Source organism: Streptomyces atratus, assembly GCF_900119365.1.
In the GTDB taxonomy this organism is placed as follows: domain Bacteria; phylum Actinomycetota; class Actinomycetes; order Streptomycetales; family Streptomycetaceae; genus Streptomyces; species Streptomyces atratus_B.
In genome coordinates this window covers 57,672-114,488 of record NZ_FPJO01000022.1, presented here as the reverse complement: position 1 = coordinate 114,488, position 56,817 = coordinate 57,672, and the positions used below count along the sequence as shown (strand labels likewise).

General features: G+C 70.9%; 51 protein-coding genes, 4 tRNA genes and 2 pseudogenes (2 of these 57 running past the window's edge). 30 read left to right on the top strand and 27 right to left on the bottom strand.

Features of this window, described 5'->3' with window-relative positions; genetic code table 11:
* Both BT364_RS29410 and BT364_RS29405 read right to left on the bottom strand, forming a co-directional pair.
* On the bottom strand, positions 1-2,059 hold the 5' portion of the coding sequence (locus tag BT364_RS29410) for a VWA domain-containing protein (protein ID WP_256260266.1). Its footprint begins 38 nt before the window's first position; the window shows 2,059 of its 2,097 coding nt (coding positions 1-2,059); the start codon lies at positions 2,057-2,059; the stop codon falls past the left edge of the window.
* A gap of 241 nt (positions 2,060-2,300) precedes the next feature.
* Complete coding sequence (locus BT364_RS29405; protein WP_072488265.1) at positions 2,301-2,927, bottom strand: helix-turn-helix transcriptional regulator; 627 nt, start codon at positions 2,925-2,927, stop codon at positions 2,301-2,303.
* 210 nt (positions 2,928-3,137) lie between these two features.
* On the opposite strand from BT364_RS29405, the gene BT364_RS29400 reads away from it, so the two are divergent.
* Positions 3,138-4,475 (top strand): COG1470 family protein, encoded by a 1,338-nt coding sequence (locus tag BT364_RS29400; RefSeq protein WP_079179685.1) that lies wholly within the window; start codon positions 3,138-3,140, stop codon positions 4,473-4,475.
* Between the two features lie 154 nt (positions 4,476-4,629).
* Here the strand turns inward: BT364_RS29400 and BT364_RS29395 are convergent, their stop codons facing one another.
* Positions 4,630-5,436, bottom strand: coding sequence for an eCIS core domain-containing protein (locus BT364_RS29395; RefSeq protein ID WP_072488264.1), 807 nt, complete (start codon positions 5,434-5,436; stop codon positions 4,630-4,632).
* 210 nt (positions 5,437-5,646) lie between these two features.
* On the opposite strand from BT364_RS29395, the gene BT364_RS29390 reads away from it, so the two are divergent.
* From BT364_RS29390 to BT364_RS29380, 3 genes are all read left to right on the top strand, one after another.
* Positions 5,647-6,264: an HhH-GPD-type base excision DNA repair protein gene (locus BT364_RS29390; protein WP_072488282.1), complete on the top strand. Its 618-nt coding sequence runs from the start codon at positions 5,647-5,649 to the stop codon at positions 6,262-6,264.
* A 374-nt stretch (positions 6,265-6,638) separates the two neighbouring features.
* Positions 6,639-6,935, top strand: a complete 297-nt coding sequence (locus BT364_RS29385) for a type II toxin-antitoxin system VapB family antitoxin (RefSeq protein ID WP_072488263.1) — start codon at positions 6,639-6,641, stop codon at positions 6,933-6,935.
* A gap of 205 nt (positions 6,936-7,140) precedes the next feature.
* Positions 7,141-7,737: a LytR C-terminal domain-containing protein gene (locus BT364_RS29380; protein ID WP_072488262.1), complete on the top strand. Its 597-nt coding sequence runs from the start codon at positions 7,141-7,143 to the stop codon at positions 7,735-7,737.
* 142 nt (positions 7,738-7,879) lie between these two features.
* Here the strand turns inward: BT364_RS29380 and upp are convergent, their stop codons facing one another.
* On the bottom strand, positions 7,880-8,515 hold the full coding sequence (upp, locus tag BT364_RS29375) for a uracil phosphoribosyltransferase (RefSeq protein WP_072488261.1): 636 nt from the start codon (positions 8,513-8,515) through the stop codon (positions 7,880-7,882).
* Between the two features lie 103 nt (positions 8,516-8,618).
* Between upp and BT364_RS29370 the strand changes: the two genes are divergently transcribed.
* From BT364_RS29370 to BT364_RS29335, 9 genes are all read left to right on the top strand, one after another.
* Complete coding sequence (locus tag BT364_RS29370) at positions 8,619-8,837, top strand: hypothetical protein (RefSeq protein ID WP_072488260.1); 219 nt, start codon at positions 8,619-8,621, stop codon at positions 8,835-8,837.
* A 186-nt stretch (positions 8,838-9,023) separates the two neighbouring features.
* A complete protein-coding gene (locus BT364_RS29365) occupies positions 9,024-9,602 on the top strand; it encodes a tRNA adenosine deaminase-associated protein (RefSeq protein WP_072488259.1) in 579 nt (192 codons plus the stop codon).
* A gap of 81 nt (positions 9,603-9,683) precedes the next feature.
* Positions 9,684-10,112: a tRNA adenosine(34) deaminase TadA gene (tadA, locus tag BT364_RS29360; RefSeq protein ID WP_079179684.1), complete on the top strand. Its 429-nt coding sequence runs from the start codon at positions 9,684-9,686 to the stop codon at positions 10,110-10,112.
* A 45-nt stretch (positions 10,113-10,157) separates the two neighbouring features.
* Positions 10,158-10,245 (top strand) — tRNA-Ser (locus BT364_RS29355).
* A 492-nt stretch (positions 10,246-10,737) separates the two neighbouring features.
* Entirely contained in the window at positions 10,738-10,902 is a 165-nt protein-coding gene (locus tag BT364_RS41825) for a hypothetical protein (RefSeq protein ID WP_177328275.1), read from the top strand.
* Positions 10,903-10,911: 9 nt separating this feature from the next.
* The gene (locus tag BT364_RS29350; protein ID WP_072488257.1) at positions 10,912-11,205 is read left to right on the top strand and encodes a Dabb family protein; all 294 of its coding nucleotides are present in this window, start codon (positions 10,912-10,914) and stop codon (positions 11,203-11,205) included.
* Between the two features lie 177 nt (positions 11,206-11,382).
* Positions 11,383-12,228, top strand: coding sequence for an RNA polymerase sigma factor SigF (locus tag BT364_RS29345; protein ID WP_072488256.1), 846 nt, complete (start codon positions 11,383-11,385; stop codon positions 12,226-12,228).
* 235 nt (positions 12,229-12,463) lie between these two features.
* The gene (locus BT364_RS29340) at positions 12,464-13,330 is read left to right on the top strand and encodes an RNA polymerase sigma factor SigF (protein WP_072488255.1); all 867 of its coding nucleotides are present in this window, start codon (positions 12,464-12,466) and stop codon (positions 13,328-13,330) included.
* Between the two features lie 66 nt (positions 13,331-13,396).
* The gene (locus BT364_RS29335) at positions 13,397-14,164 is read left to right on the top strand and encodes a hypothetical protein (RefSeq protein WP_072488254.1); all 768 of its coding nucleotides are present in this window, start codon (positions 13,397-13,399) and stop codon (positions 14,162-14,164) included.
* 201 nt (positions 14,165-14,365) lie between these two features.
* Here the strand turns inward: BT364_RS29335 and BT364_RS29330 are convergent, their stop codons facing one another.
* Complete coding sequence (locus BT364_RS29330) at positions 14,366-14,575, bottom strand: hypothetical protein (protein ID WP_072488253.1); 210 nt, start codon at positions 14,573-14,575, stop codon at positions 14,366-14,368.
* Between the two features lie 510 nt (positions 14,576-15,085).
* Between BT364_RS29330 and BT364_RS29325 the strand changes: the two genes are divergently transcribed.
* From BT364_RS29325 to BT364_RS44615, 4 genes and pseudogenes are all read left to right on the top strand, one after another.
* Positions 15,086-15,607, top strand: coding sequence for a MarR family winged helix-turn-helix transcriptional regulator (locus tag BT364_RS29325; protein ID WP_072488252.1), 522 nt, complete (start codon positions 15,086-15,088; stop codon positions 15,605-15,607).
* 23 nt (positions 15,608-15,630) lie between these two features.
* Positions 15,631-18,120 carry an MFS transporter gene (locus BT364_RS29320; RefSeq protein ID WP_072488251.1) on the top strand — a complete coding sequence of 830 codons (2,490 nt, stop codon included), beginning with the start codon at positions 15,631-15,633 and terminating at the stop codon, positions 18,118-18,120.
* Between the two features lie 317 nt (positions 18,121-18,437).
* On the top strand, positions 18,438-19,253 hold the full coding sequence (locus tag BT364_RS29315; RefSeq protein ID WP_072488250.1) for a YceI family protein: 816 nt from the start codon (positions 18,438-18,440) through the stop codon (positions 19,251-19,253).
* A gap of 20 nt (positions 19,254-19,273) precedes the next feature.
* Positions 19,274-19,501, top strand: a pseudogene (locus tag BT364_RS44615) (PPOX class F420-dependent oxidoreductase); the annotation flags it as partial.
* A gap of 103 nt (positions 19,502-19,604) precedes the next feature.
* On the opposite strand, the gene BT364_RS29305 reads toward BT364_RS44615, so the two are convergent.
* Together BT364_RS29305 and BT364_RS29300 are read right to left on the bottom strand one after the other, a co-directional pair.
* Positions 19,605-20,363, bottom strand: coding sequence for a TetR/AcrR family transcriptional regulator (locus tag BT364_RS29305; protein WP_072488249.1), 759 nt, complete (start codon positions 20,361-20,363; stop codon positions 19,605-19,607).
* Between the two features lie 93 nt (positions 20,364-20,456).
* Positions 20,457-21,986 carry an MFS transporter gene (locus BT364_RS29300; RefSeq protein WP_072488248.1) on the bottom strand — a complete coding sequence of 510 codons (1,530 nt, stop codon included), beginning with the start codon at positions 21,984-21,986 and terminating at the stop codon, positions 20,457-20,459.
* A gap of 138 nt (positions 21,987-22,124) precedes the next feature.
* Between BT364_RS29300 and BT364_RS43405 the strand changes: the two are divergent.
* Positions 22,125-22,496 (top strand): annotated as a pseudogene (locus BT364_RS43405) (endonuclease/exonuclease/phosphatase family protein); the annotation flags it as partial.
* On the opposite strand, the gene BT364_RS40420 reads toward BT364_RS43405, so the two are convergent.
* From BT364_RS40420 to BT364_RS29275, 5 genes are all read right to left on the bottom strand, one after another.
* Positions 22,445-22,933 carry a hypothetical protein gene (locus BT364_RS40420; RefSeq protein WP_107408332.1) on the bottom strand — a complete coding sequence of 163 codons (489 nt, stop codon included), beginning with the start codon at positions 22,931-22,933 and terminating at the stop codon, positions 22,445-22,447. The pseudogene BT364_RS43405 and the gene BT364_RS40420 overlap by 52 nt on opposite strands.
* Positions 22,926-23,666: a response regulator transcription factor gene (locus BT364_RS29290; RefSeq protein ID WP_072488247.1), complete on the bottom strand. Its 741-nt coding sequence runs from the start codon at positions 23,664-23,666 to the stop codon at positions 22,926-22,928. Before BT364_RS29290 ends, BT364_RS40420 begins: the two co-directional genes overlap by 8 nt.
* 83 nt (positions 23,667-23,749) lie before the next feature.
* The gene (locus tag BT364_RS29285; RefSeq protein ID WP_072488246.1) at positions 23,750-24,628 is read right to left on the bottom strand and encodes an amidohydrolase family protein; all 879 of its coding nucleotides are present in this window, start codon (positions 24,626-24,628) and stop codon (positions 23,750-23,752) included.
* A 38-nt stretch (positions 24,629-24,666) separates the two neighbouring features.
* The gene (locus BT364_RS29280) at positions 24,667-25,551 is read right to left on the bottom strand and encodes a DUF2797 domain-containing protein (protein ID WP_371268661.1); all 885 of its coding nucleotides are present in this window, start codon (positions 25,549-25,551) and stop codon (positions 24,667-24,669) included.
* A gap of 81 nt (positions 25,552-25,632) precedes the next feature.
* Positions 25,633-25,705, bottom strand: a tRNA-Arg gene (locus BT364_RS29275).
* 616 nt (positions 25,706-26,321) lie between these two features.
* Between BT364_RS29275 and BT364_RS29270 the strand changes: the two genes are divergently transcribed.
* Positions 26,322-27,719 carry a DUF7507 domain-containing protein gene (locus BT364_RS29270; protein WP_072488245.1) on the top strand — a complete coding sequence of 466 codons (1,398 nt, stop codon included), beginning with the start codon at positions 26,322-26,324 and terminating at the stop codon, positions 27,717-27,719.
* 87 nt (positions 27,720-27,806) lie between these two features.
* Here the strand turns inward: BT364_RS29270 and BT364_RS29265 are convergent.
* Positions 27,807-27,897, bottom strand: a tRNA-Ser gene (locus BT364_RS29265).
* 228 nt (positions 27,898-28,125) lie between these two features.
* Between BT364_RS29265 and BT364_RS29260 the strand changes: the two genes are divergently transcribed.
* Positions 28,126-28,581 (top strand): SSI family serine proteinase inhibitor, encoded by a 456-nt coding sequence (locus tag BT364_RS29260; protein ID WP_072488244.1) that lies wholly within the window; start codon positions 28,126-28,128, stop codon positions 28,579-28,581.
* 180 nt (positions 28,582-28,761) lie between these two features.
* A complete protein-coding gene (locus BT364_RS29255; RefSeq protein ID WP_072488243.1) occupies positions 28,762-32,616 on the top strand; it encodes a PAS domain-containing protein in 3,855 nt (1,284 codons plus the stop codon).
* Positions 32,617-32,685: 69 nt separating this feature from the next.
* On the opposite strand, the gene BT364_RS29250 is transcribed toward BT364_RS29255, so the two are convergent.
* From BT364_RS29250 to BT364_RS29215, 8 genes are all read right to left on the bottom strand, one after another.
* A complete protein-coding gene (locus tag BT364_RS29250) occupies positions 32,686-34,335 on the bottom strand; it encodes a long-chain fatty acid--CoA ligase (RefSeq protein ID WP_072488242.1) in 1,650 nt (549 codons plus the stop codon).
* Between the two features lie 144 nt (positions 34,336-34,479).
* Positions 34,480-35,151, bottom strand: a complete 672-nt coding sequence (locus tag BT364_RS42335; RefSeq protein WP_072488241.1) for a SigE family RNA polymerase sigma factor — start codon at positions 35,149-35,151, stop codon at positions 34,480-34,482.
* Positions 35,152-35,333: 182 nt separating this feature from the next.
* Entirely contained in the window at positions 35,334-36,500 is a 1,167-nt protein-coding gene (locus tag BT364_RS29240) for a lipid-transfer protein (RefSeq protein WP_072488240.1), read from the bottom strand.
* Positions 36,497-36,898, bottom strand: coding sequence for a MaoC family dehydratase (locus tag BT364_RS29235; protein WP_072488239.1), 402 nt, complete (start codon positions 36,896-36,898; stop codon positions 36,497-36,499). Before BT364_RS29235 ends, BT364_RS29240 begins: the two co-directional genes overlap by 4 nt.
* Positions 36,895-37,929: an acyl-CoA dehydrogenase family protein gene (locus tag BT364_RS29230; protein WP_072488238.1), complete on the bottom strand. Its 1,035-nt coding sequence runs from the start codon at positions 37,927-37,929 to the stop codon at positions 36,895-36,897. Before BT364_RS29230 ends, BT364_RS29235 begins: the two co-directional genes overlap by 4 nt.
* Before the next feature lies 1 nt (position 37,930).
* Positions 37,931-38,902 carry a bifunctional MaoC family dehydratase N-terminal/OB-fold nucleic acid binding domain-containing protein gene (locus BT364_RS29225; protein WP_072488237.1) on the bottom strand — a complete coding sequence of 324 codons (972 nt, stop codon included), beginning with the start codon at positions 38,900-38,902 and terminating at the stop codon, positions 37,931-37,933.
* A gap of 41 nt (positions 38,903-38,943) precedes the next feature.
* Positions 38,944-40,155, bottom strand: coding sequence for an acyl-CoA dehydrogenase family protein (locus BT364_RS29220; RefSeq protein WP_072488236.1), 1,212 nt, complete (start codon positions 40,153-40,155; stop codon positions 38,944-38,946).
* 218 nt (positions 40,156-40,373) lie between these two features.
* Positions 40,374-40,685 carry a hypothetical protein gene (locus BT364_RS29215; RefSeq protein ID WP_072488235.1) on the bottom strand — a complete coding sequence of 104 codons (312 nt, stop codon included), beginning with the start codon at positions 40,683-40,685 and terminating at the stop codon, positions 40,374-40,376.
* Positions 40,686-41,008: 323 nt separating this feature from the next.
* Between BT364_RS29215 and BT364_RS29210 the strand changes: the two genes are divergently transcribed.
* Entirely contained in the window at positions 41,009-41,911 is a 903-nt protein-coding gene (locus tag BT364_RS29210) for a bifunctional DNA primase/polymerase (RefSeq protein WP_072488234.1), read from the top strand.
* 32 nt (positions 41,912-41,943) lie between these two features.
* Here BT364_RS29210 and BT364_RS29205 read toward each other — a convergent pair whose 3' ends face one another.
* From BT364_RS29205 to BT364_RS29195, 4 genes are all read right to left on the bottom strand, one after another.
* Positions 41,944-43,533 (bottom strand): ABC transporter substrate-binding protein, encoded by a 1,590-nt coding sequence (locus BT364_RS29205; RefSeq protein ID WP_072488233.1) that lies wholly within the window; start codon positions 43,531-43,533, stop codon positions 41,944-41,946.
* Between the two features lie 534 nt (positions 43,534-44,067).
* Entirely contained in the window at positions 44,068-44,202 is a 135-nt protein-coding gene (locus BT364_RS43400) for a hypothetical protein (RefSeq protein ID WP_256260265.1), read from the bottom strand.
* Between the two features lie 186 nt (positions 44,203-44,388).
* A tRNA-Ser gene (locus BT364_RS29200) sits at positions 44,389-44,475 on the bottom strand.
* Positions 44,476-44,600: 125 nt separating this feature from the next.
* Entirely contained in the window at positions 44,601-46,067 is a 1,467-nt protein-coding gene (locus tag BT364_RS29195; protein WP_072488232.1) for a trypsin-like peptidase domain-containing protein, read from the bottom strand.
* Positions 46,068-46,345: 278 nt separating this feature from the next.
* Here BT364_RS29195 and BT364_RS29190 point away from each other — a divergent pair, with 278 nt between their 5' ends.
* The 3 genes from BT364_RS29190 to BT364_RS29180 all read left to right on the top strand — a co-directional run bounded on the left by BT364_RS29190 (position 46,346) and on the right by BT364_RS29180 (position 49,055).
* Complete coding sequence (locus BT364_RS29190) at positions 46,346-47,179, top strand: glycerophosphodiester phosphodiesterase (RefSeq protein WP_072488231.1); 834 nt, start codon at positions 46,346-46,348, stop codon at positions 47,177-47,179.
* Between the two features lie 53 nt (positions 47,180-47,232).
* The gene (locus BT364_RS29185) at positions 47,233-47,883 is read left to right on the top strand and encodes an ATP-binding protein (protein ID WP_072488230.1); all 651 of its coding nucleotides are present in this window, start codon (positions 47,233-47,235) and stop codon (positions 47,881-47,883) included.
* 206 nt (positions 47,884-48,089) lie between these two features.
* Entirely contained in the window at positions 48,090-49,055 is a 966-nt protein-coding gene (locus tag BT364_RS29180) for a DUF5926 family protein (RefSeq protein WP_072488229.1), read from the top strand.
* A gap of 746 nt (positions 49,056-49,801) precedes the next feature.
* On the opposite strand, the gene BT364_RS29175 is transcribed toward BT364_RS29180, so the two are convergent.
* Positions 49,802-50,524, bottom strand: a complete 723-nt coding sequence (locus BT364_RS29175; RefSeq protein ID WP_072488228.1) for a bifunctional DNA primase/polymerase — start codon at positions 50,522-50,524, stop codon at positions 49,802-49,804.
* 632 nt (positions 50,525-51,156) lie between these two features.
* Between BT364_RS29175 and BT364_RS29170 the strand changes: the two genes are divergently transcribed.
* A complete protein-coding gene (locus BT364_RS29170; protein WP_256260264.1) occupies positions 51,157-52,527 on the top strand; it encodes a PP2C family protein-serine/threonine phosphatase in 1,371 nt (456 codons plus the stop codon).
* A 111-nt stretch (positions 52,528-52,638) separates the two neighbouring features.
* Positions 52,639-54,102 carry an aminopeptidase P family protein gene (locus tag BT364_RS29165; protein ID WP_072488226.1) on the top strand — a complete coding sequence of 488 codons (1,464 nt, stop codon included), beginning with the start codon at positions 52,639-52,641 and terminating at the stop codon, positions 54,100-54,102.
* A 27-nt stretch (positions 54,103-54,129) separates the two neighbouring features.
* Here the strand turns inward: BT364_RS29165 and BT364_RS29160 are convergent, their stop codons facing one another.
* Positions 54,130-54,666, bottom strand: coding sequence for an ATP-binding protein (locus BT364_RS29160; RefSeq protein ID WP_072488225.1), 537 nt, complete (start codon positions 54,664-54,666; stop codon positions 54,130-54,132).
* A 212-nt stretch (positions 54,667-54,878) separates the two neighbouring features.
* Here BT364_RS29160 and BT364_RS29155 point away from each other — a divergent pair, with 212 nt between their 5' ends.
* The 3 genes from BT364_RS29155 to BT364_RS29145 form a co-directional block, all read left to right on the top strand.
* The gene (locus BT364_RS29155; protein ID WP_177328273.1) at positions 54,879-55,682 is read left to right on the top strand and encodes a hypothetical protein; all 804 of its coding nucleotides are present in this window, start codon (positions 54,879-54,881) and stop codon (positions 55,680-55,682) included.
* Between the two features lie 149 nt (positions 55,683-55,831).
* Complete coding sequence (locus BT364_RS29150) at positions 55,832-56,575, top strand: YcnI family copper-binding membrane protein (RefSeq protein ID WP_072488279.1); 744 nt, start codon at positions 55,832-55,834, stop codon at positions 56,573-56,575.
* A 45-nt stretch (positions 56,576-56,620) separates the two neighbouring features.
* A protein-coding gene (locus BT364_RS29145) for an SCO family protein (RefSeq protein ID WP_072488224.1) crosses the window boundary here: on the top strand, positions 56,621-56,817 show its 5' end (the start). The gene runs 457 nt beyond the window's last position; only the first 197 of its 654 coding nucleotides appear in the window; the start codon lies at positions 56,621-56,623; its stop codon lies off the right edge, out of view.

Genomic DNA, 56,817 nt, shown 5'->3' with positions numbered 1-56,817 from the left:
GCTGCACCACCAGGACCGGTTTCTTCAGCCGGTCGAGGTCGCGCGAGTCTGCCCTCAGCTCGCGCGGGCCCAGCTTGTCCTTGCGCAGAACCAGGACCTGCACCTCGAAGGTGCCGTCGCGGCCCACCGTGGCGGTGGCTCCCCCGGGGGTGATGCCGGTGTTCCACGTGAAACGTACTGTCGCGCCCGGCGGGTAGTCCTTGCCGCGGGCCAGCACCGGCTGGCCGGGCTTGGCGACCTGCGGGGTGACCGTCAGCGAGGGTTTCAGGACGCGCAGCCGGTCGGTGTCCTGGTTGTTGGCCTTGCGGCGGTCCGGCAGCGTGCCGCGCACGGTGGCCCGTACGTCCCCGGTGATCGCCGCACGGTACGTCGCGGCCTGGGTCACCTCGATGCGGCCGCCGGCCGGGATGGTGCACGGTTTCGCCGTCGTGCAGCGGGTCAGGGCGGGCAGACTGCGGTCCTTCCCCTTGGGCGGCTTCGGCCAGGCGGAACCGATGACCACTCCGGTCGCCGGGTCCGGACCGGCGTTGGTGACGACGAAGCGGGCACGGGCCGGGCGGCCGGTATACGTACGGTCCGGGCTGACATCGACCTTCATCGCCACATCCGCCGAGGGCGGTACGGGGGCCTCCAGGACCTCGATCTGTGCCGTGTCCGTCCCCGTATTGCCCGCCGAGTCGGTCGCCGAGCAGGTCACCGTGGTGCGGCCGACCGGGAAGAGCGAACCGGAGGCAGGGGTGCAGGTCAGCGGGAGTGTGCCGTCGGTGACGTCCTGGGCGGTGGCGGCGTACGTCACGCGCGCGCCCTTCTTGTCCTTGGCCCGGACGGTCAGATCGTCCACGGTGACGACGGGCGCGTCGATGTCGTTCACGTCGATGTTGATCTGTTCCTGGAAGTCCGGGTCGGCCGCCGCGGCCGGCCCGATCGTTTCCGCACCCGGGACCTGGGTGCCCATCAGGAACTGGACGGTGCAGCTCAGCCGGGTGCCCTGGGGTGCGTCCGTGGAGACGTCGATGTTCTCCGCGAAATGCGCGGTGTCGCCGCTGGTGAGCTGCTGGGTGGGCGGGTCGAGGCTGACGGAGAGATGCGGATCGCAGTTGTCCAGGCGGTAGCCGACGGAGGTGGGAAGGTTGTTGAAGCCCTCGATGATGGCTTCGGTCACTCCGTCCCCCGGAATTCCGTTGAGCATGCGGCCGTTGGTTGCCGCGGTGATCCGTTTGGCCTGGTCGGGCTCGTGGTACGGGTCCTGGTACGTGTCGCTCGAGTATCCGAAGCCGTTGAGCCCGTCGCCGTCCTCGGTGGTCACGTCGACGGCGATGACGCGCACACCCTTGTCCTGGAGCGCGAACACCGCTTCCTCGTAAGGGACCTTGTTGCTGGGGTTGTGGCTCGACGCGTCACCGACCAGGACGACCACCGGGCTGGCGCCGTCCCGGAAGACGGTTCCGCCGTCCGCACCGTTGGCCACCTTCCACAGCGCGTAGATCCAATCCTCGGACGGGCCTTTGCTCCGGTAGCCGCGGGAAGTCTTCAGCTGGTCGACACCGTTCTTCTGTACGTCGTCCAGGTTTGTCGTCAGCCCTTGGAGGACAGCGAACTCCGCCGTCGGATCGTCCTTCTCGTCACCATAGGTGGCCACCGCGAAACGGGAGTCCGGCTGCTGTCCACGGACCTTCGTCGTGATGTCCTTCAAACCCTTCTGTACATCGCCGATCGGTTTGCCCATGCTCCCGGTGCCGTCCACCAGCAGCACCACATCGGGTTTCGGCGGAATGGCGGGCGTACGCACCTGCTTGTCCACCCCCGTGGAACCACCGGGGTCGACCGCGTCGGTGAACTCGGCGGGGGTGACCCAGGGTTCGGGCACCGACACCGCCGGCGCACCGGACGTCACGGCGGAACCGGGGGCGACGCCGCTGACCACGAGAAGAAGGGCGAGGGCCGGGATCCGGAGCGCGGTGAGGGTGCGGCGCGAGGCGGACGGCGCCGGCCGGGGCGGCCCGTCCGGCCGCGACCATAACGCCGGCAACGCCCGCGGAAGTCGCTGGAACCAGCGCACGGAAGTCCTCCCCCACCCTCGCCCGATCGGCACACCGGACGTCAGGGTCCTGCACCGGCGGCGGACGCACAGCGGTACGGGAGTCACACCCCCGGGAAGGCCCAGCTGCCCGAAAGGGCAGCGGGGGATCCACCGAAGTGCCGCAGGCGCACAGGCCGCGCACGGCGCTGTCGTACGCGCACAGGCCGCGCACGGCAGCGCCGTACGCACGCCCGTGCCGTGAGCCCCCGTACGGGAAGGCTCAGATCAGCCCCTGCCGCATCGCGTACGCCACCGCATGCGACCGGTTCCGCAACTGCAACCTGGTCATCACCGAGTGCAGCACGTTCTTTATGGTGCGCTCGGAATAGGCCAGTTTCGTCGCGATGTCCGCGGTGTCGTACCCCTCCGCGACCAGCCGCAGCACATCCACCTCGCGCGCCGCGAGACCGGTGAAGTGCAGTCCGCGGGGACCGAGCACCTGCCCCTGGAGGCGGCCCACCTCCTCAAGGAGCCTTCCCAGCAGGTCGGAGGGGAGGTGGCCCTCGCCCCGCGCCACCGTCCCTATGACCTGCACCAGATGCTCCGGAGTCGATTCGGAGCGCCTGACCACACCGGCGACACCGCACTCCGCGGCGCTCACCAGCTTCTGCTCGTCGATGTCCGTGGTGACCAGGACGGTACGCGAGGCGCTGGTGCGCTGGATGTGGCGCAGCATCGTCAACACCGCTTCGTCGACCGTGTCCACGACGACGATCACGATCTGAGGGGAGTCGTCACCCTCCCCCCACTCCGTCACACTGACTTCGGGCCGGGTACGTAACTGACTGGCCACGCCCGCTTGCGAGATCGGATCCTGGGCCCTCAATGCGACAGTGATGCGCTCCATGGCAATGCTCCCCCTGGGCAACAGCCGATGGCGTCACGTCGATCACAACCAGCACGGCTGTTTTCGTATGCCTCACTTGTCTGAGGCGGTCAAAAGATGCCCGTGTTTCCTTACAGGGAAACAAAAAAGCCGATCCGGGCACGGAATCTGCCCGGAAGTGTTCCTTCACGGCCGATGTCGACCTTCAGTGGCGAACCTACGGTGCGCCGTATGAGTCTCACGGCAAGCCTCGACGATTCGTCCGTCACCGCCGCACCGGGCGAGGAGACGGCCCTCCCCCTGCGGATCCTCAACTCCGGCAGCACCGTCGAGGAGTACCGCTTCGAGGTGGTCGGCGCCTGTGCCGCCTGGTCGACGGTCGAGCCGGCGACGCTGTCCCTGTATCCGGGCGACTCGCAGACGGTCTCCCTCATGCTGCGTCCGCCCCGGGACTCGACCGTACTCGCGGGGGAGACGCCCTTCGGGATACGGGTGGTGCCCACCAGCGAGCAGGGCGACACGGTGGTGCCCGAGGGGCGGGTGACCGTACTGCCCTTCACCGAGACCACCGCCGAACTCGTACCGCGCAGCTCGCACGGCGCCTGGCGCGGGCGGCACCAACTCGCCGTAGACAACCGGGGGAACGCCCCGGTCACCGTACGGCTGGGAGCCCAGTCGGGTACGGAGCGGGCACGGGTCTCCTTCGCGGCGGACACCCTGCGGATCGCGCCCGGACGGGCGGAGTTCGGGAAGGTGCGGATCCGGCCCGCCAAGCGGGTGTGGCGCGGCATCCCGATCACGCACCCCTTCCAGCTGGTCGCCACCCCGGACGTGGCCGAGGACCAGGCCCCGGTCGCACCGGTGGTCGTGGACGGCTCGTACCAGCAGGAGCCGATCCTGCCGCGCTGGCTCCCCCGGGCGCTGATCACCGCGGCCGTGCTGTTGATCGCGCTGGTGGGGCTCTGGTACGCGCTGCTGCGCCCGGCCGTGAAGTCGGCGGCCCGGGAGGCGGTCACACCGGACGTGGTACGGTCCGCGGCCGCGGCCGACAAGAGCAAGGCGCCCGACAAGGGCTCCTCGGGCGGCCCGAGCTCGGGCGGCGCGAGCTCGGGCGGCGGCGACTCCTCCGGGGCGAACGGCGGCTCGCCGAAGCCCAGCCCCTCACCGAGCCCTCGCGCTTCCTCCGACGCGGGCGCCGCAGCCCCGACCAGTGCGCAGGTGCAGGTCAGGGACTCGGTGGGCGGCGGGTCGAACACCTCGACGGCCCTCCAGGTGCCCGGCGGGCGCACCTTCCAGCTGACCGACATCGTGGTCCAGAACCCGCAGGGCGACGCGGGCACGCTCGTGGTCTCCTCGGGCCGGGACGCGCCCGTGCTCCGGTTGGCGCTGGAGAACTTCCGCGACTCCGACTACCACTTCGTCACGCCGATCCTGGTGCCCGCCGGGGGCAAGGTCACGATGACCGTCGACTGCCGGAAGGTGGGCAAGCCGGTGAACGCGCCCACGCCCTCGCGGTGCTCGGAGTCGCTGTTCCTCGGCGGCACGATGAAGACGGACACGGCGGACTGAGCGACTGACGGATCGGCGCGACGGACCGACGCGACCGGCCGACGGACACGGCGGACGGGCCAGAAGGCGCCGCCCGCCGAAGACCCGTCCACCGTAGGCCCGTCCGTCTGCCGAAGGCCCGCCCGTCCGCCGAGGGCCCATCCGTCGAATGCCGTCACTCGGGCGGAGCCTCTTCCTCCTCCTCGGCGCCCGCCTCCGCCCGCTGCACGAAAGAGCCCTGCACATCGGCCGGTTGCTCGTCCTCGTCCTCCGTCGCGGCCCGCTGCACGGACGCCGCCGGAGCCGGGGCGGGAGCCGAATCCGAAGCGGGAGCCGGAGCCGGGGACGGGTCCGCGAGCACCCGGTCCGCGTTCGCGACGGCCTCCCGCTCGAACCGGTCGGAGGGGTCGCTGACCCGGATCCCGCCCGGCGCCTCCGTACCCTCCACCGGGCCGTTGCGCTGCTGGATCACATGGGTCAGCTCATGGGCCAGCGTGGTGCGGCCCTGCGGCGAGGACGGGTCGTAGGCGTCCCGCTGGAAGACCACGTTGTTGCCGACCGTGTACGCGTGGGCGCCCACGCCCTTCGCGGACTCGTGGGCGGCGGAGTCCGTGTGGATGCGTACGTCGGAGAAGTCCGCGCCCATCCGCCCCTCCAGATCGGCCCGGGTCTCGGTGTCCAGCGGCTGCCCTCCGCCCGACGAGACCACATCGTGCACAGGGGAGCGCTCTTCCTCCTCCTTGCGCTGGAGCATCGACCCCACGGCGCTGTTGCCGACCGCCCGCTGGAGCACGCTCATGCCGCCGGCCCCGACCACATCGGCCCGCCCGGCGGCCGCCGCCCGGAAGAGGTGCGGTGTGTCCGCCGGCTCCCGGCCCTCGGACGCCCTCGACGCGTGCACGGTTTCGTCGTACTCATGCCCGTGTCCGTGATCCCGCTCGTGGTCGTGCTCCTGGTCCCATTCCTGTGCGTGCATCGTCATCTCCCCTGCCCGCGCCCCGGTCGAAGGCGCGTCGTGATGGCCTCACCACTCCACCTTCACGACGCCCCACTGCCCCGTCCAGCCCGGACCCCGCCGGCCGGGGGCAGCCGGTCCTGCCCCTTCGGGCACCCGGTCCGTCCATACGGCAAACGGCTGCACCGGCGGGCAGTGGAGTGGCCGGGCCGCACCGCCGTCGGGATGATCAAAGGCATGACCGAGAGCAACGAGGACCAGCCCGTCACCGTGCGGATCGCCCAGGAGCCGAAGGCGGACGAGCTCCTCGGGCGCAGCCCGCTCGCCGCTCTGGTGGGCATGCTGCTGGACCAGCAGGTGCCGATGGAGTGGGCCTTCTCCGGCCCGTACTCCCTGGCGCAGCGGATGGGCGGGGACGACCTGGACGCTCATGAGATCGCCGCCTACGCCCCGGAGGCGTTCACCGAGCTGTTCACCGCGAAGCCCGCCCTGCACCGCTACCCCGGTTCGATGGCCAAGAGGGTCCAGCAGTTGTGCCAGTACCTGGTGGCGGAGTACGACGGCGACGCGAGCGCGGTGTGGACCGATGTCTCCGACGGGGCGGAGCTGCGGAAACGGCTGAACGCACTGCCCGGCTTCGGCACCCAGAAGGCGCAGATCTTCCTGGCGCTGCTGGGCAAGCAGTTCGGGGTCCGCCCGACGGGCTGGCGAGAGGCGGCGGGTCCGTACGGCGAGGCCGGCTCGCACCGCTCGGTCGCCGACATCACGGGCCCGGAATCGCTCGCCGAGGTCCGCGCGTACAAGCAGCACGCGAAGCAGGCGGCCAAGGCGGCCAAGCGCGCCGCCGAGCAGTAACACCGCCGAGCGACGGCGGCCCCGGGCAAAAGCCGTCCGCAGCGGCCCCCGCCTACCGCCGGCGGCGGGCCGTACCGAAGAGCGACCGCGAGATCTCCCGGCCCAACTGCATCCCGACGGACCGGAGACGGCGTACCCGGCGGCGATCTCCCGGGCCGGCTCCGGCAGAACACCGCCGCCCGTACTGTCGGCCGCGCCTCCGCCCGTACTGCCGCTGCCCGTCAGGCTGTCCGTCAAGCAGTCGCTCGGGGTGTCACTCGGGCTGTCACTCATCGGGGCCCGTTCCGGAATGCCTGTGTTTATGGCGTTCTCGGCAGCATCGCAGTCCCGCCCCATGGCTGCGCCCGGAGGCTCTTGCCCGGTAGGCTTTCCGTGTGATCTTCAAGCGCATCGGAAATGGGCGGCCATATCCCGACCACGGCCGGGAAAGTACCCGGCAGTGGGCGGATGTCGCGCCGCGCCCGGTCCGCCTCGATCAGCTGGTGACCACCAAGGGCAACCTGGACCTCGAAACACTCCTCGCCGAGGATTCGACGTTCTACGGTGACCTGTTCGCGCACGTCGTGAAGTGGCAGGGCGACCTCTATCTGGAGGACGGACTACACCGCGCGGTCCGCGCCGCACTTCAGCAGCGCCAGGTACTGCACGCCCGCGTGCTCGAACTCGGCTGAACGAAGCGGGTTCCGTCCACGGAGCCGCGGTGCTTCCGGACCCGCAGGACCGGCAGGACTGACGAGACCCCACGAGGCCTACGGGCGCTCCGGGGTTCGTTCGGGTGCTTTCGCACTCGGACGGGTGCGATCCATTGATCATTTAGTAGGCATCATCACCGGGCCGCACTACGCTGCGCCCATGAGCATGCTCACTCCCCCCGGCATGGGCGGAAAGTACCGCATCACAGGCGACAAGTACCCGCGGATGCGCCGCCCCCGGCGCCGCGGCAGACTGATCCTCGCTGCCACCGCTTCCGTGGTCGCCCTCGGGCTGGCCGGATGGGGCACGATGCAGCTCATCGACGTCTTCACCGGCGGCGACCGGAAGGCCAGCGCCGCCGACCACAAGACGGACTGCTCCTCCGCGAAGCCGTCCGCGCCCGCGAGGGTGCTGCCGAAGCCCGCGAAGATCACCGTCAACGTCTACAACGCGACGCCGCGCAGCGGGCTCGCCAAGCAGGCCGCCGAGGAGCTGAAGAAGCGCGGCTTCACCATCGGCAAGGTGGGCAACGCCCCGGCCGCGTACGACAAGAAGGTCCCCGGCCCCGGGGTACTGCTGGGCGCCCCTTCGGCCAAGAACGGCTCGTTCCCGGTCCTCGGTACGCAGTTGGTGGGCGCCACCCCGAAGACCGACGCCCGCAGGACGGCGGATGTCGATCTGATTCTCGGTACGAAGTTCAAGACGTTCAACACGCCCCGGTCGGCGGCCGCGGCTCTCGCCGCCCTGACGAAGCCGGCCCCCGCACCGTCGTCCTGCTGACGGCTGCGGGCACCCCTCGTCCGGGTGAAGGTGAGAAGGAAGTCTCCCGTCCGCCGCTCGATCGCGCAGTGCCCCGGCCGGGAAACGGAATCCCGGCCGGGGCACTGGTACCTGTCCGGCCTCGACCGGCCGGACAGTCCTGCTAGTCGACCGTGCCGTACATCCGGTCGCCCGCGTCACCGAGTCCCGGGACGATGTAGCCGTTCTCGTTGAGCCGCTCGTCGACCGAGGCGGTGACGACGGTCACCGGCGTGCCGGCCAGCTCGCGTTCCATCACCTCGACGCCCTCGGGCGCCGCCAGCAGCACGACCGCGGTGACATCGTCCGCACCGCGCTCGATCAGCTCCCGGATGGCCGCGACCAGCGTGCCGCCGGTGGCCAGCATCGGGTCCAGGACGTACACCTGGCGGCCCGAAAGGTCCTCCGGCATCCGGGTGGCATACGTCTCCGCCTTGAGCGTCTCCTCGTTGCGGATCATGCCCAGGAAGCCGACCTCGGCGGTCGGCAGCAGCCGCACCATGCCGTCGAGCATGCCGAGACCGGCCCGCAGGATCGGCACGACCAGCGGCCGAGGGTGCGACAGCTTCACACCGGTCGTCGGTGTGACCGGGGTCTCGATTTCGACCTGTTCGGTGCGCACATCCCGGGTGGCCTCGTAGGCGAGCAGGGTGACCAGCTCGTCGGCGAGCCGCCGGAATGTCGGGGAGTCGGTGCGCTTGTCGCGCAGGGTGGTGAGTTTGTGCGCGACCAGTGGGTGGTCGACGACGTGGATCCGCATGGGTTCAACAGTAACCGTGCCTCCCGCACCCGTGCGCTGGCATCAACCGCATGTTCGGGGGGAAGGTGGGGGCATACGGACCCAGCCTTGGGGTGATGAGCCGATGCCGGACGGCGAAAAGCGGAAGCGGGACCAGCCGGTCCCGCAGGAAGCGGAGGTCCAGCAGGACCCGGAGGAGAGCGACGCGGCACGCCGCAGGCGGCGCGCCCAGTTCCTGCGCGAGCTCCACGAGGCGAAAGCGCTCCGCGACCGGGTGCAGCCCCGCCGCGCGAGGGCGGCCCGGATGCGCCAGGCCATGCGCATGCGCACCTTCCGCTGGTAGCCGGACGGCCCTCCGGCATCCCCCTGGTGGCGGTGTCCAGGAGAACTGATGGCCGACGCAACGGCCGAACTCCTCTCGCGGAGCCGTTGTTTCTGCCACGATTCCGATGGGCGGGACCCAGGACAGCCGGACCACCGGCTGCCCTCCCGCCGGACCGACACCCCTATGACCAGTGGGAGAGTCACGGTGTACTTCGCCGCACTGCTCGCGCGCACCGAAGACGGGTGGGAAGCGAGCGACACGGAAATCGACGATGTGGAGACCCTGTCCGACCTGACGGACCTGGCCCGTGAGGCCTCGGTGGACGAGGACACGGTGCTCGTCTTCATCGAACAGGAGGACGCCTGGTTCGGCGTCGTCCGGGTGGACGGTGAGGACGACCCCCGTATCTTCATCTCGGACGCCACCGCCGCCGCCCGCTCCTCGTACGGCGAGATCCTGCTCACCGACGAACTGCTCGGCCGCGAACCCGGGGCCGAGGACACGATTGCCGCCCTCGAAGAGCTCGTCGGCCTCGACGGCACGGAGGACGGCGACCCGGACACGACCCCCGACAACGACACCGACACAGACACAGACACAGACACCGACGACGATGACGACGGACTCGACGCCGACGCCGTACCGGCCGGCCCGCTCGGCGACACCCGGATCCTGGCCGATCTCGGGCTCCCCGAAGCCGAGCTGCTGATGCTGCGCACGGACGCCATGGCGGAGATCGCGGACGCGCTGGGCGCGGCCGAGGTCCTGGAGGCCGTCCGTTAGGGTCCGCGGGTGAGCGAACCACCGCACCCGCAAGGACCGCCGGAACCGTACGACCCCGTGCGAGAACCGTGGCGGGCGCACATGCGCCGCGCCCTGGCCGAGGCCGATCTGGCGGCGCTGGCCGGCGATGTGCCGGTCGGCGCCGTCGTGCTCGGCCCGGACGGCGCCCTCCTCGCCACGGGCCACAACGAACGCGAGGCGACCGGCGACCCGACCGCCCACGCCGAGGTCCTCGCCCTGCGCAGGGCCGCAGCCGCTCTCGGCCGGTGGCGGCTGACCGGCTGCACCCTGGTCGTCACCCTGGAGCCCTGCACGATGTGCGCGGGCGCCCTGGTGCAGTCCCGCGTGGACCGGGTGGTCTATGGGGCCCGCGACGAGAAGGCGGGCGCGGCGGGCTCCCTCTGGGACGTCGTACGCGACCGTCGGCTCAACCACCGCCCCGAGGTCGTCCAGGGCGTCCTGGAGGACGTCTGCGCCGACCGCCTGACGGCCTTCTTCCGCACCCGCTGAGAACCGATTTCTGCCCACGGCCCGCAATGGTCTAAGCTCTCTCTCGGTAGCGTGTCCGAGCGGCCGAAGGAGCTCGCCTCGAAAGCGAGTGTGGGGAAACTCACCGAGGGTTCAAATCCCTCCGCTACCGCCATCGACGCCCTCCCGAACTGCGGAAACGCAGACCGGGAGGGCGTTCGCTTTTCCCAGGACCGCGCCATGCCGGAGCGGTCCGGAGGTGCCTTGCACACGACTGTGGCCCCGATACGACGGATGTCGTGCCGGGGCCACAGTTCACCCACGCTCAGGTCGGGGGAAGCGGCATCGGGGGGACAAGCCGCTTCCCCCGGTGAGAACGGGGCCTCCGGTCCTCGTCGCGGTCAGGGGGGTGACCTGCGGCGGGGACCCCACAATGGGGGCCCGTTCCGAGCCCCTCGGATTCCTGCCGTATCCGCCGGGCTCACCGTCCATCCTGCTCCTGCTCAGGGGCCGTACGGGCGGGCAAAGGGCCTCGATCGCCGGGTCCTTGGTCCCTAAAGGCCGTGTGAGTGGTCGGAAACCTCCCAAGGAGGCGGCCATACGTGCGGATAGAATCGCCCGACTGCACAGGAGATCGAAACAGGGGATCGAAGGGGAGGCAGGGGCTGTGGTGCAAGCGAAGAAGATAGCTCTCTACGTGATATTCGTCTTCGTGGCGTACACGATCATCACCTCCCCGGCCCGGGCGGCTGATCTCGTCCAGGTAGGGTTCGAGGGCGTTTCGAGTGCCGCACAGGGCGTCGGCGACTTCATGTCCGAGCTCGTGAAGTAGGAGTACACCGTGATCCGCCATCTGGTCCTGTTCAAGCTGAACGACGGCGTCGAACGGGACGACCCGCGGGTCGTCGCCGGGGCGGAGGCCTTCCGGAAGCTGGAGGGGCAGATCCCCGAACTGGAGTTCTGGGAGTGCGCCTGGAACATCACCGACCGGCCGATCGCGTACGACTTCGCCATCAACTCCGCCGTCGCCGACCAGGACGCCCTGAAGCGGTACATCGAGCACCCCGCTCATCAGGCCGCCGCCGGGCAGTGGCGTGAATTCGCCAGCTGGGTGATCGCCGACTACCCGTTCTGATCCGGACGGCCTCCAGGCCCCTCGCCATCATGGTGAGGGGCTTTTTTGGTGTTTAAACCAAGTTGACCCCAACACGGCGCTATACGGTGCTTGCACACAGTGGACATGTCTTGTGATGCTATGACCGCTTTTGACGGATGAGTTGACCAAAGTTGACTGCAAAGGGGTGGCCTCATCGTGCCGGCCAGTACAGCGCCTCAAGTGCCTCCCCAGTCCGTCCAGACCGAGGCGCCCGACAGTACGACGACACCCGCCAGGACCCGGGGCGCGGACACCAGGGCGCTCACCCAGGTGCTTTTCGGACAGCTCAAGAACCTGGAGCCGGGAACCTCCGAACACGGCCGGGTACGGGCTGCCCTCATCGAGGCGAACCTCCCGCTGGTGCGGTACGCCGCGGCACGGTTCCGCAGCCGCAACGAACCGATGGAGGACGTCGTCCAGGTCGGCACGATCGGCCTGATCAACGCCATCGACCGGTTCGACCCCGAACGCGGCGTCCAGTTCCCGACGTTCGCGATGCCCACCGTCGTCGGCGAGATCAAGCGGTACTTCCGGGACAACGTACGGACCGTCCACGTGCCCCGGCGGCTGCACGAGCTGTGGGTCCAGGTCACCGGCGCCACCGAGGACCTGACGACCGCTCACGGCCGTTCACCGACCACCGCGGAGATCGCCGAGCGGCTGAGGATCTCCGAGGACGAGGTGCTCGCCTGCATCGAGGCCGGCCGCTCGTACCACGCGACCTCGCTGGAGGCCGCCCAGGAGGGCGACGGGCTGCCCGGACTGCTGGACCGGCTCGGCTACGAGGACCCGGCGCTCGCCGGGGTCGAGCACCGCGACCTCGTCCGGCATCTGCTCGTACAGCTGCCCGAGCGCGAGCAGCGCATCCTTCTGCTGCGCTACTACAGCAATCTGACGCAGTCCCAGATCAGTGCCGAACTGGGGGTCTCCCAGATGCATGTGTCAAGGCTGTTGGCCCGAAGCTTCGCCCGACTCCGATCCGCAAACAGGATCGAGGCCTAACCGGATCGGGTAGAGCGCTCGACGTCCGTTTCGCGCGACCCAAATGCCTCGCACCCCCTGTTAACTGCGCAGACTCCACAAAGACTTGTCGACATGTCACTACAGCGTGTTGCCGACATGTGACATTCTGCGGAAACCGCGTTTGCCGTGGCCTCGCCTCCGGTATTCAGGTGGAGGCTGCGTTCCTCCGATGGTCGCGGCTCAACGCGACCGTCCGCGACCTCAAGGGGGTGGCATGTCCGCAGAACAGGGCAGCTCGAAGGTGCTCACGCTCACGAAGAGCGAACCCGCACCCGTTGTGCTCACCGGCTCGTCGGAAACCATCGACACCCGCACTCTGTCCCGCTCCCTGTTCCTGCGGCTCGCCGCGCTGGGGCCGGCACCAGGCCCCGAAGGAACGGACAGCCCGGAGCGTGCCTATGTACGGGACACACTCATCGAGCTCAACCTCCCGCTGGTGCGGTACGCCGCGGCACGGTTCCGCAGCCGCAACGAACCGATGGAGGACATCGTCCAGGTCGGCACGATCGGCCTGATCAAGGCGATCGACCGGTTCGACTGCGAACGAGGCGTGGAATTCCCGACGTTCGCGATGCCGACCGTCGTCGGCGAGATCAAGCGGTTCTTCCGCGACACCTCGTGGTCGGTGCGTGTACCGCGCCGGCTCCAGGAGCTGCGGCTCGCGCTGACCAAGACCAGTGACGAGCTCGCGCAGAAGCTCGACCGCTCGCCGACCGTGCCCGAGCTGGCCAAGGCGCTCGGGGTCTCCGAGGAGGACGTGGTCGACGGACTGGCCGTCGGCAACGCGTACACCGCCTCCTCGCTGGACTCCCCCTCGCCCGAGGACGACGGCGGCGAGGGCTCCCTCGCGGACCGGCTCGGCTACGAGGACTCGGCACTGGAGGGCGTCGAGTACCGCGAATCGCTCAAGCCCCTGCTGGCCAAGCTCCCGCCGCGCGAGCGCCAGATCATCATGCTGCGGTTCTTCGCCAACATGACCCAGTCGCAGATCGGCGAGGAGGTCGGCATCTCGCAGATGCATGTCTCGCGCCTGCTGACCCGTACGCTCGCCCAGCTCAGGGAAGGGCTCATCGCCGACTGACACCGTGGACTCCCGTACCGGAGCAAGAGGGTTCCGATTTGACGGACCGTCAGCCACACTGGCGCGATGCGACGTCAGATGCTCGGTTCGAACGGCCGCCGGGGCACCGTGATCGCCGCCTCGGCGGTCGTGCTGTGTCTGGGCGGCGTACTGGCCACCTGCGGCAGCGGTGCGGCGGACGAGGGCTATGTGGCGCTCGGCGCGGCGGGGGCGGATCCCGGGAGAGCTCCGACGGGGGCGGTGGCGCCGTCGGGGAAGGTGACGCTGGTCCCGCTGGACCGGGGCGGGAAGGGCCGCGCCCCGGGTGATGACCGTGGTCGTGATTCCGGCGAGGGGCGCCATCCCGGCGCGAGCCGTGATCCCGGCGGCAGTGATGGCGGTGGAGGCCGGTCCCGTGGCTCCGGAGCCACGCCCGGTGCGACTCCCAGGCCGTCCGGCCCGCCCGCCACACCCGGCACACCCGGCCCCGGAGGGGGCTCCACCGGGCCTGTGACCCCCTCGGCGCCCGGATCCGGCACACCCGCCGGGCCCGCCGAGCTGGCGGTGGGCGACCCCGTGCGGGCGGCGGCGGACGAGCGCTGGTGCGAGAAGGTGACCGTGGAGTTCCGGAACACCGGAGGATCACCGGCGCGGGCGGGAACCGTCACCTTCGCCACGCATGTGATCGGCGCGCTGGGGGTCGACTGGGCGACCATCGAGTCGACCGGGCCGCTGCCCGCGCCGATCGACGCGGGAGCGGCGCGGACGGGGACGTACACCGTCTGTGTGGACGCCTGGCGGGTGCCCCTGGGCATGCATGTCGAGACCCGGGACGTCACCGCCGTATTGAAGTGACAGATGGATAAGACCGACCGGCAATTGGGGGGTGGGTGAAGGAGCGGGGCTGGGTGCGTGCAGCTGCAAGGCGGAGGACTGAGGCAACGCGGAGCGTTGTTGATTGACGACAACGCGGCAGATGTGCGTGCCCAGCCCCGCGACGCCGCCCCCCAATTGCCGGTCGGTCTAAGGGCTGTGTGCGGTGACCGGCGGCGCCGGTCAGCCGAGCGCGAGCCAGGCGACCGCCGCGAGGGCGACGACCACCACGACGACGGCGGCGATCACCCCGACCTTCGGTCCGGACGAGGCGGCCGGCTGCTGCCGGCGCTGCGGCTCGCCCTCGTCGACGAAGGCGCGGAACATCTGGGTGCTGCCGGCCGGGTCGTGGTTGCCCTCGGGGCCCTGCGGGGCGTGGGGGTTGTGTGCCATGGGCCAGGACCCTAGCGAACTCGGCCCTGTGGCCCAACCCCCGGGTCGGGGAAGGGCCGAGGCCAGGGCCGGGGGGCCGGTGGAGAAGGGGCCGGTGCGCGGCGGTGGAGCGGGGCCGGACAGCCGGACCGCGAGGGTGCGTCGGGGCGGAACCAGCGGCGTACACAGGTCGGTTGTGAGGTCCAGCGAGGGGCGGGCATGTCAACTCGCCTTTTCCATAAGGAACTTACCGTCCCCCTCGGCTCCGGAACCGCATCCCGCGCACCTTGTGTACTCGCTTCTTCACACAGTCGCCGCCGCCCCGGAGCGGAGTCCCACCGGCCTCGACTGTGGCGCGACACACACCTCGCACCACCCGCACCCCGGACGCTGGGCCTTTGACCCGAGCCGTACACAGCCTTTTGCTTTCCTTTACTTCTGCAAGCTCCTTTTCGTTTGCCTGCAGCAACCAACGGCTTCTATGGTTGCCCTAAGCAACAAGATGAACCGGTGAGATGTCTGGGGGGTCCCGTGGCCGCACGGAGTCAGTACGAAGAACTGGCCCGGCAGCTCAGCGCCGTCGGGGCCGTCAAGCGGGGTCTCGCCCGGATCCTGCCCGCCGAGTGTCCGGCGGGCTCCGCCGCCGTACTGTCTCTTCTCAGGCAGCACGGTGAGATGCGGATCAGCCGACTGGCCGAGCTGCTGGACGTCGACATGTCGGTGACCAGCCGTCATGTCGCCCATGTGGCCGAGCGTGGCTGGATCGAACGGTCCCCGGATCCGGCGGACAAGCGGTCCCGCATCCTGCGGCTGACCCCCGACGGACGTGACGTACTCGGCGACCTGAACCGGCGGACCACCGAGATGTTCGCCCACAGCCTCTCCGACTGGTCGGACGACGAGGTCGGACAGCTGAACACGCTGTTGGCCCGGCTGCGCGACAGTTTCGCCTGTCGCGGGCCCAGCGGGTGCGGTCCCGGAAAGCACAGCGGCGACTGCCGTTCCCGGCATGCCGACAGCGACAACGACTCGCACACCCGTACACCCGTGTAACAGAAGCAAAGACAAGGACTTAAATGGCTACGACCACACCAACCGGTGTGCGGGGCGGCCACGCCAAGCACGGGGGATCCTCCGATCCCTCGTCCGGCGCGCCGATGACACACCGGCAGATCATGGAGGCACTGGCCGGGCTGATGCTCGGCATGTTCGTCGCGATCCTGTCGTCGACGGTCGTCTCGAACGCACTGCCCGAGATCATCTCCGACCTCGGCGGCGGTCAGAGCGCCTACACCTGGGTCGTCACGGCCTCGCTGCTGGCGATGACCGCCACCACCCCCCTGTGGGGCAAGCTCTCCGACCTGTTCAGCAAGAAGCTGCTGGTCCAGATAGCCCTCGTCATCTACGTCGCCGGCTCGGTCGTAGCCGGTATGTCGACCAGCAGCGGCATGCTGATCGCCTGCCGTATCGTCCAGGGCATCGGCGTCGGCGGTCTTTCCGCCCTCGCGCAGATCGTGATGGCGGCCATGATCGCCCCGCGTGAGCGCGGTCGCTACAGCGGATACATCGGTGCGGTGTTCGCCGTCGCCACCGTCGGTGGTCCGCTGCTCGGCGGTGTCATCACCGACACCAGCTGGATGGGCTGGCGCTGGTGCTTCTACGTCGGTGTGCCGTTCGCCGTCATCGCGCTGATCGTGCTCCAGAAGACGCTGAAGCTCCCGGTCGTGAAGCGTCAGGTCAAGGTCGACTGGTGGGGCGCGTTCTTCATCAGCGCCGCCGTGTCGCTGCTGCTCGTCTGGGTGACCTTCGCGGGCGACAAGTACGACTGGCTGTCCTGGCAGACCGCCGCGATGGTCGTCGGTTCCGTCGTGCTCGGCGCGATCTTCGTCGCCGTCGAGGCCAAGGCCAGCGAGCCGATCATCCCGTTGCGCCTCTTCCGTAACCGCACCATCACGCTGGCCTCGCTGGCCTCGCTGTTCGTCGGTATCGCGATGTTCGCGGGCACCGTCTTCTTCAGCCAGTACTTCCAGCTGGCGCGCGGCAAGTCGCCGACGATGTCGGGCGTCATGACGATCCCGATGATCGCGGGTCTGTTCATCTCCTCGACCGTCTCCGGCCAGATCATCACCAAGACCGGCCGCTGGAAGGCCTGGCTGGTCAGCGGTGGCTTCCTGGTCACCGCCGGGCTCGGCCTGCTGGGCACCCTCCGGTACGACACGGAGTACTGGCACATCGCGGTCTACATGGCCGTCATGGGTCTCGGCATCGGCATGATGATGCAGAACCTGGTGCTCGCCACGCAGAACCAGGTCGCCCCGTCCGACCTCGGCGCGGCCAGCTCCGTCGTCACCTTCTTCCGTTCCCTCGGCGGTGCGATCGGCGTCTCGGCGCTGGGCGCCGTCATGGCGAACCGCGTCACCCACTACGTCAAGGACGGCCTCGCGGAGCTCGGCCCCAAGGGCGCGGCCATGGGTCACAGCGGCACCGGCGGCGGGGGCATCCCCGACCTGGACAAGCTGCCCGCGCCGATCCGTACGGTCGTGGAGAGCGCCTACGGGCACGGTGTCGGCGATGTCTTCCTGTACGCCGCTCCGGCCGCGCTGATCGCCTTCCTGATCACGATCTTCATCAAGGAGGTCGCCCTGAAGAGCAGCGCTGTGAGCGAGGTCCCGGCCACGTCCGAGACCCCCGCCGTCGAGGCGTTCGACGCTCCGGCCACCAACGCCGACGCGCCGGGCTCCGAGGCGACGGCCACGGCCACCGTGGCCGACACCCTGGAGGCCCCGGTCGCCACCCTGCACGGCACGTCCGTGCACGGTGTGGTGCGCGGCGCCGAGGGCGCACCCGTCGCCCGTGCCGCCGTCACGCTGATCTCGCTGGCCGGCCGGCAGCTGGGACGCTCCGTCGCCCAAGCCGACGGCAGCTACGGTCTGGACGCGCCGGGCCCCGGCTCCTACGTCCTGATCGCCTCCGCCGACGGCTTCCAGCCGCAGGCGTCCACGGTGGTCGTCGGTGACGAGCCGCTCGCGTACGACCTCCTGCTCTCCGGTACGAGCGGTCTGGCCGGCGTCGTGCGGGCCGCGGAGTCCACCGCACCGGTGGAGGGCGCCGTGGTCATCGTGACCGATGTGCGCGGCGATGTGCTGGCCACCGGCAAGTCCGGCGAGGCCGGCGAGTTCACCTTCGGTGAGCTCGTGCCCGGTTCGGTGACCGTCGCGGTGAACGCCGCCGGGTTCCGTCCGCTGGCGCTGCCGGTGGAGATCGGCGGCCAGGGCGTCACCCGGGTCGAGGCCGCGCTGCAGTCCGGTGCGCTGGTCCAGGGCACCGTGCGGGCCGGTACCGCGCGGCGACCGCTGCCGGACGCCCGGGTCACACTGGTCGACGCGGCGGGCAATGTGGTCGCCACCTCGACGACCGGGGAGGACGGGGCGTACGCCTTCACCGACCTGGACGCGGGCGAGTACTCGGTCATCGCGACCGGCTACCCGCCGGTGGCGAGCGCGCTGACCGTGGCCGGCCGCGGGGCCGACGGGCACGACATCGAGCTCGCGCACCCCGGCGAGTAAGAGTGCCCGGCAGCGGGCAGCGCGGGTGAAGGAGCGGGGCTGGGGTGCGTGCATCTCAAGGCGGAGGATTGAGCCAACGCGGAGCGTTGGTGATTGACGACAACGCCGCGAGGTGCGTGCCCCAGCCCCGCGACGCCGCGAAGCCTGCTGCCGGACGCTCTCACCACAGACTCCTGGCGGGGCGGCGTTTCGAGCGGAGATGCTGTACCGGCCGGTGGAAATGGGCCCCGGTGGCGGGGACGGCAGGCAGGGGACGGCCTGCCGTCCCCGCCCCGGGGCCCGACTCATTGAGTCATGGAGCAAGGAGAGAGAACGGGATGGGACTTCGCACACATGTACGGACGCGGGACGGCTGGGCGGTCCAGCACGCGGTCGTGACGGTCACCGACATGACCGGCACGCAGGTGCTGCGGGCCACCGCCGACGAGGACGGAGCGGTGCGGACCGACACCCCCCTGGCGGCCGGCGCGTACACGGTGATCGTCACGGCGGTCGGGTACGCCCCCGCCGCCTCCACCGCCCTCGTCACGGCGAGCGGGCGGGTCGAGGCCGGCACGGTGGTGCTGGCCCGCCAGGGCGGTGTGGAGCTGCCGCCGCCGGGTGCCTGGTCGCTGGACCCGGCACACTGCTCGGTGGCCGCGGTCGCGCAGCACCTGGGGATCTCCAGCGTGCACGGCCGGTTCACCGAGTTCAGCGGCCGGATCGAGATCGCGGAGGAGGTCCACCGCTCCCGGGTCGACGCCGTCATCAGCGCGGCGAGCATCGAGACCGGCAACGGCATGCGCGACAAGCACCTGCGTTCGCCCGACTTCCTGGACTCGGACCGGTTCCCGGAGATCACGTACCACTCGAACGGGCTGACCCCGGCGGGCCCGGACCGCTGGCTGGTCCACGGCCAGCTGACGATGCACGGTGTCGTGCGCCCGGTCGACCTGAACCTGAGCTACCTCGGGACGGGCCCGGACCCGTGGGGCGGGGTGCGTGCGGCGTTCAGCGCCACGGCGGAGCTGCGCCGCGAGGACTTCGCCATGAACTACAACCAGGTGGTGCAGGCGGGCATCTCGGCGATCGGTACGACGCTGCGGGTGGAGCTCGACGTCCAGGCCGTGCAGGGTGAGTCCGTGCCGTCGTAGTCTGCGGCCACGGCACCGATATCGCGACGAACACGGCCGTGGAACTCGACGAGTTGCCGGCCTTCGTACGGCCCGGGCACCGGGCGATCCCGCTGACCACCCGGTCCGAAGGCCGCCCCCGGGGTTCCCCGCCGACCTGCGGGGCCGACGACGCGGGCCGGACCGTCGTCCCGGCCTACCCCGAGCGGGCCAGGACCCGCAACGCGAAGCGGGACGAGCGGGTCGGCGTGATCGTGCTGTCCGACGAGATCGAGCAGGGGCAGCGCGTAGCGCTTCGCCGAGGGGCGGCGGCCGGGCGACGGGTGGGTACGGGAGAGGGGGCGGGCGGGATCTCGGCCGTCCCCCCGCCCCTCAGCGGTCCCGCATCGCCTCGATGCCCGCGATCAGCAGGTCCAGGGCGAAGGTGAAGTCCCGGTCGCGCATCTCCTCGACCGTGTCGCCGCCGCGGGCGTCCATCAGGTCCTGCGAGGCCTCCACGATCTCCTTGAGCTGCGGCTGGCTCCGGATGGTGCCCAGCGCCTGCTGGAAGAAATCGTCCTGGCTGACCCCTGACTCCGCGCTGCGCTGTACGAAGTGGGCTTCGATGGTGCCGAATCCGTACACGAACTGGAAGACCGCGGAAAGCGCCCCCGTCTGCTGATGCAGCGGCAGACCCGTCGCCCGGACCACGTCCTGCATGGCGTACGAGAACAGCATCGAGTGGGGGCCCATGTTGAGGAAGTGGCCGGCGAGCGGCGACACCCAGCCATGCCGGACCAGCAATTCCCGGTAGGACATGGCCATTTCGCGCAGTCGGTCGTGCCAGTGCGCGTCCTCGCGAGGGGGCGCGATCTCGCTGTAGACCGAGTCGAGGGCCAGTTCCAGCAGATCGTCCTTGGTGTCCACGTACCAGTAGAGGGACATCGCGGTGACATCCAGCTCGGCGGCGAGCCGGCGCATGGAGAATTTGGCGAGGCCCTCGGCGTCCAGCAGCCGGACGGAAGCCGCGGTGATCCTGTCCCGATCGAGACCTGTCGGCTGGTCCGTCCTGCGAGTGCGCGACGGTGTCCTCCGGTCCAGCCACACGCTGGTCCTGGCGGGGTTCTTCACACGGTCGGCCGCGGACACCATGGCATCTCTCCTCGTCTTGCCAGCGGGACGGACCGGATGCGTACCTGTGCGCACGAAGCGGATTCGTACGGTCCAGTGCGCCCCGCCTCGATGCTATGCCGCTGCCGCTGTCCCGGCCGAGTCGGCCGGAGCAGATTCTGCCCGCTCCGCACGGCGCAGAAGCACTGCTGCCAGCAATCCGCCGACCAGCACCGCGACCGCCCCGAAGAGCTGGCTGGTCTCCAGACCCGAGGCGAAGGCGTCGGTGATCCGGGCCCGCTCCCCGGCGTCGGTCGCCGAGGCGAGCGCGGCGGGCAGCGAAGCCGCCCCGACCGCCGCCGGCACCAGCGACGCGAACCGCGAGCCCAGCACCGCGCCGAGGACGGCGACCCCCAGGCCGTTGCCGAATTCGGCGAGCGTGCCGTTGACCCCGGCGCCCACGCCCGCCTTCTCCGGCGGGATGGCGCTCATGATCGCGTTGGCCATGGCGGGCATGGCGAGCGCGATGCCCGCGCCCATCACGACCAGGCCGAGCAGCATGCCGCCGTAGCCGTCGCCGCCGAGCAGCGCGATCGCGGCGAGTCCCGCGGCCAGCAGGCTCATCCCGGCCGCGATGGTGACCGGCGTGCCCAGCTTGGGCACCAGCCTGGCGCCCAGTCCGGTGAGGTTGAGCGCGACGACGCTCAGCGCCAGCGGAGCCGTGCGCAGACCGGCCTCCAGCGGCTCGTAGCCGAGGACGAACTGGAGCTGCTGGGTGAGCAGGAAGAGCGAGCCGCCCATCCCGAAGGCGACCAGGATCGCGCCCGCGACCGCCCCGACGAACTTCTGGTTCCGGAAGAAGTGCATGTCCAGCATCGGGTACGGGATGTGCAGCTCCCACAGCACGAATCCGGTGAGGACGGCGACCCCGACGAAGGCGGTCAGCAGCACCCGGCCCGATGCCCAGCCGTGCTCCGGGCCGGAGATGATCGCGTACACCACGGATGCCATGCCGATGGTGGAGAGCAGTGCGCCGAGCAGGTCGGGGCGATCGCCGCCGGCGTTCTTGGATTCCGGGACGAGCCGGGCCACGGCGACCAGTCCGATGACCGCGACCGGGATGTTGATCAGGAAGATCGCGCCCCACCAGAAGTGGTCGAGCATAACTCCGCCGATCAGCGGTCCGACGGCGAAGCCGAGCGAGCTGACGGTCGACCAGATACCGATCGCCTTGACCCGCTCGGTCTCGTCGAAGATCTGCACGACGACGGCCAGGGTCGTGGTCATCAGCAGCGCACCGCCGATGCCCATGCCCGCGCGGGCGGCGATCAGCTGCGCGGACGTCTGGGCCAGTCCGGCCACCAGCGAGCCGATGCCGAACAGGGCGAGCCCGGCGATCAGCATCTTCTTGCGGCCGTAGCGGTCGGCGGAGCTGCCGGCCGTGAGCAGCAGACCCGACTGGACCAGCGAGTAGGCGTTGATCATCCACTGCACATCGGCGGTGGAGGCGTCCAGCTCCCGGGTGAGGGAGGGGATCGCGACATTGAGAACGGTGTTGTCGAGCAGCACGGTGAGCTGGGCGAGACAGATGACGCCGAGGATCAGCCAGCGTTGCGGATGGCTCGGCGACGAGAGGTGGTTCTGCTCGGCGGCGGTCGCCGTCATACGGACTCCTGATCCCTTATACGGTGTACGAGTAGCAGGCGTTGTACACCGTAAAGCAGATCCTGTACGGCGTACAACGCATTTCCGCTTTCCGCGCGGTACGGTGCTCGCCGCTGATCCGACAAGGGCTGGAGTGGTATGTCACTGCGTCGTCGTACGGTGGAAGCGCTCGTCGCGGCAGGGCTGTTGGGAACGGCGCTCGCGCCTCCCGCAGCGGCCGCCGGGGAGGGGCAGGGGCGCGCGGTTCCGCTGCGCGTGGCCACGTACAACATCCATGCGGGCGCGGGCATGGACAATGTCTTCGATCTCGACCGGCAGACCGCCGAGCTCCGCTCGCTGGACGCCGATGTGATCGGGCTCCAGGAGGTCGACGTCCACTGGGGCACCCGCAGCGAGTGGCGCAATCTGGCGAGCGAGCTGGCCCAGCGGCTGGACATGCGGGTGTCGTTCGCTCCGGTCTACAGCCTCGACCCGGAGACGCCGGGGGCGCCGCGACGGGAGTTCGGGGTGCGCGGGTCCTCCCCGGCGGAGAGGCCGGCCGCCTCCAGCGCCCTGCCCTGGGCCGCGGTCATCGGCTGCCCGGCGTCCTCGGCCCCGGGCCCTGGGGTGGTGGTCTCCACGACGACGCGCGACGAAGTGACCGCGCCGTCCGCCACCACGGCGCCGAAGGCGCCGACGGGCAGCCCGCGCGCGTCCACGAAGGCCAGCGGGTCGAGACTCTGCGGCACACCGCCGCCGGGCATCGTTCCCCCGCCGGGCGGCTTCGCGGCCCGTACGGCGATGGCGTCCAGCTGGTCGTCGAGCTTGCCGTACATGTAGCTGTGGAAGGCGATGGTGGTGACCGTCCCGATGACCGCGGCGACGACGGCGATCAGCGTGACCGCCGAGACCACCAGCCGGGTCCGCAGCGTCCACGGCCCCCGCCACCGGCGGGGGCGGCTACTCACCTGGCTTGATGAGGTATCCCGCCCCGCGCCGGGTGTGGATCATCGATGACCGTCCCGCGTCGATCTTCTTGCGCAGGTACGAGATGTACAGCTCGACGACGTTCGCCTGCCCGCCGAAGTCGTAGTTCCAGACCCGGTCGAGGATCTGCGCCTTGCTCAGCACCCGCCGCGGATTGCGCATCAGGAAGCGCAGCAGCTCGAACTCGGTCGCGGTGAGATGGATGGACGTCCCGCCCCGGCTCACCTCGTGGCTGTCCTCGTCGAGGACCAGATCGCCGACGACGAGCGTCGACTCGCTGCGCACGGCCGCCGTGCCGGACCGCCTGATCAGCCCGCGCAGCCGCGCCACGACCTCCTCCAGGCTGAACGGCTTGGTCACGTAGTCGTCGCCGCCCGCCGTGAGACCGGCGATCCGGTCCTCCACCGCGTCGCGCGCGGTCAGGAAGAGGACGGGGACCTCGGAGAGCTCCCGCCGCAGTCTGCCGAGCACGGCGAACCCGTCCGTGTCGGGCAGCATCACGTCGAGGATCACCGCGTCGGGCCGGAAGTCGCGCGCCATCCTTACGGCCCCGGCACCGTCCCCGGCGCTGCGCACCTCCCAGCCCTCGTAACGCAGCGCCATGGACAGCAGCTCGGTGAGCGGGGCCTCGTCGTCCACCACCAGCACACGGACGGGGGTGCGGTCCGCCCTCAGCAGTTCGGTACGCCCCTGGGGCGAGGTCGTCGTCGTCATGCCCCAACCCTGTGAGGCTCCCCTGAAAGCGTCCTTACCCGAATCTGTGAATTCCCTGAGAAAGCAGCACCGCCGACGGACCGTCAGCCGGCGTCGAACAAGGCGCTCGCGTTCCCGTAACAGACCGCCCGCAGCCAGTCGTCCCCCAGCTCCAGCCGTTCCAGCGCGTGCAGTTGGTGCGCGTACGGATACGGGATGTTCGGGAAGTCCGTGCCCAGCAGGATCCTGTCCCCGAGCGCGGCGAGCCGCCCCCGCTCGGCCGGCGTGAACGGGGCGAAGTCCTCCGTGAAGTCCGTGAACGCCATCGTCGTGTCGAGCCGCACCCGGGGGTACGTCTCCGCCAGCGCCAGGAACTCCGCGTACTCCGGCGTCCCCATGTGCGCCACGATCAACGGCAGCCGAGGATGCCGGGCGAGCAGCCGGCCGACCGGCTCAGGTCCGGTGTACTTGCCGGGCGCCGGCCCCGAACCGCAGTGCATCACCACCGGAATCCCGGCCTCCGCGAGCAGCCCCCAGACCGGCTCCAGGAGCGGGTCGTTGGCGTCGTACGCACCGACCTGGAGGTGCGACTTGAAGACCCGCGCCCCCGCCTCGACGGCCTCGCGCACATACCCCGCCACGCCCTCCTCCGGGAAGAAGGTCGCGGTGTGCAGACAGTCGGGCACCCGGCGCGCGAAATCGGCAGCCCATCCGTTCAGCCAGGCGGCCATCCCCGCCTTGTGCGGGTAGAGCATCGAGGTGAACCGGAGCACGCCGAACGAACGCAGCAGCGCGAGCCGTTCGTCCTCGTCGTGGCGGTACTCGATCGGCCACTCCATCCCGGTCAGCGGCCCCGCCGAGTCGAAGTACCCCCAGACCTTGGCCAGCACCCGCTCCGGCATGAAGTGCGTATGGACATCGATGATCCCGGGCAGCCCCAGCCGCTCCCAAAACCGCACGACGTCGTCGGCGTCACCACTCATCCCGTGCCCCTCTCACCGTCCGGACGGATCCGACGATCTCAGAACAGCCCGCCCTGCACGCCACCGCCCCCGATGTCGGCCACCGGCACCCCCACCCCGGCCCGCGTGTCCGCCGCCACCAGCTCCCACCCCGTCATCAGCCGGGTGTCCAGCACCACGACCCCGTCCGCCGTCGCCAGATGCAGATCCGGCCCGGCCGCCGCCACCAGCCGCCCCGCGACCGCGCCCCCGGCCACCAGCTCGGTGACCGCCCACGCCACCTCGACCGCGCCGTCGAGCCCGAACAGCCCGGCGTGGTCGACCGCCTCGAACGGCAGCCGCTCCAGCGACCGGGGCCACCCGGCCCCCTTCAGCGCCACGGCCCGCCCGTAGACCTCCGCCACCTCGGCACCGCGCTCCGCCGCCCCCGGCAGCGCCCCGCGCACAGCCCGCTTCCTCGCGTACGGAATCCGGTCCGGCACCCCGAGCGCCGACCGCAGCAGTTCCTCGGTCCGCCGGCACGCCATCAACGGCCCCCGCCCCAGCCAGCTGAACACCACGGCCCCCTGCTCGCGCAGCCGTGCCGCCTCCCGCTCCTCGGCGGTGATCCCGGCCTTCACCATCCCCGGCCCGAACCAGGCCAGATACACGCGGTACGTCCTCGGGTCGTCGGCGATCGTGTCGGCGGCCACCGAATGCGCCCGGTCCAGCCGCGCACACTCCGGACACCGCGCCCCCGTGCTCCGCCCCGACACCACGACCCCGACCGGACACACGTTCCCGCGCGCCCCGACGCAGCGCCGCTCCCCCTCGGCCCGGAACCCGAACTCCGTCCCGTACGCCTGCGCACTCACCCGCACGGCCCCGCCCCGCCGCCAGCCCAGCACGGGCGGCCCCTGCGCGTCGGGCCACCGCAGCCCGGTGCACTGCCACGCCATGCCCATGGTCGAACCCCCGGATCTGATGCAGAGGGAGGGAACAGCAAGAGGCCCCCGGGATTTCTCCTGGGGGCCTCTTGCTTGCTGTGCACTCGGCAGGATTCGAACCTGCAACCTTCTGATCCGTAGTCAGATGCTCTATCCGTTAAGCTACGAGTGCTTGTGCTTCCCGGTTTTTTTCTTCCCGGTCGGCGTTGCGAGAACAACATTACATGACCTGCGCCGTAGCGCGAAATCCATTAGCCAAACCCGCCCCGACCTGCGGAAACACCATGATCGACGGTTGTGTGGGCGGGTCGCCGCGCCCCTGCGGCGCGGTCGGCGGACGGCTCGGGTCCGCATGCGGCCGAAGCCCCGCGCCGGCGGGCGAGGTCCCGGGGCGCGCGTCAGCGGCCCTCATCTCCACGGACGTTCACGCGGTCACCTCCGCAGCGCCGGGGGCGTCAACTCCGATGGTGACCGATTCACTCTGAGCAGGGGTGGGTGCGGGAGGCGCAGCGGAGACTTCCAGCCATGACGGGGTGGGCGGGAGAGAACCAGGAGGCGGGTGCGACGGGCGCGGCGCACCGGAGGTGGCGCGGGGCCCGTGCGGCGGGAGTCGTCCGGGGGCGGGTTTCGCAAACCTGCCGCGCGGGGTTGGCCGAACCGCCCGGTCCATCGCTTTACGCGATCACGCGAATGCATTGCGCTACTGGGTGTCCCGGCTCCGCCACGGCGCGCAGATGCGCGGCCGGACGGCGGTGCGTTCCAGCAGCGTCGACCTGAGGGGAAGAACCTTGTCCACACCTCCTGCTCCGCTCCGGGTTGCCCTGGCCAACGGCAGCTTCGAACAGCCCGCCGTCACCGATGTGGAGATCCTCCCGGACGCCTCACGGACGCAGGCGCCCAAGCGGGTCCCGGGCTGGCTCACGACCGCCTCCGACCACATGATCGAGCTGTGGCACTCGGGCTTCAACGGAGTACCGGCAGCCGAAGGCGCCCAGTTCGCCGAGCTCAACGCCAATCAGGTCTCCACGCTCTACCAGGACCTGCCCACCACACCCGGTACGAAGCTGTACTGGCGGCTGTACCACCGCGGCCGCCAGGGGGACGACACCATGGCGCTGGACATCGGCGCGCCGGGCTCCGCGGTGCAGCAGAGACGCTTCACCGACGGCAACACCGCCTGGGGTTACTACACCGGCACCTACACCGTCCCGGCAGGCCAGACGCTGACGCGATTCGCCTTCCGTTCCGTCTCCGCCGCGGGCGGCAACCAGAGCATCGGCAACTTCCTGGACGGGATCTTCTTCGGCACCGCCCCCTACGTGGTGCTCACCAAGACCGCCGCTCCCACGGGACCGCTGGAGGTGGGCGACGTCGTCACCTACCGCGTCAACGCCAGGAACGAGGGCGGCGGCGCGGCCGAGAACCTCGTCCTGACCGACGTCATCCCGCAGGGCACGACGTATCTGCCCGGTTCCCTGCGCATCGTCGACGGCCCGAACGCCGGTGCGAAGACCGACGCGCGGGATGACGACCAGGCGTACTACGACGCCGGGGCCGGCAAGGTCGTCTTCGGGCTCGGCGACATCACCACCGCCGGGGAAGGCGGCAGCCTGCCCAACACCGAGACCCTCCCGGCGGGAACCACGGCCGAGTACCGGGTCACCATCGACCGGGCCGCCGGCGGCAAGCAGATCAGGAACACCGCCACCGCCTCCTACGAGAACCGGCTCGGCGAGACCCCGGAGCCGCTGACGTCCACCTCCGACGAGCAGGTCACGCAGGTCAACCCGGCCGCCGACCTGAGCGTGGTCAAGGCAGCCGACGCGACCACCGTCACCGTCGGCCAGACCGTGACCTACCGCATCACCGTCCACAACGCCGGCCCGAACCCGGCCACCGGCGTCACCGTCACCGACCGGCTCCCGGACGGTCTCGCCTTCCTGTCCGCCGACGGCCCCGGAAGCTACGACCCGGCCACCGGACGGTGGACCGTGGGCGCCCTGGCCGACGGCGCCGGAGCCACCCTCGTACTGCGGGCCAAGGCCACCGAAGCCGGCCCGATCGACAACACCGCCGCCGCCACCGGCAACGAAAAGGATCCCGACACCGCCGACAACACCGACACCGTCACCATCTGCGTCGAGCCGGCGCCCTCCTGCTGCGACCCCTGCGCCGACCGGAAGTAGCCGGGGACCGGCCGCGGGTCACCGAAACGGCTCCGAAAACGACTCAGGGAGTTCAGCCGAGATGGGCTGAACTCCCTGGTCAGAGAGCGGAGGCGGAGGGATTTGAACCCTCGATGGGCTTTAAGACCCAAACCGCATTAGCAGTGCGGCGCCATAGACCGGACTAGGCGACGCCTCCCATACACACCTCGCGCGAGCGCGAGTGGTGCGTGCAGATGATGACACAGTCGAGCGGTGCGTCACCAATCGACGCCTACGGTACTAGGCAGGCGGGCACGAGAGCAAAGCGCCTGCGGTTGCGCAACGCCGTGGCGTGCGGAGCGTTAGTGATGACGGAGGCGCCGCCCTCCCGTCCTTCCGTCCTTTCCACCGGCACTCCGCCGAGTGCACGAGCACAGGAGCCCGCATGCTGCGCCGCCTCGCCCTCACCGCCGTCGCGTCCCTCGCCGCGCTGTCCGCCGCCGTGCCGGCCGCGACCGCGGCCACCGGCCCGCTTCCGCTGCCACTGCCACTTCCCGTGCTGCGGGACGGCGCCCGCACCCAGCTGACGATCACGGTCTCGGGCCCGGAGAACTCCGAGGCCGAGGGCACCTTCGAGCTGCGGTGCGGACCGGCGGGCGGCAGTCACCCGGTGGCGGGGCAGGCCTGCGGCCGGCTGGACGAGCTGGCGGGCGAGGGCGCGGACCCGTTCTCCCCGGTGCCCGGGGACGCGCTGTGCACCCGGCAGTTCGGGGGCCCGGCCACCGCGCGGGTCACCGGGACCTGGCAGGGACGGCGCGTCGACACGGTCTTCAGCCGGACCGACGGCTGCGAGATCTCCCGCTGGAACAACCTGCGTCCGGCGCTCCCGAACGTCGGCTGACCCGGCCGGCCCGGACGGAGTCGTACACCGTATGCACAGAACCTTGGTGAGAGCTCCCCCTCATCCGCAGCCCCTTGTCCCTTCGCTGCCTTTAGACTCCTCCAGTGACAGCCCGCGGTCCGAGGGGCAAGATGGGGCCCGCTGTCGGCAAGGTGCGGTAATCAGGGAGGAAGCGTCGTCGTGAGCAGCAGGCCATCCCGGGGCGCTGCTCGCCTCGCAGCCATACTCGATGCACTCCCCGACGGGCTGCTGCTCGTCAACTGCAACGGCACGGTCGTCAACGCCAACACCATCGCGCTCGAAATGTTCGAGACGCCGGGAACCGCGCTCGTCGGGCGCGGGCTTCTCGACCTGCTGCCCGAGTTCGACTCCAAGCTGATCCCGGGGTCGATGCGCCGCCCCGAGACCGCCGACGACCGCGGCCGCACGAAGCCGACCCGGATGACCGCGCGGCGGACCGACGGCACCGAGTACCCCGTCGAGGTCACCAGCGCCAGCCTGGAGGACGGGCAGGCCGCGTACAACGACTTCCAGAGCACCTACAGCGGCAGCTACACGGGCGACGAGCTGCTGATGCTCGTCGTACGGGACCTGTCGGGCACCGTGGACACCGAGGCCGAACTGGCCCGTTCGCAGCGGCAGACCGAAATGATCCTGCGGGCCGCGGCCGAGGGCGTGGTCGGTACGGACACCGACGGCCGGGTCGTGCTGGTCAACCCCGCCGCCGCGCAGATCCTCGGCTTCCGCGCCAGCGATCTGGGCGGCCAGGAGCTGCATCCGCTGATCCTGCACTCGCGGGCGGAGGGCGAGCCGTTCCCGTACGAGGAGTCTCCGCTCGCCGACACCCTCAGGTCCGGGCGCAAGCACCGGGTGCGCGGCCAGGTCCTGTGGTCCAAGAGCGGCGCGCAGGTGCCGGTCGATCTGACCACCGCACCGGTCCGGGACGGCGACCAACTGGTCGGCGCCGTCATGACGTTCACCGACCGCAGGCCGTACGAGGAGCTCGGTGCGCAGCACCGGGCCGAGGTCGCCGAACTGACCGGGAGCCACACCGCCGAGCTCGCCGAACTGACGGAACGGCACAGCACGGAGCTGGCCGACCGGACCGAGCGGTACGCGGCCGAGCTGGAGGCTCAGGCCGACCTGCTGGCGGCGCTGACCGCCCGGCACACCCAGCTCACCGCCGTGCTCGGCGAATCGCTGCGCGGCCCGCTGGAGGAGCTGCGCGGCGAACTCTCCACGCTCGCCGCCGACCCGGCCGGGCAGCTGTGGCCCGAGGCGAACCAGATCCTGCACCACCTGGCCGCGGGCTACGCCCGGATGACCACCCTCGTCGACAACGTGCTCGGCTACCAGCGCCTGGACGCCGGCTCCGAGAAGCTGGTCAAGGCGAACGTGCTGCTGGACTCGGTCGTGACGGCCGGTATCGACGCTGCCGTCGAGCTGATCGGTCCCGGGCGCGCCCAGTTCGCCGTGCACGCGCCGCCGATCGAGGCCGAGGTGGACGCGGCCCGGCTGGTGACCGCGCTCGCCCACCTGGTCGCGGACGTCGCCGGGGTCGACTCGACCGGCAAGGCCCGGGTGGCACCCGGCGGCGGGTACGTCGACTCCACGGTCGTCGTCGCGGCGGCGCAGCGCGGTGAGGTCGTACGGATCGAGGTGCGCGGGCCGTTCGCCGGGGGAGACCCGGTGCACGAGCCGATCGTGCGCGGGATCGTGCGGGCGCACGGCGGCGTGCTCCAGACGCACGAGGTGCCGGGGATGAGCGGCAGCGCGTATGTGCTCGAAGTGCCGTTGGGCGCGGGCTCGGGCACGGTGACGGCGCCCTCGTCCGAGCCGGAGCCGGAGGCCGGTGCGCAGCCCGCTCCCGGGCCCGGGGTGGCGGGGCAGCAGCCGGGCGGCGGGCGGCGGCGGGCTCGCCGGGCGTCCACGGACGCGTTCCTGGAGAGCCCGGTGGGCGGTTCCGGGGCCGGTGACGGGTCCGGTGACACGGCGGCGGGCGAGCCGACGGGGCGGCGGCGGGCGCGTCGTGAGCCCGGTGCGCAGGACGAGCGTGCGGTGCCGGGGGCGCAGGACACGCAGGGTGGCGGTTCGGGGCGCAGGCGGGGGCGGCCGAGTCCGGCGGAGGCCGGGGTTCAGCTGCCCGAGCAGGCACAGGGGCGGGGCGCCGGGCAGGCCCTGGCGCTGCCCGCGGCCGCGGCGCCGTCCGAGGGGGCCGTGGTGACGGCGGCCGAGGGCGCGCAGGGCGGCGGTGGCCGGCCGCAGCTCGGCCAGACCGTGCCGCCGCAGGGCGTTCCGGCCGAGGGGCCGATGCCGGTCCCGGTGCCTGCGGGCGGACACCGCGCACGTCAGGGCGCCGAGAACCAGCTGGCCCTGCCCGCTCCCTCGGCCGCCCCCGCCGGCTCCGAGGGGGGCCCGCAGCCCGGTGACGGCTCCGGACCCGCACAGGCGGCTCAGCCGACCGGGCGGCGGGCCCGGCGGGCGCTGGCGGCCACGCAGGAGCGGACCGCCCAGGCCGAGCCCGCGGGGCCCCGTACCGCCTTCGCCCTCCCGCCCGCGGAGGCCGACCGGTCCCCGGCCCCGGCTCCCGAGGCGGCGGCCGACGCGGACGCCTCGCTGCCGGGCCGCCATGACGCCGTACGCATCGCGCCCGGCGAGGACCACACACCGCCCCAGGCGCATCCCGTACCGACCGGCCGTCGCCGGGCCCGGCACTCCGAGGCTCCCGAGCAGCCCGGTGGGCCCGAGGCGCCCGCCGTCCCGCCCGAGCGGGCCGAGGAGCCGCCCGGCGAGGGTGCGGACCGGCCCGCGGCCGGACCGACGACGCACACCACCGGCACCACGGCGGTCCCGGGCTCCCCGGAGAGCGCGGAGGGCCACCCGCAGAGCGTCTCGCCCGTGGCGGACGCGCGTAGGCAGCCGCTGCCCGCGGAGGCGCCGATGCCCGGCGATTCGTCGGACTCGACGCAGGGGCGCGCGTTCAGCGTGCGGACGCTCGGGCAGGGTGTGCCCTTCGCCCAGCAACTCGCGCACCAGCAGAACCAGACGCTCGGCGGTGCCGGGCGGCGCCGCAAGCTCGCCGCGCCGCCGGAGGGCGAGCGCACCTCTCAGGCCACGCCGTCCCCGGCCGGTCCGGCACAGATCCCGGGCCAGGGTCCGGGGCAGCTGCGTTCCGCGCCGGAGGCCGAGGGGCGCTCGTACGCGATAGGGGCGCCCGACGAGGGTGCCGAGGGGCCGGAGCCGCTGGACGGTCCGGGTGGCGCGGTCGAGGTCGCCAACCGTCCGTCGCCGCAGCCGGTCGACGACGAGCTGCCTCCGGAGCCGCTGGACAACCCGCGCCGGCTGCTCGTCTGGCCCGCGCCCGATGTCTCCACCCAGCAGGCGCTGAGCGACCGCGGCTACCGACCGGTGATCGTGCACTCGCGCGAGGAGGTCGCCGCCCAGATCGCGGCGTTCCCCGCCGCGCTCTTCGTCGATCCGCTGACCGGCCCGATCACCCGCAAGGCCCTGCAGTCGCTGCGGCAGGCAGCGGTGGCGGCCGAGGTCCCGGTGCTGGTGACGGCCGGGCTCGGGCAGGCCTCGCGGGAGGCGGCGTACGGCGCCGACCCCGCCGTGCTCCTCAAGGCGCTCGCCCCGCGCGACAGCGAACAGCATCCGCCCCGGGTGCTGTTGATCGAGGAGCACGAGGAGATCGCGCTGGCGCTGACGGAGACCCTGGAACGCCGCGGCATGCAGGTGGCGCGGGCCTCCACCGACAGCGAGGCGGTGTCGCTCGCCACCCGGCTGCGGCCCAATCTGGTGGTGATGGACCTGATGCAGGTACGCCGCCGCCGGGCCGGGATCGTCGACTGGCTGCGTGCGAACGGTCAGTTGAACCGGACCCCGCTGGTCGTCTACACCTCCGCCGACATGACCGGGTCGGAGCTGCCGAAGCTCAGCTCGGGCGAGACCGTGCTCTTCCTGGCCGAGCGGTCCACGAGCGAAGAGGTCCAGTCGCGCATCGTCGATCTGCTCGCGAAGATCGGTACGAACTGAGACGCGGGACACGACGAGGGCGGTACGGGACGACGCCCGTACCGCCCTCTCGTTTCCACAAGCCTCGGTTCAGAGTTGGGTGATGTCCAGCTCGCCCTCCGCGTACTGCCTCCGGATCACCTTCTTGTCGAACTTGCCGACGCTGGTCTTCGGCACGGCCTCAATGACCGTCCAGCGCTCCGGCAGCTGCCACTTGGCGATGCCGGACGTGGCGAGGAAGTCCTTCAGCTCCTCGTAGGCGACGCTCGCACCGTCCTTGAGGACCACGGTCGCCAGCGGCCGCTCGCCCCACCTCTCGTCCGGGACGGCGACGACCGCCGCCTCGGCCACATCGGGGTGCGCCATCAGAGCGTTCTCCAGTCCGACGCTGGAGATCCACTCGCCGCCGGACTTGATGACGTCCTTGGACCGGTCGGTGAGCGTGAGGAAGCCGTCCTCGCTGATCACACCGACGTCACCGGTCTTCAGCCAGCCGTCCTCACTGAACTTGTCCTCGGGGTGCAGGGCCTCGCCGTCCGCACCCCCGTAGTAGGACCCGGCGATCCAGGGGCCGCGCACCTCCAGCTCACCGGCCGACTCGTTGTCCCACGGCAGGTGCTCGCCTCCGGGACCGACCAGCCGCGCCTCCACGCCGGCCGGGAAGCGGCCCTGGGTGACGCGGTAGGACCATTCCTCCTCCTCGGTCAGTCCGGCGGGCGGGTGGGCCATGGTGCCGAGCGGCGAGGTCTCCGTCATGCCCCAGGCGTGGCAGAGGCGGACGCCGAGCTTGTCGTACGCCGCCATGAGGGAGGGCGGACAGGCCGCGCCGCCGATGGTGACGCGGGCCATGGAGCTGAGGTCGCGCGGGTTGGCGGTGACCTCGGCGAGCAGTCCCTGCCAGATGGTGGGGACGGCGGCGGCGTGGGTCGGCCTCTCGCGCTCGATCATCTCGGCGAGCGGGGCGGGCTGCAGGAACCGGTCCGGCATGAGCATGTTGACGCCGGACATGAACGCCGCGTGCGGCAGCCCCCAGGCGTTCACATGGAACTGGGGGACGACCACGAGCGTGGTGTCGGTGTCGGTCAAGGCCATCGACTCGGCCATGTTGACCTGCATGGAGTGCAGGTAGATGGAGCGGTGGGAGTAGACGACGCCCTTGGGGTCGCTGGTGGTGCCGGAGGTGTAGCACATGACGGCTGCCTGGCGTTCGTCCAGTTCGGGCCAGTCGTAGTGGGTGGGGCGGCCGGCGATCAGCTGCTCGTACTCGTGCACCCGGGGCGCCGCCCCGTCGAGGAGCGAGAGGTCGCCCGGGCCGGTGACGATCACGTGCTCGACCGACGTCAGCCGGGGGAGGAGCGGTGCGAGCAGCGGCAGCAGGGAGCCGTTGACGATGAGGACCCGGTCGGCGGCGTGCCCGACGATCCAGGCCAGCTGCTCGGCCGGGAGCCGGAGATTGAGCGTGTGGAGGACCGCGCCCATCGAGGGGATCGCGAGATACGCCTCGACGTGCTCGGCGTTGTTCCACATGAGGGTGGCCACCCGCTGGTCGGCCTCGACACCGAGCTCCTCGCGGAGCGCGCCCGCGAGCTGCGTCGCCCGTCGGCCGATCTCGGCGAAGCTGCGCCGCTGCGGCTCGGGTTCACCGGTCCACGTCGTGACCTGCGACTTCCCGTGAATGGTCATCCCGTGCTTGAGGAGGCGGGTGACAGTCAGCGGTACGTCCTGCATGGTGCTCAGCACGGCGTCCTCCCGGTGGGCGCTACGCGGCAGTAAGGTTGGCCTGATTCTGCTCACATACCGTTCGGTATGTCACTAGTTCCGGGAGTACGAATCAGCGTCGGTCGGCAAAATCACGCCTGGTCGGCGCGGCGGCACCGCCGGAGGTCAACGCACCGGAGCGAGCTCCGGGTCCTCCCTGAGCTTGCCGAGCGCCCGCGACACCGCGCTCTTCACCGTGCCGACGGAGACCCCGAGCACCTCGGCCGTCTGGGCCTCGCTCAGGTCCTCGTAGTAACGCAGGACGACCATCGCCCGCTGGCGGTCCGGCAGCTTCAGCACGGCACGCCACATCGCGTCGTGCAGCGACTGCTGCTCGGCCGGGTCGGGGCCTGGGGTGGCCTCCTGCTCGGGCAGCTCGTCGCAGGCGAACTCGTCGACCTTGCGCTTGCGCCACTGCGAGGTACGGGTGTTCAGCAGGGCCCGGCGGACATAGCCGTCGAGCGCCCGGTGGTCCTCGATCCGCTCCCAGGCGACGTAGGTCTTGGTGAGCGCGGTCTGCAGCAGGTCCTCGGCATCGCTCGGGTTGGCGGTGAGCGAGCGCGCGGCGCGCAGCAGCACCGGCCCTCTCGCCCGGACGAAGGAGGAGAAGGACGGATACGGGTCGTACGGCGTCCGCGAGCCGTACGCGGGGCGTGCGCCGCGCGCTCCGTGCTGGCTGGGTGAGCCGTGCCCTGTGGTGTGCAGGGTGTGCGACATGTGTCCCGGGTGCGGCATGTGCGGCGCGTGTCCGGTGGCGGCGGCTCCCCCGGAGCTGCCCGTGCAGACTGGCGTGGTCATGGCTCCACGCTAGAAGCGGGCGCAGCTCCGGGGATCGGCCCCAGGTCCCGAAACCGCGTCCGCCTCAGGGTGTAGGGGTAGGGCCTGCTCCACCTCCTGTAGGTGGAGTCCTCGTCCGCGGGGCTCAGGGGCGCCCCCTGACGTCGTGCCCGGCCGGGGACGCCGCTCCCGGCCGGGCGCGCTCAGCCGTCCGTGCCGAGGATCAGGCCCGAGGTGGGGACGCCGGTGCCCGCCGTGACCAGGGTCCTGGCGGCCCCGGGCACCTGGTTCACCGACGAGCCCCGGATCTGCCGGACCGCCTCCGCGATGCCGTTCATCCCGTGCAGATACGCCTCCCCCAGCTGGCCCCCGTGGGTGTTCAGGGGCAGTGCGTCCGCCTCGACGAAGCCGGCCGCCTCGCCCGGCGCGCAGAAGCCGAACTCCTCCAGCTGCATCAGGACGAACGGGGTGAAGTGGTCGTAGAGGATCCCCACATCGATGTCGCAGGGGGTCAGGCCCGAGCTGCGCCAGAGCTGCCGGGCGACCACCCCCATCTCCGGCAGACCGGTCAGGTCGTCGCGGTAGAAGCTCGTCATCTGCTCCTGCGCCCGCCCGGCACCCTGCGCGGCGGCCACGATCACGGCGGGCGGCCGCCGCAGGTCCCGGGCCCGCTCGGCGCTCGTGACGACGATCGCCTGTCCGCCGTCGGTCTCCTGGCAGCAGTCGAGCAGCCGCAGGGGTTCGACGATCCACCGCGACGCCGCGTGATCGGCCAGCGTGATCGGCTTCCCGTAGAAGTACGCGGCGGGGTTCCGGGCGGCATGGCGCCGGTCGGTGACCGCGACATGGCCGAAGACGTCCGGCGTCAGCCCGTAGGCGTGCAGATAGCGCTGGGCGGCCATGGCGACCCAGGAGGCCGGGGTGAGCAGCCCGAAAGGCAGGTTCCAGCCGAGCGCCGTGCCTTCGGCGGTGGGCTCCCGCTGCTGCACGCCGGAGCCGAATCTGCGCCCGGAGCGCTCGTTGAACGCGCGGTAGCAGACCACGACGTCGGCCACCCCGGCCGCCACGGCCAGGGCCGCCTGCTGGACGGTGGCGCAGGCCGCTCCGCCGCCGTAATGGACGCGCGAGAAGAACGACAGCTCACCGATACCGGCGGCCTGGGCGACGGTGATCTCCGGGCTGGTGTCCATGGTGAAGGTGACCAGGCCGTCCACGTCGGCGGGGGTCAGCCCGGCGTCGTCGAGGGCGGCCCGCACCGCCTCGACGGCCAGCTTCAGTTCGCTGCGCCCGGAGTCCTTGGAGAACTCGGTCGCGCCGATCCCCACGACCGCCGCCCTGCCGCCGAGCGAATCGGCCCTGCGCACACTCATGCCGCCCCCTGCGAAACGCCCACGGTCACCGTGCCGGTGACATGCCGGCCGAGACCGTTGGACCCGACGACCTCCACCTCTGCCGTTCCGTCGTCCCCGACGGCGGTTACCGTGCCGCTCAGGACCATGGTGTCCCCGGGGTAGTTGGGCGCGCCCAGCCTGATGGCGACCCTGCGGAGCACGGCCGAGGGGCCGAGGCGGTCGGTGACGTACCTGCCGACCAGGCCGTTGGTCGTCAGGATGTTCATGAAGATGTCCGGGGAGCCCTTCTCCCGGGCGAGCTCCGCGTCATGGTGCACGTCCTGGTAGTCGCGGGAGGCGATCGCGCCCGCCACGATCAGGGTGCGGGTCACCTCGATCTCCAGCGGCGCCAGCTCGTCACCGGCCTTCGCCTTCACTCCGTGCCCTCCCTCACCAGCGACTCACCGAGTTCCTGAAGCACTTCGCCGCCGCAGCCCAGATAGGCGTCGAGCTGCCGCCCCCAGAGGAAGTGGCGGTGCACGGGGTGGTCGAGGTCCGCGCCGGTGCCGCCGTGCAGATGCTGTCCGGTGTGCACCACCCGCTTCCCCGCCTCCGACGCCCACCAGGCCGCGGTCAGCGACTGGGGCCCGTACGGCAGCCCCGCGTCATGGCGCCAGGCAGCCTCGTACGCGGTGACCCGGATCGCCTCGGTGTCCATATGGGCGTCGGCGGCGCGCAGCAGGACGCCCTGCTTGGTGGAGAGCGGGCGCCCGAACTGCTCGCGGGTGTTCGCGTGGGCGACGGCCCGGGCCAGTGAGCCGGCGCACACCCCGGCCTGGAGTCCGGCGAACGCCGTCCGGCCCGCGGCCAGCACCGCCTCGTACGCCCCGTCGCCGCCGAGCCGCTCCCCGGACGCCCCGTCCAGGACCAGCCGCGCCGCCGACCACGGCGCCGTGGTCTCCACCGGCTCGGTCAGCACACCGGGGTCAGCGGCCCGGACGATCCACAGGCGCCGCTCCCGGTCCGGGACGAGGACGAGGTCCGCGTCCCGCAGCCACGGCACGTACGGCACACCGCCGCTCAGCCGCCCGGCGTCGTCGGCCCGTATCCCGCCACGGGCCGGGAAGGCCCCGGTGGCGACGGCGGTGCCGTCCCTCAGTGGCGGCAGCAGTCGCTCCCGCTGTTCGCCCGTGCCGTGCCCGGCGACGGCCAGCAGCCCGTACACACAGCTCGCCGCGAACGGCACCTGCGCCGTCGTGCGCCCCTGTTCCTCCAGCAGGAGCACCAGGCCGAGCAGCCCGGTCTCCTCGACGGCCGCGGTCAGCCCGGCCGCGCAGAGCTCCTTCCACAGCTCGGTGTCCGTACCCGTGCCGGCCACGGCCAGCCGTTCGGGCGTCGACAGATCGCCGAAGATCCGCGCCGCGAGCCCCTGTGCCGCGGCCTGCTCCTCGGTGGGTGCGAAATCCATCTCAGCCCTCGCCTCCCCGGAAGACCGGAAGCTCCAACTCGTCGTCCGTACGCAGGAATTCCAGCCGCACCGGCATTCCCGTCCGCACCTTGTCGCAGGGCACGCCGATGACGTTGCTGACCATCCGCACCCCCTCCGACAGCTCGATCAGCGCCACCGCGTACGGCCCGCCCGCGCCGTCGGCACCGAAGGCGGGGAAGGGCGGGTGGTGCATGACCACATGGCTGAAGACGGTGCCCTCACCGCTCGCCTCGACCGTGTCCCACTCCTGGCAGCCGCAGGCGTTGCAGCCGGGCAGCCAGGGGAAGCGCAGCGTGCCGCAGTCGCCGCAGCGCTGGATCAGCAGCCGGTGCTCGGCGACGCCCTGCCAGAACCCGGCGTTGTCCCGGTTGATCACCGGCCTCGGGCGCAGGTTCCGGCCGCCGTTGCGCGCCGCCCGTTTCGGCGCCGCCGGGGTGTACTTGAGGATCCGGAAGCGGTGCGTCCCGGCGGGTTCCCCGTCCGCCCGGACGTCCATGCGGGTGGTGACGAAGTAGCCCGTTCCCAGCTTGGTGGCCTTGCGCTCCGAGACCGATTCGATGACCGCGTCGAACGTGATCCGGTCCCCGGGCCGCAGCGGCCGCAGGTACTCCTGCTCGCAGTCGGTGGCGACCACCGAGGTGTAGCCCGCGCCGTCGAGCAGGCCGAAGAGTTCCTCGTACGCCGCGGAGCGGTCGGTGTGCCCCGACAGGCCGCCCATCGTCCACGCCTGGAGCATCGTCGGCGGAGCGATCGCGTCCGGCCCCGAGTACGCCGGGTTCGTGTCCCCCATCGCCTCGCACCAGTGCCTGATCATCGGCTCGTTGACCGGGTCCTTTCCGGTGCCCGCGGTGGCGGCCGCCCGCCCCTCGAACGCCTTGAGCCGCCCGTACAACTCGTCCGGCTCCCCCGAGGCCTGCCGCCGCCCGTCGGGCCTCTGCCGACCCCCGGACACCTGTCGCCCCTCGGGCACTTTCCGCCCCTCCCGCACGACCGTCACCGCCTGCCCCTCTTCATGCCGAGCCGCATCGTCGCGACGATCTCCCGCTGCACCTCGCTGACCCCGCCCCCGAAGGTGTTGATCTGCGCCGCCCGGTTCATCCGCTCCAGTTCCCCGTCCCCGGAGCAGCCGGGCGAACCGCCCCGGACCATGCCCGCCTCCCCGGTGATCTCCTGGCACATCCGGTACACCTCGACGGCGCTCTCGGTCCCCGCGAACTTCACGCCGCTCGCCTCGCCCGGGGCCGGTGAGCCCGCCCCGACGTCCCCCACCAGGCGCCAGTTGAGCAGGCGCGTCGCCGCCAGCCGGGCATGCGCCTCGGCCAGCCGGGCGCGCACCCACGGCTCGTCGGCCGGGCGGCTGCCCGTCACGGGGTCGGGGGTGCGGGCGTGGGCGAGGGCCGCCTCGTAGAAGTCCTCGGCCTGCATCCCGATCGCCGCGAGCGCCACCCGTTCATGGTTCAGCTGGTTGGTGATCAGCCCCCAGCCGCCGTTCTCCGGACCCACCAGGTTGGTGGCGGGCACCCGGATCCCGTCGTAGTACGTCGCCGTCGTGGTGAGCCCGCCCACGGTCTCGATCGGAGTCCAGGAGAAGCCGGGGGCATCGGTCGGGACGAGGACGATCGAGATGCCCTGGTGCTTGGGCGCGTCCGGGTCCGTACGGCAGGCGAGCCAGATCCAGTCCGCGTTCTGGGCGTTGCTGGTGAAGATCTTCTGCCCGTCGATCACCCAGTGGCCGCCGCCCTCGACGCCGTCCGGGCCGCGGGCGTCCCCGCTCTCCCGTACCGCCCTGGTACGCATCGAGGCGAGGTCCGTGCCGGCCTCGGGCTCGCTGTAGCCGATGGCGAAGACGAGCTCGCCGCTGAGGATCCTGGGCAGGAAGTACGCCTTCTGCTCGTCGGTCCCGTACTTCATCAGCGTCGGGCCGACGGTGTTGAGGGTGACCATCGAGACGGGTGCGCCCGCCCGGTACGCCTCGTCGAAGAAGATGAACTGCTCGTCGGCGCCGCGTCCCTGGCCGCCGTACTCGACGGGCCAGCCGAGCCCGAGCATCCCGTCGGCGCCGATCCTGCGCAGCACGCGCCGCTGCCCGGCCGGATCCCCGTCCCCCGGGGCCGTGCCCGCCTCCCTCCCGGGCACCACCTCGCGGAAGTATGTGCGGAGTTCGGCGCGCAGCTGTCGCTGACGTTCCGTCTGGGCGAGGTGCACGGCGGCTGCCTCCCGGACACGGGGCTTACGGATCAGGATTTCTGACTGTCCGTCAGATACGGGGCCCTGTCAAGGTCACCGACACCTGACCACGGCCCGCACCCCACACCCCCCACAACGCGAAACGGTCCGCGCGAGGGCACCGAACGCCCTCGCGCGGACCGCTGTTCCGACCGACCCCGGTCCGGCCCCCCGACCGGCCCATGACCGGCCACGGCTCACCAGAGGTTGGTGAAGTTCACCGCGACGTTGTCGCTGTGCTGGTCGATCACGGTGAACGCCGAGCCGCTCACCTGCGCGGAGTTGCTCTGGTTCGACGCTCCGGAGCCGACGGCCTGCTGCTGGGACGTGGACGAGTTGCCGGTGTTGTTGCCGCCGACGCCGCTGCCGACGACCGTCGCAACGGCCGCGTTCGATCCGTCGTTCGCGAACGAGCCGCTGTCGGCCTGGGCCACACCACCGAAGAGCGCGGCGGCGAGGGGCAGGGCGGCAACTGCGGCGAGGGCACGAGCGGTACGGATGCTTGCCATGTCAATTCCTCCAGGAACCGGAAGTACGGCTTGTCCCGAGGCAGTTGGCCGACCGCCCCGGTGTTGGTCACGACGTCGCGCAACCAGAGTTGCCCACCGATTCCCCGGCGAACCACCCGTGCGACCCGATTCCCCCGCAGGCGTGAGGAAGCGCCGATAAACCTATGCACTCCCCAAAAGCCCAGCTCACACCCCGCACACGCCCCGCCCGGGATCACCCGGCCGACCGAGCCCTTACCCCCCAAGGGAAGAAGCGTTCCGGCGCCGGCCCGACGGCACGACGCTCCCTTTCTTTTTTCGAACACCTGAACGAAAATAGAACCATGGCCATCACCGACCGGCGCACCGCCACCCTGGCCCTCGCCCACGCGCTCTCCGCCGCCGAGCGCGGGCTCCCCGTCATCCCGCTGACCGCCCGCAAGCTTCCCGCGCTGCCCTCTCCGCACCGGAACGACGACCACCGGTCCACCTGCCGGGGCGCGTGCGGCCTTCCCGGGCACGGTGTCCACGACGCCACCACCGACCCGGCCGCCGTACGGGCCCTCTTCGCCGCCGCCCCCTGGGCCACCGGCTACGGCATCGCCTGCGGGCGGCCCCCGCACCACCTCATCGGCATCGACCTGGACGTCGACGCCGCCGACGGCAGCGACTCCGCCGCATCGCTCCGGCGGCTGGCCCTGCACCACCTGTTCACGATCCCGCCGACCGTCGTGGTCCTCACCCCCAGCGGCGGGCGGCACATCTGGCTGACCGGCCCGCCCGGCGTCCCCGTACCGAACTCCGCGAGCCGACTCGCGCCCGGCATCGACATCCGGGGCACCGGCGGCTATCTGGTGGGCCCCGGTTCGGTCACCGCGCACGGCCGCTACCGGGTCGCCCCGGGCACCGCCGACCTGCCTCCGGCGCCCTGCCCCCGCGCACTCCTGCGCCTGCTCATACCTCCCGCGCGCCGCCCGGCCCGCGCGGGCCGGACCGACCGGGGCCGCGGTCTGGTCCGCTTCGTCCTCGCGGCACGCGAGGGCGAGCGCAACGCACGGCTCTTCTGGGCGGCCTGCCGCGCCTACGAACACGGCTACGGCGACGCCCTGGCCGACGCCCTCACCCACGCCGCCGTCCGCACCGGCCTCACCGAGCAGGAGGCGCGCGCCACGATCGCATCGGCGGCCTGCCTCACCACGGCCGCGCCGGACGAGCCCTGGGGCCTGTCCGGCGGATCAAGACCCTGAAGGCTGTCCCGTAATCCCTGGCGGGGCAGCCTTCAGTCAGCGCTGCTGAGTTCCCAGAACCGGAAGACGGTCGAGGTGTCCAGGCAGTTCTGCAGACCCCGGATGTTGTCCTTGGCGACCGCGTACTGCTTGCCCTGCCAGAGCGGCAGGAGCGGCAGCTGACGCGCCACGATGTCCTGGAGCTTGATGAACGGCGTCCGGGTGTTCGAGCGGTCGGTCATGGACGAGGTCTGCGGGATGATCTGCTTGGTGATGTCGTTGTTCTCGTAATTGTTCGACAGGACATTGCCCTTGCCGAAGAACGGCTGGGTGAAGTTGTCGGGGTCGGGATAGTCCGGCACCCATCCCTTCACATAGACGCCGTACTTGCCCTCGGCGATGCCCTTCTCGTACTCGTTGAAGGGGACGGACCTCATGCTGGCGTCGAAAAGCCCGCTCTCGTTCAACTGATCGGCGATGGTCTGAAGTTCGTCGTCGGTGGCGGGGCCGTAACGGCTCGGCGTGGACCAGAGGGTGATGCGCACCTTGTCGGTGATTCCGGATTCCCTCAGGACGTCCTTCGCCTTCTGCGGCTGCGGGCTGTCCCCGTACGTATTGAAGAAGGAGTTGCCGTGCCCGGTGATACCGACCGGGACGATCGAGTAGAGCGGGGTCGCCGTGGACTGGTAGACCTTGCTGACCAGCGCGTACCGGTCGACGAGATAGGCAATGGCCTTGCGCACGGCGAGCTTGCCGACCACCGGGTCGGAAACGTTGAAGACCATGTGCTGGACTTCCGCGCTGTTGCCCTGGACGACGTCGAGGCCGTCCTTCTCGGCGCTGGGCGAGGTGTCCAGGGCGGCTATCGTCTTGGCGGTGAGACCGCGGTACGCGATATCGACATCGCCCTTCTCCAGCGCGGTCTTGAGCGCCTGCTGATCGCCCTGGAAAAGCTTCATCGTCACGCCGGAGTTCTTCACCTCGGCGGTGCCGTGATAGCCGGAATAGACCGAGAATTCGGCCTCCGACTTGTCTATGGAGTCCAGTTTGTAAGGACCGGAGCCAACCGTTTTTCCGCCCTTGAGCAGACTGTCCTTGGGATACACCCGGCGGTCCACGATGGAGCCGGCACCCGATGCGATCTTGCTGGGAAAGGTCGCGTCGGGCACCTTGAGCCGGAATACGACGGTCTTGTCGTCCGGGGTGCTGATCGACGAGATGGTGGAGAGCAGCGGCGCGGGTCCCGCCGGGTCGTTGATCTTGATCGCCCGGTCGAAGGAGTACTTGACGTCCGCCGAGGTGAGGCTGTGGCCGTTGCTGAACTTCAGCCCGTCGCGCAGGGTGCAGGTGTAGGTCTTGCTGCCGTCCGAGAATCCGCACTCGTCGGCGGCCTCCGGCACCGGGATGGAACTCCCGGGCGGGAAACTCAGCAGCGACTGGAAGACGTTGTTGAACAGCAGCCAGGAGCCCGGGTCGTACCCCGCGGCCGGATCCGTCGCCAGGATGCCGTCGGACATGCCGACGACCATCGTGTCCTTGCTCTCGAACGGCCAGATCTGATCTTCGGAGCCGCAACCCGCCAACAGCACCGCCGCCAGTCCCCCGGAGATCAAGGTGGCCGACCGCCTCGTACGAACCTTCACAGAACGTGCCTCATACTCTCGGCCGGGAATGTGGGGGCCCCGGACAACCGGATCAGGTCAGGAACAACTGCGAACGTCGCGGCCGTCCAGCACTGTCAGCCCGGCCGTGCGTGGTGGTGCGGTCCGACAGCCTGCTTGGACATGGTGTTCACCAGGGTTCTTCGTAGTGACTGACTAGCAAATGGCAGTTGATGAACGATGGAGCGCAATCATGATCGGTCTCGTCGTGCTTTGACAATCTAGTAGGAGGGGGCACCACGTGGTGCCCCCTCCCGCGACAAAAATCGTCACCCGCAGCCGGTGTCACCGGCGTAAATGGCTGGTATCGAACCGTGCCGATCGACCGGCCGCACCAGCCGTCACTCCTGCACCCCTGGTCAGCGAACGGGCCCCGAATAAACGGGACTTGGGTCACACCCCCACGGGGCCCGCGATCTCCCTCAGTCCGTCCGGAACAGTGCGCATCGCAGCGCCGCCCGTACACACCAGGAGCAACCTGCCGAGCAAGGAAGCAGGGGCGGCGAGAAGGAACGGTCATATCCCGACGAATCCGGGATCCGCGAACAGCACGGCAGCCACCTCGAACACGACGGTCGCACCGGCGAGCCCCAGACAGACAGCAGAAGCAGCACTGGCGAAGGTCGGACGCGACAGGGTGCGAGCGTTCATCGATTCTCCCCGGAGATGCGGTGCTCCCCCCCTGCTCCTGGCGAAACCATGGCTCCGGTGTGAGTATCCGCACTCGATGCGACTCGCCCCGGCCCCGGTGGACAGTCACACCACCCACCCCGACCGCGTCAGACCAAGCGGGAGAGCCTCCGACCGTTGCTGCTGGTCAGAGGCTCTCAACCACTGCGGTGGGTGTGGGATTTGAACCCACGGTGACATCGCTGCCACGACGGTTTTCAAGACCGTTCCCTTAGGCCGCTCGGGCAACCCACCCCTGCTCCGCCCACCTGTGACGGAGCGCCTACAGCGTACCGGTAGTCGGCCGTCGTCCGGATGCGCGGGAGGGCCCCGCACCCGCGGGGCCCTCCCGGCATCGGGCGCTGTGGCCGATCGGCCGGTCAGCTGTCGCCGTTGCGCTCTCCCAGGGTGACCTGGGCCGTCGCCGTCCGGCCGTCGCGCGTGTAGGTCAGCGTCACCCGGTCGCCGGGCTTGTGGGTCCAGATCTCACCGATCAGGGTCGGACCGCTGTCGATCACGGTGTCGTTGAACTTCGTGATGACATCGCCCGCCCTGAGACCGGCCCGGTCCGCAGGGCCGTCCTTCGACACGGCCTCCGTGCCGCCCGCGCCCTGGTCGGAGATGACCGCGCCGCCGGTCTTCTCGTCCATGGAGACCGTGGCGCCGATCACCGGGTAGACCGGCTTGCCGGTCTTGATCAGCTGCTGGGCGACATTGGTCGCCTGGTTGATCGGGATCGCGAAGCCGAGGCCGATGGAGCCCGCCTGGGTCTGGCCGACGCTGCTGCCGGTCGACTGGATGGCGGAGTTGATGCCGATGACCGCGCCACGCGCATCGAGCAACGGACCGCCGGAGTTGCCCGGGTTGATCGAGGCGTCGGTCTGCAGGGCGCTCATGTACGAGTTGCTGCCGCCGGAACCGTCGCCGGAGGCGACCGGGCGGTTCTTGGCGCTGATGATGCCCGTGGTGACCGTGTTGGACAGGCCGAACGGGGCGCCGATCGCGATCGTGGAATCGCCGACCGCGACCTGGTCCGAATTGCCGAGGGCCAGCGGGGTGAGCCCCGACGGCGGGTTCTTCAGCTTCAGCACGGCGACGTCGTAGCCCTGCGCCCGGCCGACGACCTCGGCACCGTACTTCTTGCCGTTGGAGAACGTCACCGTGAGCTGGCCGCTGTCCGCCGCGGAGGCCACCACGTGGTTGTTCGTGAGGATGTGGCCCTCCTTGTCGTACACGAAGCCGGTGCCCGTACCGCCCTCGCCGTCACCGCCCTGCGCGTCGATGGTGACCACGCTGGGCAGCGCCTTGGCCGCCACACCCGCGACCGTGCCGGAATCGCGCTTGAGGTCCTGCGGGTTGGCGGGGGCCGAGACCGTGGTCGAGCCGGAGGTGTCGCGGTCGGCCGCCCAGTAGCCGAAGGCGCCGCCGATGCCGCCGGCGACCAGCGCCGCGGCGGCCACCGCCGCCACCAGGCCGCCCATGCCCCGCTTGCGTCGCGGGCCTTCGGGACCGTACGGCTGGGGCTGGGGCGGGGCGCCCCAGACCGGACCACCGCCGCCGCCCGCACCGTGGGAGGCGTACGCGGGCACTGCGGGGGGCGGCGGCCAGTTGGCCTCGGCGGCCGACTGGGGTCCGTGGGGCGCATGGGGTGCGTGGGGAGGCGTCGCCGGGACGGAAGCCATGGGCGTGGTGGCCTGGGTGGTCGGTTCCTCCGCCGGGACGGGGGCCGGCGCGGGCGTGCTCCCGGGAGACCCCTGAGGAGCGTCGGCCGGCACGGGAGGTACGGACGGAACGGACGGAACGGCCTCGGCCGCAGTGCCCTCGTTGCCCTCGTTCTCTGTGCTCACAGCTCTTTACTCCTCGGTTCCACATCAATGTTCGGCAAGAGATCCGCTGTGTACGTGTCCGGTAACAGCTTTTCCCAAGGCCCGTCAGGCCACTGTAAGCAGGACCTGTGCATCCGCACACCAATCTTTACATCGGGCAAAACGATCCCCCGGTGCAAGACGCACCGCAGCACGCGGCGCAGTCCCGGCGCGGACGCGGCACACTCCCGGCGCGGGGGTACGAGGATCCGTCGCGCGACGTGTGCACAGCGGTCGCCCAGCGGTGACACGATGAATCGGTGACCCACGCACGACAGCAATCCACGCACCGTCCCGCTCAGGTCGTCGCACACCGGGGCGCGTCCGACGATGCCCCCGAGCACACCCTGGCCGCGTACCGGAAGGCGATCGAGGACGGCGCCGACGCCCTGGAGTGCGACGTACGGCTCACCGCCGACGGCCACCTCGTGTGCGTACACGACCGCCGGGTGAACCGCACCTCCAACGGCCGCGGCGCCGTCTCCGCCCTGGAGCTCTCCGCGCTCGCCGCCCTCGACTTCGGCTCCTGGAAGGACCGCGAGGAGTCGGAGTCCCCGGACTGGGATCCGGTGCCGGGGGAGCTCACCTCCGTACTCACCCTGGAACGGCTGCTCGAACTCGTCGTCGAGACCCGGGCCGCCGGGCGTCCGCTCCAGCTGGCCATCGAGACCAAGCACCCCACCCGCTGGGCGGGCCAGGTGGAGGAGCGGCTGCTGCATCTGCTCAAACAGTTCGAGCTCGACGCCCCGCCGGCCGACGGCCCGTCACCGGTACGCATCATGAGCTTCTCGGCGCGCTCCCTGTACCGCGTCCAGGCAGCGGCTCCCGCCCTGCCCACCGTGTATCTGATGCAGTTCGTCTCGCCGCGGCTGCGCGACGGTCGGCTGCCGGCCGGGTCGCGGATCGCGGGGCCGGGGATGCGGATCGTACGCAACCACCCCGGATACATCGAACGACTGCACCGCGCGGGGCACCGCGTCCATGTCTGGACGGTGAACGAACCGGAGGACGTCCAACTCTGCGTCGACCTGGGCGTCGAAGCAATCATCACGAACCGCCCGAAACAGGTTCTGTCACAACTGGGACGCTCTTAACATCAGTTACACGGAGTACACCGGCGCATTCGAACCGTATTCGATCGTTACGAGTGCGTCACCGGCAGTCCATTGGCCGGTTTCCGGTCCAGTCCAGGAGGGCATCCACTCCGTGGCGTGGGGCAAAGGAGGTGTCGGGGGTGGCGTTGGTGGTGGCACAGGAGGTGCCCACGTCGTCGAGCATGGCCGTTCCCCATGGTCCTGCGGGCGTGGGTCAGGCGCGGCACCGGATGCGCGAGCAGTTGCGCAGCCACGGGGTGTCGGATTCGGTCGTCGACGATGCTGTACTGATTCTTTCCGAACTGCTCAGCAACGCCTGCCGGCACGGCAGGCCGCTGGGCCGGCACACCGATGTGGGTGACGGCGACGTCCGCGCCGCATGGCGGGTCGACAGAACGGGCGGGCTGACCGTCGAAGTGACGGACGGCGGCGGGCCGACCCGTCCGATTCCGGCCACACCATCGGTGACGGCGCGCGGCGGCCGCGGACTCAACATCATCAGCGCGCTCGCCGACGAGTGGGGAGTACGCGACAGCTCGTCCGGTGAAGTGACCGTCTGGGTCCTCGTCAACGAGGGGGACGGACAGGTGTCCCGGGTGCCGGGCGGACCGGCCGCACCGGCCGTCTCGAAATCGGCCGTGTCCGGGGCGGGCGTGTCGCTCGACGGGCTCGGCTTCGCGGACGCCTTCGACGACGTGGGCTGACCTTCCGGCACGGACGTCGGCCACGGCGGCGGTGACGGCATCGTCGGGGCATCGGTCGTCGCCGAGGCATCGGGGCGGGTTCGCACGGGAGCGGTGCATTCCGCACTCCGTACCGCCAGACGTGTGGGCGTATGTGTCCCACACGCGACAAGGGCGGCTAGGCTCGCGGCCCAGACCGCACTGTCGCAATCGGGAGAAAGCCCACCATGGCCAAGAAGCGCCCTCAGACCAAGGCCGGGAAGCAGCAGCTCAAGGACGGCGAGATCCCGGTGGTCGGGGCTCGCGAGCCCTGCCCGTGCGGTTCGGGCCGCCGCTACAAGGCATGCCACGGCCGCGCCGCCGCCCAGGCCGTGACCGAACTCGTCCACCGCCCCTTCGAGGGGCTGGCCGGCGAGTGCGACTGGGTCGCGCTGCGCGAGCTGGTGCCCGCCGCCACGGTCGAGCTGACGCTGAAGGACGGGCTGCCCGAGGGTGTGCCCTCGGTGACGCTCGCGACCGTCCTGCCGATGGCCTGGCCGGCGCTGCGCCGAGACGACGGTTCGGTGCTGCTCGCCCTGCAGAACGACACCCCGTCCGGTGACCTCAGCCGGGACCTCGCGGACATCCTGCGGCGGGCGCTGGACGCCGAGCCCGGTTCGCCGGTGGCGGCGCAGCGCGTGCCGGCCGACGCCCCGCGGCTGCAGGACGTGCTCGACCCCGACGCGGCGTTCGAGCCCGTCGTCCACTCCGGCTTCGAGTTCTGGGTCCCGGACGCGGAGAACGCCACGCCCGAAGTGTCCGCCTCCCTGGAGCGCGCGAACGAGGCGGCGATCCCGACGACGCGGCTCGCCGGCGTGGACGCCGCCTACTGGTGCGAGACCCCGGAGAAGAACCACCTCCGCTGGGTCATGCCGCACGCCGAGGAGCGGCTGCTCGACGCGCTCGCCCGGCTGCACGCCGCCGGCACCTCCTCGCTGGGCGAGGGGACCAGGCTGGTCGGCTCCTTCCGGGCGCACGGGCTGATGGTCCCGGTCTGGGACCTGCCGAGCTCGATGGGTGCCGAGGAGTGCGAAAAGCCCGCGGCCGAATTCGCGGAGCGGCTGACCGAGGCGCTCGCCTCGGACGCACCGCTCACCGGGGAGGAGCGGCGGGCCCGCGGCGGTCTCACCAACCGCCAGGTGACACTCAGCTGACAGTGACAACCCCCGGGTCCACCGGACCCATCGGGTGACTCGCGTCACAACTCGCCATACTCGCAGGTAAATCCCTGTCCGAATACGCGAGATCGAATTTGCGAACGGCAGATCTCTTGTTACCGTTCTAGAAGCCCGGTCGCTGGTGCATCCCCCGTCGCCAGCGATCGGGCATCCTCATTTCCGGATACGGCGCACAGCGCGCAACGCGGCGCACGAGCCCGCGCACGAGCCCCTCGCCGGTACGCCCCCGCCTCATCGAGCACTGCGGGCCCATGACTGACCCGCCGCCACCGGCGCCTTCACACGTACCCCGACCACCGCAGGAGCTCCGACGCCCGACGCCTCGGTGAGCCCGGGCAGGGCCCGATCAGCCCCGGACGGATGCCGGATGCCGGAAGATCTCCACGGAATATCCCGCCCCGAACTCACTCGAATACATATTCGATAGATCCGTCCCGAGTGTTCCGGAAAGGCCATCAGAAAGCCTTCTGGCGCCGGACTTTGCAGCGGCAGGCTTTGCATTGCGCGGCATGGGCCGGGATCACATCCGGAGCCCGTATCCGCCACCCGGATAACGCACGCCGGATATCGGTCACCCGGATATCGAGCGGCCCCACGCGTCGGCTTCGCATGAGTTTCTGACGGTCCGCCGGACATTCCGACGGAATGCGTGGCCGGGCGACTCCCCCCGTTACTCCGATGGCGGGCACGATGCGCGCCCGCCATCGCCCACCACCGCCCCGTCAGTACGCCAGCCGGCTGCCGCCGTCCGGGGCGCCACTGCTCGCCTCGACCAGCGCGTCCAGCACCGCACCCACGTCCGGCAGCCACGGCGCGGCGGACGAGGCAACCGGGCTCTTTCCGTGCGGACGCGGCCGGGGCTCCGGGGAAGGAGCCCGCTCCCAGCGCACCTGCCCCGCCCCCACCTCGGACGGCGGAAGGACGAGATAGCCGCCCTCGCCGTGGAAACGCAGCGAACTGGGCACCCAGTCCTGGGCGTACAGCAGCTCACCGAGCCGTTCGAGGTCGTACGGGGCAACCAGCAGGGACCACCGGGTGGGCGTCGCCACCACGGGTCCGAGCCGTACGCCCATCCGGTCCAGCTCGGCCAGCGCCCGGGCGGCGGCCACGGCCGGCAGGCTCAGCGCACACGGGGCGCGCCCGCCGGTGGCCAGGAGGATCGGAGCGGTGGGCCGGTTGGCCCACCACCAGCGCACCATGCGCTCGTCGGTGGTCGCCGCGAGGAGACCGGGATCGAAGGGGTGTGCGCCGGGCACGGCGCACTCGGGATCGGGACAGGCGCAGCCGCGGCCACGGCCCCCGCGGCCTCCGGCCGCCTTTGATCCCACTCCGGGAAGCACGGGCCACTGCCATGCTGTGGCACAGGTCAGGGCCGCGTCGAGCCGGGCGGGCCTTCCCCTGCGCCGGAACCGGAGCCTGCGTCGCCTTCCGAGGATCTCGCGCATGAGCGCTCGTTCCTTTCCGTTGAACGCCGAGGGTCCACATCACACCACGTGCGAGTTGCCGTACGTGTGCATCACTTCACTGTGCGTACGTGCTCTTCAAGTCTGCGGTACGGGTGGGTCGTCGGTACCGAGCATGAGCCTGGCCGGGTCGAGCAGGTGCGAGACGGGTCCGGGCGAGCCGGTCCGGACGAGCATGGCGAGGAGCGGCGCAGATATCGCGCCTGCCGTCCCGAGGTGCAAACCCCGCCACTCGGGGGTGGGGGCGTGGCCGTCACAAGAGAGGACGTCCGGGCCGTCTGCCGGGTTCCGGGGCGATCAGAACTGCCCCTGGCCTTCATCGATTACGTACCCAGCATGCCCGAAATGACGCTCTCTCCAGGACTTCACCCCGAGAGCACCCCCTGTCGAGCACGCCCAGTCGACCGCAAATGCCTGTCTCAGGGTGCAATTTTTGGCCAACTTGACGGTCTCTTGGACACCACATTTACCGTGGGGACAATGCTGGACATCGCCTCACTTGTGCGTGTACATGTGGTGCACGTGTACATGCGGATGCACTGATAGCGGCGCAGAATGACATGGGGGTTTGCGATGCTATTCGACAAAACGCACTGGTCGGAAAGCCGGCGACCATGAGCGCCCCACACCTGCCAAAAGTGGCTGGAATCGATCCCACAGTTCCGGTTTCAGATCACACTGCCGGGTCCCTGTCCGAAGTGCCGTCCGCCCCGGGAGCCTTCATCCAGGACCGGCTCGCCGGCTGGGTCTCCGACCTCACCACGCTGCACGAGCTCACCGAGCGGCTGGCCGGAACCGGCACGCTCGACGACGCGCTCCACGAGTTCCTGGACGCCGGAGCCGCCCTGGTCGGCGCCCGCCGCGGCCTGGTCGTCTTCGAACCGTCCGACCACTGCGGCCCCGTCAGCACCACCGGCCTCGGGCTCGCCCACGCCGAGCTCGGACTGATCGAGACGGTGCCGCGCACCGCCACCTCCTACGGCCGGATCCTGGAAGGGCTCCCGGACACCGAAGGAGCGCTGACCACTCCCGACCTGCTCGGCGACCCCGGCCTGAACCCCCGCCGCCGCGAAGTCGCCGCCCGGCTCGGATACGCCGCCAGCTACGCCGTACCGATCACCGCCGAGGCGACCGGCAGGCTCGGCGCCGCCGTCTGGCTGTACGACGAACCCGCCGAACCACTGGAACGCCAGCGCCATCTCGCCGGCCTCTACACCGGTTACGCCGCTGAACACCTGGCCAGGCTGCTGGAGCTGGAGCGGGCCAGGGCCGATGTCGCCACCATCACGGAGGAACTGCTGCCCAGCCGGCTGCCCCGGGTCGCCGGTGTGCAGCTGGCCGCCCGCCACCGCCGGGCGCCGCAGGGCGGCGGCGACTGGTACGACGCGCTGGCACTGCCGGAGGGTGCGCTCGGTCTCGCCGTGGGCTCGGTGAACGGCTCCGGGCCGAGCGCCCTGGCCGCCATGGGACGGCTGCGGGCCGGGCTGCGGGCGTACGCGGTGATGGAGGGCGAGGATCCGGTCGCCGTGCTCTCGGATCTGGAACTGCTGCTGCGGCTCACCGAACCGGCCCGTACGGCGACCGCGCTGTTCGCCTACTGCGAGCCGGCCGAGCGCAAGATCCTGCTGGCCGGCGCGGGCCACACTCCTCCGCTCCTGATCGGCGACCGGCGCACCGAGTTCGTCGAGACCTCGGTCTCCGCGCCGCTGGGCATGCTCGCCTGCTGGGAGGCGCCCAGCGTGGAGATCACCCCGGCGCCCGGCGAGACCGTACTGCTCTGCACCGACGGACTGCTGCGCCGTACCGGCGACTCGACGGACCGGGCGTTCGCCCGGCTCCACTCCGCGGCCGCTTCCGTGCCCAAGGCGATGCGCCAGGACGCCGGAGCCGTCGCCGACCATGTGCTGCGCACCGTGCTGCCGGACGGGCTCGACCGCGGCGAGGACGCGGAGGACGTGGTCGTCCTGGCCGCGCGTTTCGACTGACGCCCCGCGGGATTCCCCGGCCCGGCCGTGTAACAGGTCTTCCGGCCCTGTGCCCCCTTCTGTACGCCCGTACGATGGACGGGGTCCAGTGTCGTATCAAGGAGACAAATCGTGGCTGAGGAGCTCACCCCGGAGAACCCGGAGACCGAGGAAGAAGAAACGGTCAAGCAGCGGAAGAACGGCCTGTACCCGGGCGTCTCCGATGAACTCGCCGCGAACATGAAGTCCGGTTGGGCCGATACCGAGCTGCACGGCCTCGAACCGATCGCCCAGGCCGCACACACGGCCGCCCGCCGCGCCGCGCTCTCCGCGCGCTTCCCCGGTGAGCGGCTGGTCATCCCCGCGGGCAACCTGAAGACCCGCTCCAATGACACCGAGTACGCCTTCCGCGCCTCCACCGAGTACGCGTACCTCACCGGCGACCAGACCCAGGACGGCGTCCTCGTCCTGGAGCCGACCGAGGACGGTCACGAGGCGACCATCCACCTGCTGCCGCGCTCCAACCGCGAGAACGGCGAGTTCTGGCTCGACGGCCAGGGCGAGCTGTGGGTCGGCCGCCGCCACTCCCTCGCCGAGGCCGAGCAGCTGCTGGGCATCCCGGCGAAGGACGTGCGCGAGCTCCCCGCCGCGCTGACCGAGGCCACCGGCCCGGTCCGCAACGTCCGCGGCCACGACGCCGGCATCGAGGCCGCACTGACCGACAAGGTCACCGCGGAGCGCGACGAGGAGCTGCGCGTCTTCCTCTCCGAGGCCCGCCTGGTGAAGGACGCCTTCGAGATCGCCGAGCTGGAGAAGGCCTGCGACGCCACCGCGCGCGGCTTCGAGGACGTCGTGAAGGTCCTCGACAAGGCCGAGGCGACGAGCGAGCGCTACATCGAGGGCACCTTCTTCCTCCGTGCCCGCATCGAGGGCAACGACATCGGCTACGGCTCGATCTGCGCGGCCGGCCCGCACGCCACCACCCTGCACTGGGTGCGCAACGACGGCCCGGTGCGCTCCGGCGAGCTGCTGCTGCTCGACGCCGGCGTGGAGACCAACGACCTCTACACCGCCGACGTGACCCGCACCCTTCCGATCAACGGCACGTTCACGCCGCTCCAGCGGAAGATCTACGACGCCGTGTACGAGGCCCAGGAGGCGGGCATCGCCGCCGTCAGGCCCGGCGCCGACTACCGCGACTTCCACGACGCCGCGCAGCGGGTGCTCGCCGAGAAGCTCGTCGAGTGGGGCCTGCTGGGCGACCTGTCGGTGGACAAGGTCCTGGAGCTGGGACTCCAGCGCCGCTGGACCCTGCACGGCACCGGTCACATGCTCGGCATGGATGTCCACGACTGCGCCGCCGCGCGCACCGAGACGTACGTCAACGGAACGCTGGAGCCCGGTGTGTGCCTCACGGTCGAGCCCGGTCTGTACTTCCAGACCGACGACCTGACCGTGCCCGAGGAGTACCGGGGCATCGGCGTCCGGATCGAGGACGACATCCTCGTCACCGAGGACGGCAACCGGAACCTCTCCGACAAGCTGCCGCGTCGGGCCGACGAGGTCGAGGAGTGGATGGCCCGGCTCAAGGGCTGATCCGGAACGCGCCGAGGGGCGCTCTGCTCAGGACACCATGAGCAGGGCGTCCTTCCGCCATTTCAGGACCTTGTCGAAGCTGACGACGGCACCGCTGCCGGGGCGGTTGCCGAAGTGCACATGGTCGGCGAGCTGCTCGATCAGACACAGACCCCGCCCGTCCTCGGCGGTGAGCGGCGGGTACTGCTGGGGTCCTTGCTGCTGCGCCGCGGTGCGAACGGTGCTCCGGGCGGGAAAGCCGGGGCCCGAGTCGGTGACCTCGATACGGCACTTCTCGCCGTCCAGATAGGCGGTGACCCGGTACTGCCCGGAGGCGGCCCCGGGCAGCTCGTCCCACACGTCCCACGGGTCTTGCGGAACACCCTGGTCGCCCCGGTCCTCCCCGGCCCTGTGGTCGCCGCCGTGCTCGACGGCGTTCGCACAGGCCTCGCTGAGCGCGACCGACAGGTCGAAGGAGATGTCCGGGTCCACGCCTGCGGTCTCCATGGTGCCCAGCAGGAAGCGGCGGGCGAGCGGAACGCTCGCGGCCTCGCGCCGCAGATGGAGGGACCACCAGATGCTCATGCTCCAGCCTCCTGGCCGCGGCTCGACATACCGATACCTATTGCCGCCCGGCGCCATGAGTAAGCACAGACCGGATGTGAGACCGCTCATTCGGCGGATACCAGCTCTCCGTGCACCCGTGTATGCCCGGCCCGATCGGACGGATGACGACCTTCCGGACCTCCGGACCTGCCGCACCGAGCCCGGGGGCTCGGTGCGATGATGGCCCCGCCATGTCTATGCCTGTCGCACGCGCCGGAGCCGGTATGCGGCTCCTGAGGGCCGCGGTGTTCACCGCGGTCTGCGTCGCGCTGTCCGCGGCAGGTCACTCCCTGGCTTCCTGCGCGGCCGTCCCCCGGTGGACCCTGCTCGCGGGGTTCCTGGGGATGTTCGCGGTGGTGGCATCGTTCGCCGGACGCGAGCGTTCACTGCCGTCCATCGCCGCCGCACTGGCCGGCGGACAGATCGCCCTGCACGCCCTGTTCGGCATGGGCACGCACGGCACCCCGGTGAGCACCGCGGCGGGCGACGACTCGTTGATCCGGTTCGCGGCGAGCCTCGTGTGCGGGGCCGGGCCGGCGCAGCTGAGTGCCGCCGAGGCACACCGCATCGTCACCACCGCGGGCATCGACCCGGCATCGGTGGCGGCCGGCGGCCATCACCACGTGGCCGCCGCGTCCGGCACGGATCCGACCGCCCTCGCCGCCCTGCTGCCCGACCTGCCCATGCTGCTCGGCCACCTGCTGGCGGCGGCGGCCACCGGCTGGCTGCTGCGCCGCGGCGAGATCGCCCTGTTCCGGCTGGTCCGGCTGTCCGCGCACGGCGCCCAGCAGATCGCGGCCGGGGCCCAACTGCGTGCGCTGCGCGCGGCGCTCGCTCTCGTCGCCGCCCTGCACGCCGGGCTTCCCGGCGGCCCGACGACCGGGCCGCGCACCCTCCGTACGGCGGTCGACGCCCCGCCACCCGCCACCGGGGACCCCCTGCAGCACCAGGTGATCAGGCGCGGTCCGCCACCCGCGTACGCGCTCGCAGCCTGACGCGACACCCTCCACTCGGCGTACGGACCACTCCGTGCGGTACCCGGTCGGCGCATGCACACCGCTCAAGGGGAAGAGGTGTTGTGATGCCGGCGCGCACCCGCGCGCCGGACCACCTTTCCTTCGTGCTCCATGGAGTGATCCCTGTCATGAACGTTTCCCGCATCGCCTTCGTCGGCGGCGTCGCCGCGTCCACCGTCCTGGTCCTCGCCGGTACGGCCTCCGCGCACGTCAGCGTGCAGCCGCAGGGCGAGGCCGCCAAGGGCGGTTACGCCACCGTCAACTTCAAGGTCCCCAACGAGCGCGACAACGCGTCGACGACCAAGGTCGAAGTCAACTTCCCGACCGACCACCCGCTGGCCTCCGTCATGCCGCAGGCCGTACCCGGCTGGGACATCGAGGTCACCAAGAGCAAGCTCGCCAAGCCGATGGAGATGCACGGCCAGAAGATCAACGAGGCCGTCTCCAAGGTCACCTGGACCGCCACGGGCGACAAGGACGAGCGCGGCATCCGACCCGGTGACTTCCAGCAGTTCCCGCTCTCCATCGGCCAGCTCCCCGAGGACGCCGACCAGCTGGTGTTCAAGGCCATCCAGACGTACGACAACAAGGAAGTCGTCCGCTGGATCGAGGAACAGAAGGCCGGCGCCGACGAACCCGAGAGTCCGGCGCCCGTCCTCGCGCTGACCGCGCCGGCCACCGGCGAGCACGGCGCGGCCGCCGACACCAAGAGCGGCGACGCCGGTGCCGAGGCGGCGGACAAGCAGACGACGGCCGCCTCGGACGCGTCCTCCAGCGACACCACGGCCCGCGTCCTCGGCATCATCGGCATCGTCATCGGCGTGGCCGGGGTGGCCTTCGGCTTCCTCGCCGGCCGCCGCCGCACCGCATGATCCACAGCTCCACCCGTCCCACCGACCCTCAGGAACCAGTGCTCCATGCCTAAGAAAACGGTGCTGGCCGCGGCGTTCGTCGCCGCGGCCGCGCTCACCCTGTCCGCCTGCGGCAGCAGCGACGACAGTGCCAAGAAGCCCATCGCCGACGTATCGGTCGAGGCGAAGACCAAGGCCGCGACCGTCCTGGACCAGCCGTTCACCAAGCCGAACCTCGTCCTCACCGACACCCACGGCAAGAA

Coding starts and splice junctions, on each gene's coding strand:
- BT364_RS29405 (WP_072488265.1), bottom strand. CDS start 2,927: ATGGAGCGCATCACTGTCGCATTGAGGGCCCAGGATCCGATCTCGCAA.
- BT364_RS29400 (WP_079179685.1), top strand. CDS start 3,138: ATGAGTCTCACGGCAAGCCTCGACGATTCGTCCGTCACCGCCGCACCG.
- BT364_RS29395 (WP_072488264.1), bottom strand. CDS start 5,436: ATGACGATGCACGCACAGGAATGGGACCAGGAGCACGACCACGAGCGG.
- BT364_RS29390 (WP_072488282.1), top strand. CDS start 5,647: ATGACCGAGAGCAACGAGGACCAGCCCGTCACCGTGCGGATCGCCCAG.
- BT364_RS29380 (WP_072488262.1), top strand. CDS start 7,141: ATGGGCGGAAAGTACCGCATCACAGGCGACAAGTACCCGCGGATGCGC.
- upp (WP_072488261.1), bottom strand. CDS start 8,515: ATGCGGATCCACGTCGTCGACCACCCACTGGTCGCGCACAAACTCACC.
- BT364_RS29370 (WP_072488260.1), top strand. CDS start 8,619: ATGCCGGACGGCGAAAAGCGGAAGCGGGACCAGCCGGTCCCGCAGGAA.
- tadA (WP_079179684.1), top strand. CDS start 9,684: ATGCGCCGCGCCCTGGCCGAGGCCGATCTGGCGGCGCTGGCCGGCGAT.
- BT364_RS29340 (WP_072488255.1), top strand. CDS start 12,464: ATGTCCGCAGAACAGGGCAGCTCGAAGGTGCTCACGCTCACGAAGAGC.
- BT364_RS29335 (WP_072488254.1), top strand. CDS start 13,397: ATGCGACGTCAGATGCTCGGTTCGAACGGCCGCCGGGGCACCGTGATC.
- BT364_RS29330 (WP_072488253.1), bottom strand. CDS start 14,575: ATGGCACACAACCCCCACGCCCCGCAGGGCCCCGAGGGCAACCACGAC.
- BT364_RS29320 (WP_072488251.1), top strand. CDS start 15,631: ATGGCTACGACCACACCAACCGGTGTGCGGGGCGGCCACGCCAAGCAC.
- BT364_RS29315 (WP_072488250.1), top strand. CDS start 18,438: ATGGGACTTCGCACACATGTACGGACGCGGGACGGCTGGGCGGTCCAG.
- BT364_RS29305 (WP_072488249.1), bottom strand. CDS start 20,363: ATGGTGTCCGCGGCCGACCGTGTGAAGAACCCCGCCAGGACCAGCGTG.
- BT364_RS29300 (WP_072488248.1), bottom strand. CDS start 21,986: ATGACGGCGACCGCCGCCGAGCAGAACCACCTCTCGTCGCCGAGCCAT.
- BT364_RS29290 (WP_072488247.1), bottom strand. CDS start 23,666: ATGACGACGACGACCTCGCCCCAGGGGCGTACCGAACTGCTGAGGGCG.
- BT364_RS29285 (WP_072488246.1), bottom strand. CDS start 24,628: ATGAGTGGTGACGCCGACGACGTCGTGCGGTTTTGGGAGCGGCTGGGG.
- BT364_RS29280 (WP_371268661.1), bottom strand. CDS start 25,551: ATGGGCATGGCGTGGCAGTGCACCGGGCTGCGGTGGCCCGACGCGCAG.
- BT364_RS29260 (WP_072488244.1), top strand. CDS start 28,126: ATGCTGCGCCGCCTCGCCCTCACCGCCGTCGCGTCCCTCGCCGCGCTG.
- BT364_RS42335 (WP_072488241.1), bottom strand. CDS start 35,151: ATGACCACGCCAGTCTGCACGGGCAGCTCCGGGGGAGCCGCCGCCACC.
- BT364_RS29240 (WP_072488240.1), bottom strand. CDS start 36,500: ATGAGTGTGCGCAGGGCCGATTCGCTCGGCGGCAGGGCGGCGGTCGTG.
- BT364_RS29230 (WP_072488238.1), bottom strand. CDS start 37,929: ATGGATTTCGCACCCACCGAGGAGCAGGCCGCGGCACAGGGGCTCGCG.
- BT364_RS29215 (WP_072488235.1), bottom strand. CDS start 40,685: ATGGCAAGCATCCGTACCGCTCGTGCCCTCGCCGCAGTTGCCGCCCTG.
- BT364_RS29210 (WP_072488234.1), top strand. CDS start 41,009: ATGGCCATCACCGACCGGCGCACCGCCACCCTGGCCCTCGCCCACGCG.
- BT364_RS43400 (WP_256260265.1), bottom strand. CDS start 44,202: ATGAACGCTCGCACCCTGTCGCGTCCGACCTTCGCCAGTGCTGCTTCT.
- BT364_RS29180 (WP_072488229.1), top strand. CDS start 48,090: ATGGCCAAGAAGCGCCCTCAGACCAAGGCCGGGAAGCAGCAGCTCAAG.
- BT364_RS29175 (WP_072488228.1), bottom strand. CDS start 50,524: ATGCGCGAGATCCTCGGAAGGCGACGCAGGCTCCGGTTCCGGCGCAGG.
- BT364_RS29170 (WP_256260264.1), top strand. CDS start 51,157: ATGAGCGCCCCACACCTGCCAAAAGTGGCTGGAATCGATCCCACAGTT.
- BT364_RS29160 (WP_072488225.1), bottom strand. CDS start 54,666: ATGAGCATCTGGTGGTCCCTCCATCTGCGGCGCGAGGCCGCGAGCGTT.
- BT364_RS29155 (WP_177328273.1), top strand. CDS start 54,879: ATGTCTATGCCTGTCGCACGCGCCGGAGCCGGTATGCGGCTCCTGAGG.
- BT364_RS29150 (WP_072488279.1), top strand. CDS start 55,832: ATGAACGTTTCCCGCATCGCCTTCGTCGGCGGCGTCGCCGCGTCCACC.